The 56143-nt window shown below is 69.7% G+C and carries 55 protein-coding genes, 2 tRNA genes and 1 riboswitch (2 of these 58 running past the window's edge); of the genes, 25 read left to right on the plus strand and 32 right to left on the minus strand.

Annotated features, from left to right (window positions below; genetic code table 11):
• On the plus strand, window positions 1-533 hold the 3' portion of the coding sequence (locus tag CFK41_RS17260; RefSeq protein ID WP_096800794.1) for an AMIN-like domain-containing (lipo)protein. The gene continues 16 nt to the left of window position 1, outside the view; 533 of the gene's 549 nt are visible here — the last part of the coding sequence; the start codon falls outside the window, past its left edge; its stop codon occupies window positions 531-533.
• Window positions 534-561: 28 nt separating this feature from the next.
• On the opposite strand, the gene CFK41_RS17265 is transcribed toward CFK41_RS17260, so the two are convergent.
• The 4 genes from CFK41_RS17265 to CFK41_RS17280 all read right to left on the minus strand — a co-directional run bounded on the left by CFK41_RS17265 (window position 562) and on the right by CFK41_RS17280 (window position 5563).
• Complete coding sequence (locus CFK41_RS17265) at window positions 562-1959, minus strand: MFS transporter (RefSeq protein WP_169928863.1); 1398 nt, start codon at window positions 1957-1959, stop codon at window positions 562-564.
• 121 nt (window positions 1960-2080) lie between these two features.
• Window positions 2081-3505 (minus strand): APC family permease, encoded by a 1425-nt coding sequence (locus CFK41_RS17270; RefSeq protein ID WP_096800796.1) that lies wholly within the window; start codon window positions 3503-3505, stop codon window positions 2081-2083.
• 151 nt (window positions 3506-3656) lie between these two features.
• The gene (locus CFK41_RS17275) at window positions 3657-4295 is read right to left on the minus strand and encodes a response regulator (protein WP_096800797.1); all 639 of its coding nucleotides are present in this window, start codon (window positions 4293-4295) and stop codon (window positions 3657-3659) included.
• On the minus strand, window positions 4292-5563 hold the full coding sequence (locus CFK41_RS17280) for an ATP-binding protein (protein WP_096800798.1): 1272 nt from the start codon (window positions 5561-5563) through the stop codon (window positions 4292-4294). Before CFK41_RS17280 ends, CFK41_RS17275 begins: the two co-directional genes overlap by 4 nt.
• 131 nt (window positions 5564-5694) lie before the next feature.
• Between CFK41_RS17280 and CFK41_RS17285 the strand changes: the two genes are divergently transcribed.
• Both CFK41_RS17285 and CFK41_RS17290 read left to right on the plus strand, forming a co-directional pair.
• Window positions 5695-6771, plus strand: coding sequence for an ABC transporter permease (locus tag CFK41_RS17285; RefSeq protein ID WP_096800799.1), 1077 nt, complete (start codon window positions 5695-5697; stop codon window positions 6769-6771).
• Window positions 6772-6776: 5 nt separating this feature from the next.
• Window positions 6777-7523, plus strand: coding sequence for an ABC transporter ATP-binding protein (locus CFK41_RS17290; RefSeq protein ID WP_096800800.1), 747 nt, complete (start codon window positions 6777-6779; stop codon window positions 7521-7523).
• 188 nt (window positions 7524-7711) lie between these two features.
• Here the strand turns inward: CFK41_RS17290 and CFK41_RS17295 are convergent, their stop codons facing one another.
• The 3 genes from CFK41_RS17295 to soxR all read right to left on the minus strand — a co-directional run bounded on the left by CFK41_RS17295 (window position 7712) and on the right by soxR (window position 9916).
• Window positions 7712-8341, minus strand: coding sequence for an HAD family hydrolase (locus tag CFK41_RS17295; protein ID WP_227873136.1), 630 nt, complete (start codon window positions 8339-8341; stop codon window positions 7712-7714).
• A gap of 266 nt (window positions 8342-8607) precedes the next feature.
• On the minus strand, window positions 8608-9237 hold the full coding sequence (locus CFK41_RS17300; RefSeq protein ID WP_096800801.1) for a superoxide dismutase: 630 nt from the start codon (window positions 9235-9237) through the stop codon (window positions 8608-8610).
• A 202-nt stretch (window positions 9238-9439) separates the two neighbouring features.
• The gene (soxR, locus tag CFK41_RS17305; RefSeq protein WP_096800802.1) at window positions 9440-9916 is read right to left on the minus strand and encodes a redox-sensitive transcriptional activator SoxR; all 477 of its coding nucleotides are present in this window, start codon (window positions 9914-9916) and stop codon (window positions 9440-9442) included.
• A 69-nt stretch (window positions 9917-9985) separates the two neighbouring features.
• On the opposite strand from soxR, the gene fdxA reads away from it, so the two are divergent.
• The 3 genes from fdxA (at window position 9986) to CFK41_RS17320 (ending at window position 11185) form a co-directional block, all read left to right on the plus strand.
• Window positions 9986-10315 carry a ferredoxin gene (fdxA, locus tag CFK41_RS17310; protein WP_096800803.1) on the plus strand — a complete coding sequence of 110 codons (330 nt, stop codon included), beginning with the start codon at window positions 9986-9988 and terminating at the stop codon, window positions 10313-10315.
• Between the two features lie 97 nt (window positions 10316-10412).
• Window positions 10413-10805: a MerR family transcriptional regulator gene (locus tag CFK41_RS17315; protein WP_096800804.1), complete on the plus strand. Its 393-nt coding sequence runs from the start codon at window positions 10413-10415 to the stop codon at window positions 10803-10805.
• A gap of 89 nt (window positions 10806-10894) precedes the next feature.
• The gene (locus CFK41_RS17320) at window positions 10895-11185 is read left to right on the plus strand and encodes a DUF4287 domain-containing protein (RefSeq protein WP_096800805.1); all 291 of its coding nucleotides are present in this window, start codon (window positions 10895-10897) and stop codon (window positions 11183-11185) included.
• Between the two features lie 15 nt (window positions 11186-11200).
• Here CFK41_RS17320 and CFK41_RS17325 read toward each other — a convergent pair whose 3' ends face one another.
• Window positions 11201-11821, minus strand: coding sequence for a LysE family translocator (locus CFK41_RS17325; RefSeq protein ID WP_096800806.1), 621 nt, complete (start codon window positions 11819-11821; stop codon window positions 11201-11203).
• 161 nt (window positions 11822-11982) lie between these two features.
• Between CFK41_RS17325 and CFK41_RS17330 the strand changes: the two genes are divergently transcribed.
• Complete coding sequence (locus CFK41_RS17330; RefSeq protein WP_096800807.1) at window positions 11983-12411, plus strand: Lrp/AsnC family transcriptional regulator; 429 nt, start codon at window positions 11983-11985, stop codon at window positions 12409-12411.
• 4 nt (window positions 12412-12415) lie between these two features.
• Here the strand turns inward: CFK41_RS17330 and CFK41_RS17335 are convergent, their stop codons facing one another.
• Together CFK41_RS17335 and CFK41_RS17340 are read right to left on the minus strand one after the other, a co-directional pair.
• Entirely contained in the window at window positions 12416-12805 is a 390-nt protein-coding gene (locus tag CFK41_RS17335; RefSeq protein ID WP_096800808.1) for a barstar family protein, read from the minus strand.
• Window positions 12806-12849: 44 nt separating this feature from the next.
• Window positions 12850-13479: an SDR family NAD(P)-dependent oxidoreductase gene (locus CFK41_RS17340; RefSeq protein WP_096800809.1), complete on the minus strand. Its 630-nt coding sequence runs from the start codon at window positions 13477-13479 to the stop codon at window positions 12850-12852.
• Window positions 13480-13635: 156 nt separating this feature from the next.
• Here CFK41_RS17340 and CFK41_RS17345 point away from each other — a divergent pair, with 156 nt between their 5' ends.
• Entirely contained in the window at window positions 13636-14070 is a 435-nt protein-coding gene (locus tag CFK41_RS17345) for a hypothetical protein (RefSeq protein WP_096800810.1), read from the plus strand.
• A gap of 1815 nt (window positions 14071-15885) precedes the next feature.
• On the opposite strand, the gene CFK41_RS17850 is transcribed toward CFK41_RS17345, so the two are convergent.
• Together CFK41_RS17850 and CFK41_RS17350 are read right to left on the minus strand one after the other, a co-directional pair.
• Entirely contained in the window at window positions 15886-16944 is a 1059-nt protein-coding gene (locus CFK41_RS17850) for a hypothetical protein (protein ID WP_151904796.1), read from the minus strand.
• A gap of 240 nt (window positions 16945-17184) precedes the next feature.
• Window positions 17185-18462: a hypothetical protein gene (locus CFK41_RS17350; RefSeq protein WP_151904797.1), complete on the minus strand. Its 1278-nt coding sequence runs from the start codon at window positions 18460-18462 to the stop codon at window positions 17185-17187.
• 32 nt (window positions 18463-18494) lie between these two features.
• Here CFK41_RS17350 and CFK41_RS17355 point away from each other — a divergent pair, with 32 nt between their 5' ends.
• Together CFK41_RS17355 and CFK41_RS17360 are read left to right on the plus strand one after the other, a co-directional pair.
• The gene (locus CFK41_RS17355; protein WP_151904798.1) at window positions 18495-19019 is read left to right on the plus strand and encodes a hypothetical protein; all 525 of its coding nucleotides are present in this window, start codon (window positions 18495-18497) and stop codon (window positions 19017-19019) included.
• Between the two features lie 152 nt (window positions 19020-19171).
• On the plus strand, window positions 19172-19495 hold the full coding sequence (locus CFK41_RS17360) for a hypothetical protein (protein ID WP_151904799.1): 324 nt from the start codon (window positions 19172-19174) through the stop codon (window positions 19493-19495).
• 508 nt (window positions 19496-20003) lie between these two features.
• On the opposite strand, the gene CFK41_RS17370 is transcribed toward CFK41_RS17360, so the two are convergent.
• The 3 genes from CFK41_RS17370 to CFK41_RS17380 form a co-directional block, all read right to left on the minus strand.
• Window positions 20004-20076: transfer RNA gene (locus tag CFK41_RS17370), tRNA-Ala, on the minus strand.
• Between the two features lie 11 nt (window positions 20077-20087).
• Window positions 20088-20261, minus strand: a complete 174-nt coding sequence (locus CFK41_RS18025) for a DLW-39 family protein (RefSeq protein ID WP_096800815.1) — start codon at window positions 20259-20261, stop codon at window positions 20088-20090.
• 21 nt (window positions 20262-20282) lie between these two features.
• Window positions 20283-20356: transfer RNA gene (locus CFK41_RS17380), tRNA-Ile, on the minus strand.
• A gap of 308 nt (window positions 20357-20664) precedes the next feature.
• Here CFK41_RS17380 and CFK41_RS17385 point away from each other — a divergent pair.
• The 4 genes from CFK41_RS17385 (at window position 20665) to CFK41_RS17400 (ending at window position 24556) form a co-directional block, all read left to right on the plus strand.
• Window positions 20665-21369, plus strand: a complete 705-nt coding sequence (locus CFK41_RS17385; RefSeq protein WP_096800816.1) for a fasciclin domain-containing protein — start codon at window positions 20665-20667, stop codon at window positions 21367-21369.
• 90 nt (window positions 21370-21459) lie between these two features.
• On the plus strand, window positions 21460-22089 hold the full coding sequence (gene sigK, locus CFK41_RS17390; RefSeq protein ID WP_096800817.1) for an ECF RNA polymerase sigma factor SigK: 630 nt from the start codon (window positions 21460-21462) through the stop codon (window positions 22087-22089).
• Window positions 22086-22964 (plus strand): anti-sigma factor domain-containing protein, encoded by an 879-nt coding sequence (locus CFK41_RS17395; protein ID WP_096800818.1) that lies wholly within the window; start codon window positions 22086-22088, stop codon window positions 22962-22964. The genes sigK and CFK41_RS17395 overlap by 4 nt, the downstream gene beginning before the upstream one ends.
• Window positions 22964-24556: a molybdopterin-dependent oxidoreductase gene (locus tag CFK41_RS17400; protein ID WP_096800819.1), complete on the plus strand. Its 1593-nt coding sequence runs from the start codon at window positions 22964-22966 to the stop codon at window positions 24554-24556. The genes CFK41_RS17395 and CFK41_RS17400 overlap by 1 nt, the downstream gene beginning before the upstream one ends.
• A 21-nt stretch (window positions 24557-24577) precedes the next feature.
• Here CFK41_RS17400 and CFK41_RS17405 read toward each other — a convergent pair whose 3' ends face one another.
• On the minus strand, window positions 24578-25969 hold the full coding sequence (locus CFK41_RS17405; protein ID WP_096800820.1) for a cryptochrome/photolyase family protein: 1392 nt from the start codon (window positions 25967-25969) through the stop codon (window positions 24578-24580).
• Between the two features lie 60 nt (window positions 25970-26029).
• A complete protein-coding gene (locus CFK41_RS17410) occupies window positions 26030-26845 on the minus strand; it encodes a hypothetical protein (RefSeq protein ID WP_096800821.1) in 816 nt (271 codons plus the stop codon).
• Window positions 26846-26930: 85 nt separating this feature from the next.
• On the opposite strand from CFK41_RS17410, the gene CFK41_RS17415 reads away from it, so the two are divergent.
• From CFK41_RS17415 to CFK41_RS18255, 3 genes are all read left to right on the plus strand, one after another.
• Window positions 26931-27371, plus strand: coding sequence for a GNAT family N-acetyltransferase (locus CFK41_RS17415; protein WP_096800822.1), 441 nt, complete (start codon window positions 26931-26933; stop codon window positions 27369-27371).
• 26 nt (window positions 27372-27397) lie between these two features.
• On the plus strand, window positions 27398-27877 hold the full coding sequence (locus CFK41_RS17420; RefSeq protein ID WP_096800823.1) for an aminoacyl-tRNA deacylase: 480 nt from the start codon (window positions 27398-27400) through the stop codon (window positions 27875-27877).
• 111 nt (window positions 27878-27988) lie between these two features.
• Window positions 27989-28120: a hypothetical protein gene (locus CFK41_RS18255; protein WP_265415453.1), complete on the plus strand. Its 132-nt coding sequence runs from the start codon at window positions 27989-27991 to the stop codon at window positions 28118-28120.
• A 75-nt stretch (window positions 28121-28195) separates the two neighbouring features.
• Here the strand turns inward: CFK41_RS18255 and CFK41_RS17425 are convergent, their stop codons facing one another.
• The 11 genes from CFK41_RS17425 to dnaA all read right to left on the minus strand — a co-directional run bounded on the left by CFK41_RS17425 (window position 28196) and on the right by dnaA (window position 43647).
• A complete protein-coding gene (locus CFK41_RS17425) occupies window positions 28196-28798 on the minus strand; it encodes a DUF3566 domain-containing protein (RefSeq protein WP_096800824.1) in 603 nt (200 codons plus the stop codon).
• 3 nt (window positions 28799-28801) lie between these two features.
• Window positions 28802-31618 (minus strand): DNA gyrase subunit A, encoded by a 2817-nt coding sequence (gyrA, locus tag CFK41_RS17430; protein WP_096800825.1) that lies wholly within the window; start codon window positions 31616-31618, stop codon window positions 28802-28804.
• A gap of 87 nt (window positions 31619-31705) precedes the next feature.
• Window positions 31706-33814, minus strand: coding sequence for a DNA topoisomerase (ATP-hydrolyzing) subunit B (gene gyrB, locus CFK41_RS17435; protein WP_407641154.1), 2109 nt, complete (start codon window positions 33812-33814; stop codon window positions 31706-31708).
• A 437-nt stretch (window positions 33815-34251) separates the two neighbouring features.
• Complete coding sequence (gene ribH / locus CFK41_RS17440; RefSeq protein WP_096800827.1) at window positions 34252-34752, minus strand: 6,7-dimethyl-8-ribityllumazine synthase; 501 nt, start codon at window positions 34750-34752, stop codon at window positions 34252-34254.
• Complete coding sequence (locus CFK41_RS17445; protein ID WP_096800828.1) at window positions 34749-36002, minus strand: bifunctional 3,4-dihydroxy-2-butanone-4-phosphate synthase/GTP cyclohydrolase II; 1254 nt, start codon at window positions 36000-36002, stop codon at window positions 34749-34751. The genes ribH and CFK41_RS17445 overlap by 4 nt, the downstream gene beginning before the upstream one ends.
• Window positions 35999-36613: a riboflavin synthase gene (locus CFK41_RS17450; protein WP_096800829.1), complete on the minus strand. Its 615-nt coding sequence runs from the start codon at window positions 36611-36613 to the stop codon at window positions 35999-36001. The genes CFK41_RS17445 and CFK41_RS17450 overlap by 4 nt, the downstream gene beginning before the upstream one ends.
• A 15-nt stretch (window positions 36614-36628) precedes the next feature.
• Complete coding sequence (gene ribD / locus CFK41_RS17455) at window positions 36629-37684, minus strand: bifunctional diaminohydroxyphosphoribosylaminopyrimidine deaminase/5-amino-6-(5-phosphoribosylamino)uracil reductase RibD (RefSeq protein ID WP_096800830.1); 1056 nt, start codon at window positions 37682-37684, stop codon at window positions 36629-36631.
• Between the two features lie 124 nt (window positions 37685-37808).
• Window positions 37809-37938: riboswitch (FMN riboswitch) on the minus strand.
• 207 nt (window positions 37939-38145) lie between these two features.
• Window positions 38146-38934: a DUF721 domain-containing protein gene (locus CFK41_RS17460; protein WP_096800831.1), complete on the minus strand. Its 789-nt coding sequence runs from the start codon at window positions 38932-38934 to the stop codon at window positions 38146-38148.
• On the minus strand, window positions 38931-40190 hold the full coding sequence (recF, locus tag CFK41_RS17465) for a DNA replication/repair protein RecF (RefSeq protein ID WP_096800832.1): 1260 nt from the start codon (window positions 40188-40190) through the stop codon (window positions 38931-38933). The genes CFK41_RS17460 and recF overlap by 4 nt, the downstream gene beginning before the upstream one ends.
• Window positions 40191-40209: 19 nt before the next feature.
• Window positions 40210-41334, minus strand: a complete 1125-nt coding sequence (gene dnaN / locus CFK41_RS17470) for a DNA polymerase III subunit beta (RefSeq protein ID WP_096800833.1) — start codon at window positions 41332-41334, stop codon at window positions 40210-40212.
• A 609-nt stretch (window positions 41335-41943) separates the two neighbouring features.
• The gene (gene dnaA, locus CFK41_RS17475; protein ID WP_096800834.1) at window positions 41944-43647 is read right to left on the minus strand and encodes a chromosomal replication initiator protein DnaA; all 1704 of its coding nucleotides are present in this window, start codon (window positions 43645-43647) and stop codon (window positions 41944-41946) included.
• A gap of 422 nt (window positions 43648-44069) precedes the next feature.
• On the opposite strand from dnaA, the gene rpmH reads away from it, so the two are divergent.
• The 8 genes from rpmH (at window position 44070) to CFK41_RS17515 (ending at window position 50391) form a co-directional block, all read left to right on the plus strand.
• The gene (gene rpmH, locus CFK41_RS17480; RefSeq protein WP_096800835.1) at window positions 44070-44207 is read left to right on the plus strand and encodes a 50S ribosomal protein L34; all 138 of its coding nucleotides are present in this window, start codon (window positions 44070-44072) and stop codon (window positions 44205-44207) included.
• A gap of 41 nt (window positions 44208-44248) precedes the next feature.
• Window positions 44249-44617: a ribonuclease P protein component gene (gene rnpA / locus CFK41_RS17485; RefSeq protein ID WP_096800836.1), complete on the plus strand. Its 369-nt coding sequence runs from the start codon at window positions 44249-44251 to the stop codon at window positions 44615-44617.
• The gene (gene yidD / locus CFK41_RS17490) at window positions 44614-44919 is read left to right on the plus strand and encodes a membrane protein insertion efficiency factor YidD (protein ID WP_169928864.1); all 306 of its coding nucleotides are present in this window, start codon (window positions 44614-44616) and stop codon (window positions 44917-44919) included. Before rnpA ends, yidD begins: the two co-directional genes overlap by 4 nt.
• An 85-nt stretch (window positions 44920-45004) precedes the next feature.
• Window positions 45005-46108: a membrane protein insertase YidC gene (gene yidC, locus CFK41_RS17495; RefSeq protein WP_096800837.1), complete on the plus strand. Its 1104-nt coding sequence runs from the start codon at window positions 45005-45007 to the stop codon at window positions 46106-46108.
• Window positions 46109-46176: 68 nt separating this feature from the next.
• Complete coding sequence (locus tag CFK41_RS17500) at window positions 46177-46848, plus strand: Jag family protein (RefSeq protein WP_096800838.1); 672 nt, start codon at window positions 46177-46179, stop codon at window positions 46846-46848.
• Window positions 46849-46856: 8 nt separating this feature from the next.
• The gene (gene rsmG, locus CFK41_RS17505; protein ID WP_096801170.1) at window positions 46857-47531 is read left to right on the plus strand and encodes a 16S rRNA (guanine(527)-N(7))-methyltransferase RsmG; all 675 of its coding nucleotides are present in this window, start codon (window positions 46857-46859) and stop codon (window positions 47529-47531) included.
• A gap of 34 nt (window positions 47532-47565) precedes the next feature.
• Window positions 47566-48447, plus strand: a complete 882-nt coding sequence (locus CFK41_RS17510) for a ParA family protein (RefSeq protein WP_096801169.1) — start codon at window positions 47566-47568, stop codon at window positions 48445-48447.
• 234 nt (window positions 48448-48681) lie between these two features.
• Window positions 48682-50391 carry a ParB/RepB/Spo0J family partition protein gene (locus CFK41_RS17515; RefSeq protein WP_227873311.1) on the plus strand — a complete coding sequence of 570 codons (1710 nt, stop codon included), beginning with the start codon at window positions 48682-48684 and terminating at the stop codon, window positions 50389-50391.
• A gap of 2712 nt (window positions 50392-53103) precedes the next feature.
• Here the strand turns inward: CFK41_RS17515 and CFK41_RS17520 are convergent.
• The 4 genes from CFK41_RS17520 to CFK41_RS17535 all read right to left on the minus strand — a co-directional run.
• Complete coding sequence (locus tag CFK41_RS17520; protein ID WP_151904800.1) at window positions 53104-53463, minus strand: hypothetical protein; 360 nt, start codon at window positions 53461-53463, stop codon at window positions 53104-53106.
• A gap of 71 nt (window positions 53464-53534) precedes the next feature.
• Window positions 53535-54596, minus strand: coding sequence for a thioredoxin-disulfide reductase (gene trxB, locus CFK41_RS17525; protein WP_096800841.1), 1062 nt, complete (start codon window positions 54594-54596; stop codon window positions 53535-53537).
• 97 nt (window positions 54597-54693) lie between these two features.
• Entirely contained in the window at window positions 54694-55260 is a 567-nt protein-coding gene (locus CFK41_RS17530) for a hypothetical protein (protein ID WP_096800842.1), read from the minus strand.
• Window positions 55257-56143 carry the 3' portion of a protein kinase family protein gene (locus CFK41_RS17535; protein ID WP_096800843.1) on the minus strand. The gene runs 1621 nt beyond the window's last position, so 887 of the gene's 2508 nt are visible here — the last part of the coding sequence; its start codon lies off the right edge, out of view; its stop codon occupies window positions 55257-55259. Before CFK41_RS17535 ends, CFK41_RS17530 begins: the two co-directional genes overlap by 4 nt.

Below are 56143 nucleotides of genomic sequence, written 5' to 3' on the forward strand. Positions count from 1 at the left end.
TCTCCGCCCTCGCCAGCGGTGCCCTGCTCCTGGGTCTGGGCCTGGTCGCCCCGGCCTCGGCCGGCGCCGCTCCGTACTGCGGGATCCGCTGGGGCTCCCTGCCGGAGTCCTCCTCGGGGATGTCCTCGGCCCAGGTCGAGGATCTCCGCCCCGGTCGCCACGACTGCTTCGACCGGCTCGTGGTCGATCTCGAGGGCGACGTCAACGGATACTCCGTGGCCTACGTGAGCCGGGTCAGCCAACTCGGCTCCGGGACCACCGTGCCGCTCAGCGGTGACGCCGACCTGCAGATCCTCGTCAACGCGCCTGCTTACGACAGCCGGGGCGACGCCACCTACTCCCCGCGCACGCCCTCGCGCGCTGTGGACGTCAGCGGCTACCGCACCTTCCGCCAGGTCGCCTTCACCGGATCCTTCGAGGGGCAGACGCTCATCGGACTCGGCGTGCGCGCCCGGCTCCCGATGCGGGCGTTCGTGCTCGACGGCCCCGGGACCGGCTCCCGTCTGGTCGTCGACGTCGCGCACAGCTGGTGAGGCGCTCCCGACCCGAACGGCCGACCCCTCACGCCGCCCCACCCCAGGCTGCGTCCGCACCGGCGTCCCCGATCCCGGGGGCGCCGGTGCTCCGTGTGCGGGCGGCGACGAGCACGAGCAGCACCGCCACGACGGTGAGCACGAGGTACACCAGCACATAGGCGCCCTCCGCGCTGCGCCCGAGGGTCAGCAGCGCCGCCATCACCGCCATGGTGCCCGCGATCGCCATCGACTCCCCCGACTGGAGGGCGGAGCTGTACGCCCCCTGCAGCGCGGGCGGGGCGAGGTCCAGGGTCGCGGTCGAGGTGCGGGAGGAGGCGACCCCCATCCCCGCTCCGAGCAGGATGTACGCCGGCACGATCCCTGCGATCGGGACCAGGTGCGCGGCGACCAGCAGAGCGGCGAGCGGCCCGAGGGCCACGAGCGGGGCGGCGAGCAGGATCAGCCGACGATGCTCGGCCAGCCCCCCGGGGCGGCGGGCCTGGAACCACGCCCCGGCGGCCCAGCCCAGGGCACCCACGGCGATGATCAGCCCGGCGGTGGTGGGGCTCAGCCCGCGCTGGGACTGCAGGTAGAGGGTGAGGTAGGCGCCGGTGACCCCGGAGAGCAGGCCGAACCCCGCGCGCAGCGCCACCAGCTGCTGGGCGGCCCCGCGCAGGCGCAGGGTCCCCGGGGGCAGCAGGCGGCGTGCCACGGGCAGCAGCGCACCCAGCACGATCACCACCGCCACGGGGCCGAGGAGCCCCGGCAGCTGGGCGGAGAGATGCAGGAGCAGCAGCAGGCTCGAGGCGGCGAGGGCGAGCACGCCCTTCGCGCCGAGGATCCGTTTTGGAGCGCGGTCCATACGGTCGACGGCTCCCGCCGAGGCGGTGCGCAGCAGTCCCAGCAGCGCCAGGCCCGAGCCCACCAGGAGCGCCGCGAACACGGTCCTCCAGGAGGTGAGCTGGGCGAGCAGTCCCGCTCCCACCGGTCCCACCAGGGAGGGCAGCAGCCAGGCAGTGGTGAGCAGGCCGAACATCGCCGGCCGCACCGCCGCGGGAAGGGTGCGCGCGATCATCACGTACAGCACCACCGAGTCGATGCCGCCGCCCACGCCCTGCAGCGCCCGCCCAGCGATGAGCACGACGGGCCCGGGCGCGGCCGCGCACAGCGCGAGCCCCAGCAGGAACAGCGCGCCGCCGACGACGAGCGGCGGACGCGGTCCGCTGCGATCGGACCAGGTGCCCCCCACCACCATGCCCGCGAGGGAGGTCGCGATCGCCGCCGCGAACGCGAAGGAGTACCAGGCCGTCGCGTCCAGCTCCGCCATCGCGACCGGCAGCACCGTGGTCACCGCGAAGCTCTCGGTCGCGATGAAGGTCATCAGCCCCAGCGCGCTGAGGATGAACGGGGCCGACGCCCTCGTCCACAGACGGGGAGCCTGCATCGGTGCAGGGAGACGGGTCGATCGCGGGCTGGAGTCCATGGGCGGGCCTTCCGGGGAGAGGTGTCGGAGGCAGTCAACGACCTCAAGCTCCCTTGAGGTCAAGCCCCGCCCGCATCCCCGGTCAGCCGCGCCCGGCGGAGCCCCCGTCGGCGTCAGCGGAGACCACCGGGTCAGCCGACCCACCAGCGGAGACGCCTCGCGGCGGCAGCACCATCCCGAGCACGAACGCGAGCACCAGGACCCCCGCGCACACGATCGCGGCGACTCCGCCGCCCACCATCATCGGGAAGTTCAGCAGCGAGATGCCCAGCACCAGCAGCAGTCCCGCACCGCCCAGCGCCGTCGCCGCGAGCACTCCGCGACCGGCCGCGCCGCCGCCCGGGCGCAGGCCGAAGCGCACCACGGCGAGCGAGGTCAGCGCCATCATCAGGATCACGCCCACGGCGCCGAGGCCCGAGTACCAGGTGTAGATCTCCACCACGGGGTCCAGCTGCGCGAGCCCCGAGGCGAGCACGATCGCGGCGGTCAGCGCCGTCACCCATCGGGAGGCGCGCGAGGGGGCCCGGTGCCGCGGGTGGGCCTCGCCGAGCGCGCTGGGCAGCACGCCCCGCCGACCCAGGGTGAACAGGTACCGGGTGACGATGGTGTGGAAGCCCAGCATGCAGGCGAACATGCTGGTCACCACGAGGACCTGGGTCACGTCCCGCATGATCGGGCCGACGGTCTCCCCGGCGAGCGCCACGATCACGCCGTCGGGGTTCTGCTCGGAGGCGGCGAGCGCGCTCCCAGCGCCGAGGCCGGAGATCACCAGCCATGAGGAGACGGTGTACAGCACGCCGATCAGCAGCACCGCGATGTACGTGGCCCGCGGGATCGTGCGCAGCGGGTCCTTCGCCTCGTGCCGGAACACGGCCGTGGCCTCGAAGCCGAAGAAGCCCAGAAAGGCGAACAGGAGCCCCAGGCCGGGGGCGCCGGAGAGCGCCTCGACGGGGCTGAAGGGCTGCGCCGTGAGCTCACGACCGGAGGCGAGCACGCCCACGTCGATGACCACCACGGCGAGGATCTCGAGCACCAGCACGGCCCCGAGCACCTTCGCGGAGAGGTCGATCGAGCGGTGGCCGAGCAGGCCCACCACGGCGATCATCACGCCCGAGATCAGCCACCAGGGCAGCTCGATGCCGGTCCACAGCGCGAGCAGGTTCCCGGCCTGCACCCCGAGGTAGCAGGTCATCGACACGGTGAGCAGCACGTAGCTGAGCAGGGCGACCGCGGCGGTGCCGAGCCCGGCGCGGCGGCCCAGGCCGCGGTCGACGTAGGCGTAGAACGCGCCGGCGTCCGGGACGTGCGGGGTCATCCAGGTGTAGCCCACCGAGAACAGCAGCAGGATCAGCGTGGCGCCGAGGATCATCAGCGGGGCGCCCACGTTCCCGGACTCCAGCAGGATCAGCGGGAAGTTCGCCACCACCACGGTGATGGGTGCCGCCGCGGCCACCACCATCAGCACGATGCCCGCCACCCCCAGCGAGCGTGTCAGATCCGTGGTCATGCCGGCGCCTCCTCCTGGGACGGCACCCGCGCGCCGCCCGCTCCGCTCCCGCCCGGTGGCGGGGATCAGCGCTCCACGGTAGGGGTCATGGCCCCTTCCGCGCCGAGCTGTCCAGGGCGGAGACGCTGGTCAGGGCGTGGATCCTCTCCGGTCAGCGGATCAGCCGGCGCTCCCGGGCCACGCGCAGCGCCGCGGTGCGGCTGTCCACGCCGAGCTTGTCGTAGAGGTGCACGAGGTGGGTCTTGACCGTGGACTCGGAGATGAACAGGCGCCGGGCCACCTCGCGGTTGGTGGCGCCGCTGGCGAGGGCCTCGAGGATCTCCGCCTCCCGCGGGGACAGCGCCGTGCCGGGGCTGGTCATGCGGGCCACCAGACGCTGCTGCACCTCCGGGGAGAGCACGCTGCGGCCCGCCGCGGCCTCCTGCACCGCGGCGATCAGCGCCTCCGTCGGGGAGTCCTTCAGCACGTAGCCGGTGGCGCCGGCCTCGAGCGCGCCGACGATGTCCGCCTCGGCGTCGAAGGTGGTCACGGCGAGGACCTGCACCCCGGGGTGCTCGGCGCGCAGGCGCCGGGTGGTCTCGATACCGTCGAGGTCGTCGCCGAGGTTGAGGTCCATGAGCACCAGGTCCGGGACGCCGTCGCCCGCGGCGAGCCGGTCGAGGGCGGCGAGGGCGTTCTCGCCGGAGTCCACCTCGGCGAGCACCTCCACGCGGTCGTCGGTTTCCAGCAGCGCGCGCAGCCCGGCGCGCACCACGGGGTGGTCGTCCACCATCATCACGCGGATGCTCATGCGTCCTCCGAGGTCAGGGGGTTCCGGGCGGCGTCTTCGCCGGTCACGAGGGGAAGGGTCAGGGCGACGGTGGTGCCCTCGCCGGGGCGGGAGTCGATGGCCACCGTGCCGCCGGCGCGCGCGATCCGGGAGCGCAGCAGGGCCAGCCCGTCACCGCCGCTGCGGCCGGGGCGCACCGCGGCGGGGTCGAAGCCGGTCCCGTCGTCGACCACGTCGAGGGTGACCCGGTCGGGCCACCAGGCGAGGGTGAGCACGCAGCGCTCCGCCTCGGCGTGCTGCACCACGTTGGCGAGCAGGGACTGCGCGGCCCGCTGCATCGTCTCGACGAGCTCCGGCGCCGGCCGCTGCGCCTCCCCGTCGGTGCGCAGCTCGAAGCGGGTGGGGGCACCGAGCCCGTCGGCGCGCTCGACGACGATGCGCAGCACCTCCTCGAGGCCGTCCTGCGGGGCACGGGAGGCGAGGTCGCGCACGAGGCCGCGGGCGTCGGCGAGGTTGGCGCGGGCGGTGTCCTCGATGCGGGAGAAGTCGCCCTGCGCCTCCGGGTGCGCTGCGGCGGCGGAGCGGCTCATCAGCACGATCGAGTTCAGGCCCTGGGCGAGGGTGTCGTGGAGGTCCTGGGCCAGGCGCTGGCGCTCCTCGGCCACGCCCTTGCGCCGCTCGGCGGCGGCGAGGTCGGCCTGGGTGGCGCGCAGGCGGGCCACCAGGCGGCGGTTCCGCTCGGACTCCTCCAGCAGCCGACGCCACACCGTGTGCGCGACCAGGGAGAACACGGCGCCGACGAGCGGCCCGAGCACCTCCCCGATGCCGAGGGTGTCCTGGGCGCCGACGGCGAGCGGAGCGAGCACCGCCCACAGCGCCACCGCGAGCAGGACGAGCGGGCCGGCCAGAGCGCCCAGCGAGAACAGGACCAGGAAGAACAGCGGGAAGGCGAGCCACACGAAGGCGGAGGAGATCAGCGTCGCCGCGACCCAGGCGGCGAGCAGCGCGATCACCCATCCGCGCGAGGGCAGCAGCAGGTCGGTGGTCCCCACGGCCGCGGGGTCCCGTCGGCGGCGGGCGAGGGCGGTGCCGGTCCCGTAGATCGCCGCGACCAGGGCGGCGAGGCCGAGCGCGAGCGGCAGCGGCACCTGCTCCACCGTGTGGGCCCGCAGCGCGCCGAGGCTCAGCAGCACCGCGAAGGCCAGGTGCATCGCCCCGCGCAGGATGGTGGCGAGGGTCGCGGGGGCGGCGGAGTCCCGGGGATCGACGGCGGCAGGATCGGAGCTCACCCGGCCACTCTAGGTGCGTCGGCGCGGCGGCGGCATCGTCCGAAAGGTCCATCGCGGACCGGTCCGTCCGGTGCCCGGGGCGGTCCTCCGGGGCCGATGTGCCCGGGCGGGATCCGCGAGGGAATGGAGCCATGTTCGTAGCACTCAGAGACATCCTCCACGCCAAGGGGCGCTTCACGCTGATGATCGGCGTGATCGCCCTGCTCACCCTGCTGCTGGTGCTCCTCACCGGGCTCACCCGCGGCCTCGCCCACCAGAACATCTCCGCGATCGAGTCGCTGCCGGCCGACGCGGTCGTGCTCACCCCCACCCTCGGGGACGAGATCTCCTGGAGCGACTCCCAGGTCTCGGCCGACCAGGCCGCGACCTGGCAGGACGCCCCCGGGCTCGACACCGAGCCGCTCTCCGTCGGCCAGATGCGTCTGGAGGCCGACGGCGCCGTGACCTCCCTGGCCCTGTTCGGCATCACGCGCGACGGCCAGGTCGCCGCCGGCCTTCCGAAGGCCCCGGCCGAGGGCGAGGCGCTGCTCCCCGAGGACATCGCCGCCGATCTCGGCGTCACCACCGGGGACACCGTCACCGTCAACGGCCAGGACCTCACGGTCGCCGGGACCGTGCCCACCCAGTGGTACTCGCACTCCCCCGTCGGCTACGTGCACGTGGACACCTTCCGCGCGCTCGCCCACCAGGCGGAGGACACCGCGGGCTCCGCGCTGCTGGTGCGGGAGGACGGCGCCGCGGACGATGCGCTCGAGGCGGCCGCCGAGAAGTCCGGCACCCGCGCCGTGAGCGTGTCCGAGTCGCTGAAGGCACTGCCCTCCTACTCCTCGGAGAACGGCTCGCTCACCCTCATCCAGGGGTTCCTGTACGGGATCTCCGCGCTGGTCACCGTCGCGTTCCTGTCGGTGTGGACCATCCAGCGCACCCGCGACATCGCCGTGCTGCGCGCCCTCGGGGCCGGTGCCCGGTACGTCCTGCGGGACACCGTGGGCCAGGCCGCGATCCTGCTCGCCGTCGGAGCCGCCGTAGGCGGTCTGATCGGCGCAGGCGGTGGTGCCGCGCTGAGCACCGTCGCCCCGTTCGAGTCCTCCCCCGTCACCGTGCTGATCCCCGTCGCCGGGGTGCTGGTGATCGGGCTGCTGGGCTCCGTCCTCGCCACCCGGCGCGTCACCCGCGTCGATCCGCTGCTCGCCCTCGGAGGGAACTGACCACCATGACCACCACCGCTGCCACCACCGACCGCACCGCCACCCCCATCGCCCGCCCCGCCCTCCAGCTCGAGGGCGTGAGCGTGACCTACCCGGACGGCCGTCACGCCGACGGCACCCCCCGCACCACCACCGCCCTCGCGAAAGCCGATCTGGCGCTGGAGCGCGGCGAGTTCGCCGTGGTGCTGGGCCCCTCCGGCTCCGGCAAGTCCACCCTGCTCAGCGTCTCCGCGGGGCTGGTCGTCCCCGACACCGGCCGCGTGCTGATCGACGGCGTCGACCTGGCCGCGCTCGACGAGAAGCATCGCACCGAGGTGCGCCGCGACCGGATCGGCGTGGTGTTCCAGCAGCCCAACCTGCTGCCCGCGCTGACGGTGCGCGAGCAGCTCATGGTGGGAGCGCATCTGGCCGGGCTCCGCGGCCGACGCCTGCGGGCCACGGGCGCCCGGGCCGAGGAGCTGCTCGAGCGGGTCGGCATGGAGCGCTACGCCTCCCGCCGCCCCCACGAGCTCTCCGGCGGTCAGCGCCAGCGGGTCAACATCGCCCGCGCCCTGTTCACCGACCCGGCGGTGCTGCTGGTGGACGAGCCCACCAGCGCCCTGGACCACGAGCGCTCCCGCACCATCGTGGACCTGCTGGTCGCGGTCACCCGGGAGCTGTCGGTCGCGACGGTGATGGTCACGCACGACGAGGAGTTCGCCGAGGACGCCGACCGCGTGATCACCCTGCGCGACGGCCAGGTGCAGCCCTAAGGGCGGTGACGGCGGTGTCGGCGGAGCGGCGGGGGCCGGTCGGTTCCGGCCGGGATCTGCCGAGCACCCCCTGTCGGCCGCTGTTCCCGGCAGGCGCACGCCGCTCGCCGAGGACGCGCCCGGGCACAGAGAACGCCGCCGGCAGGCTGCGGGTCCGGGCCGCTGCCGCCGACGGCGTGCCGGTGACACTAGCGCGCCGCGGGCTCCTCCGCGACCTGCCCGAGCAGAGCCGTCGTCGCCGCGGATCCCGCCAGCCCGCGCAGCAGTGGCAGGAGCTCGGCGGGGTCGACGATCGTGTGATCGGGGACCTCGTCAGGATGCTCCGGAGTGCGGGAGTAGCGAGGGGTCCAGGCCATGTGGACGCTGATCATGCCCATCCGGTTGGCGCCGGCGATGTCGCGGGCGAGGTTGTTGCCCACCATCACGCAGCGGGCGGCATCCTCCGGGTCGAGGTCGAGGGAGCCCATCGCCGCCTTGAACATCCTGGGGCTCGGCTTCCGATGACGGACGGCATCCGAGCAGGTCAGCGTCTCGAACAGGTCGAACACGCCGGAGGGCTCGAGGAGGTTCTCGAAGGAGCGCAGGCGGCCGTCGGCCACGAGCGCCACGCGATGGCCCGCGGCGACGAGGTCGCGGACCATCTGCTCCGCCCCCGGCGTGAGCTCCCCGCTGAGCACGATCCCGTCCTCATGGACCTCGGTCGACTCGTCGACGAGCGTGTCGCCGCAGTCCAGCAGCACGATCGGGAGGTCGGCGGGAGCAGCCGGTCGTGCCTGCGAGTCACGGCGGGGCTGGGGCATCGGGTCGTCCTGGTTCACGCGGCTGTCCTCATCGACGGAGCGGTACGGGGTCTGAGCACCATCCTGCCAGGGCATCCGCGCCCCGCCCTTGTCACGGACCGGCCTATAGCGACGCGAACTGGCTATATAGCCACCTCACGTCGCAATACGCCATCCCGCGACACCACCCGGACAGCCCTCCGGCCCGCACCCCCTGCATCAGGGGGCACGGGCCGGAGGGGGCGGGATGCAGCCCGCCAGGATCAGCCCGCCAGGATCAGCCCGCGAAGATCAGACCATCAAGATCAGACCGACGGGATCACGAGGCCCGACCCGGTGGACCGCGCCGCCTCGAACCGCGCCTGGACATCCGCCCAGTTCACGATGTCCCAGATCGCCTTCACGTAATCAGCCTTCACGTTCTGGTAATCCAGGTAGAACGCGTGCTCCCACATGTCCAGCTGGAACAGCGGGATCGTCGCCACCGGCACACCGTTCTGCTGATCGTAGAAATGCTCGATCACCAGGTTCCCACCGATCGGCTCGTACGCCAGAACAGCCCAGCCCGAACCCTGGATCCCCAGAGCCGCCGCCGTGAAATGCGCACGGAAACCATCGAAGGACCCGAAGAACTCATCGATCGCCGCCGCCAGCTCGCCGGTCGGCTTGTCGCCGCCCTCGGGCGAGAGGTTCTTCCAGAAGATCGAGTGGTTCGTGTGACCACCGAGGTTGAACGCCAGATCCTTCGAGAACTGGTTCACCGTCGCGAAATCATTGTTCTCACGCGCCGCGGCCAGCTTCTCCAGCGCCGTGTTCGCACCCTTCACATACGTCGCGTGGTGCTTGGAGTGGTGCAGCTCCATGATCTTCCCCGAGATCGAGGGATCCAGCGCGCCGTAGTCGTAATCGAGATCAGGAAGCGTGTACTCCGCCATGGGATGTCCTTTCGTCGAACGGTCCCGGCGGCCTCCGCCGGGTCGATGACTCGACCATAGGACCTCAAGCACCCTTGAGGTCAAGCCCTGCGTCATCCGGGATCACGAATCCGCCGACGCACCGCGACGAACCCACCGGACCGCACACCACCGAGAGCCCCGGCACAGCACCCGACGCCCCCGCCCCGCGCGGGCCCACCGCTCAGAGCTCCCCCTCCTCCTCGGGGATCTCCGCCAGACGCCGGGGACCGGGACCGGCCTCGGCGAGGGCGTCGTCGGGGTTCAGCAGCGCGCAGGCCTTGAGCGACAGGCAGCCGCAGCCGATGCAGCCGGTGAGCTCGTACTCGAGGCGTTCGATCGCGCGACGCCGCTCCTCGAGCTTGGCCTTCCAGCGACGGGAGGCCTTCTGCCACTCGGCATGGGTGGGGGTGCGGTCCATCGGCACGTCGCCGAAGGCATCCTTCACATCGGTGAGAGGTATGCCCAGGCGCTTGGCCACGGAGACCAGCGAGACGCGACGCAGCATGTGCCGCGCGTAGCGCCGCTGGTTGCCTCCGGTGCGCACCGACCCGATGAGCCCCAGCTCCTCGTAGTAGCGCAGCGCCGAGGCCGCGACGCCGGTGCGGGCGCTCATCCCCCCGATGGTGAGCAGCTCGTCGGGTTCATGCGGTGCGTTCACGACACCCTCCTTGACCTCAAGTGCGGTTGAGATCCTACGCTCGTCGGAGCCAGCCAGGAAGGACTCCCCGTGACCTATGTGATCGCCCTGCCGTGCGTGGACGTCAAGGACCGCGCCTGCGTCGACGAATGCCCCGTCGACTGCATCTACGAGGGCAGTCGGATGCTCTACATCCAGCCCGACGAGTGCGTGGACTGCGGGGCCTGCGAACCCGTCTGCCCGGTCGAGGCGATCTTCTACGAGGACGACACCCCGGACGAGTGGGCCGAGTACTACACGGCGAACGTCGGCTTCTTCGACGAGCTCGGAGCGCCCGGCGGCGCGGCCAAGATGGGCGTGATCGACAAGGACCACCCGATCATCGAGGCCCTGCCGATCCAGCCGAACCCGCTGGACTGAGCCCCGCACGCAGTCTCCCCTCCTCACATCGATGTCAGGGGCACGACACACCCCTGACCTGCACGCTCATCAGGGGCCGGAGCCGTAGAGTTCCCCCATGACCGCTGTTGACACCGCTGTGAGGCCCTCGCTCGAGGGCCGATGGAGCATCGGCGAGCTCGCCGCTCGCACCGGTGTGAGCCCCCGCTCCCTGCGCTACTACGAGGAGCAGGGCCTGCTGACCCCGCATCGCACCGCCGCCGGGCACCGCCGCTTCGACGCGGAGTCCGTCGATCGGGTGCTGCTGGTCCAGCGCCTCTTCGCCGCCGGCCTCTCCAGCCGCGACATCGCACCCGTCCTGCCGTGCCTGCTCGCCCCGTCGGCGGAGAACGGTGCGGAGATCACGGCGCTGAGCGAGCATCGCGCCCGGCTGGGCCGCGAGATCGCGCGGCTGCAGGACACCGCCGAGATCCTCGACGAGGTCATCGAGGAGATCGCCCCCTCGAGCTGATCGGCCCGCCCCGGGAACATCGCGCACTCCGCGCAGTACGGTGCTCCCATCGAGCGCCGCGCGGCGCTCCCCTCCGGAGAGGAACGACGATGTCCTTCCAGGCCTATCTCGACGCTGTCGAGGACACGTCCGGGCTCACGCCGCGGGCGCTGCTCGAGATCGCGCAGTCGCGCGGGTACGACGACCCCTCGGTGAAGGCCGGGGTGATCCTGGACTGGCTGAAGACCGACTACGGTCTGGGCCGGGGTCACGGGATGGCGATGGTGCACGTCATCAAGAAGGGACCGAGCATCGATGCGAAGCACGTGGACTCCGGCGGCTCCCACAGCGATGCCTCGGACACGCTGTGGCTCGACGGGAAGGCCACGAAGCCGGCCTGACCTCGCCGGCCCAGCTCACTCCCGTGCGACGCCGACCAGGAGGAGCACTGCGAGCGCTCCGTACACGGTGCCGGCGGCGCCGTCCAGGGCCATGCGGACCCGCGGCCGGGACAGCACGGCGTCGCGGAACAGCCCGGCGGCGCTGCCGATCGCGAGGTCGGCGGCGAGTCCGGTGAGCTGGAGCAGCAGGCCCAGCATGAGGATCTGCGCGAAGGGCCGATCCGTCGTGGTGCCGAGGAACTGGGGCAGGAACGCGACGAAGAACAGGGCGATCTTGGGGTTGGTGATGTTCACGAGGAAACCGCGCCGGAACACGTTGGGAACGGTGTGCACGTCGGCGATCTCGGCGCCCGCGTGGCGCCAGGTGGTCGCGGCGAGCACGAGCAGGTAGGCAGCGCCGGCGATGCGGATCGCGTCCAGGGCCGACGGCAGCTGGGTCAGCGCCACCCCGAGCCCGGTCGCGGCGAGGAGCACCCAGACGGTCATCGCGGTGGTCACCCCGAAGGCGCCGCGCACGGCCGCGCCGCGGCCCTGGTTGATGCCGGTCGCGATCATGAAGGCCATGTCCGGGCCAGGGGTCACCAGGATGACTGCGACCGCGAGCAGGAACGCGGGCAGGACGGACACATCGAGCACTTCTCGCCACCTTGCACATCAGCGGGAAATACTCCCGGAACCATGCCCTCACCTGGGCCAAGAGGGACTGTAGAGACTGTCGATGCGGTGCCGCAATCGGCGGGATGCGGCACATCGGCGCGTTGCTCCCGCACTCTGCTGAGCGGCAGTACGCTTTCTGCGTGCTCGACGACCTGGACTACCGACTCATCGCCCTTCTGCGCTCCAACAGCCGCACCCCGGTGGCGGTCCTGGCGCGCGAGCTCGGCATCAATCGCTCCACCGTCACGGCCCGGATCGACCGTCTCGTGGACTCCGGGGTCATCGAGGGATTCACGATCCGGGTGAGCAGCGACGTCGAGGAGGACTCGGTGCGCGGCGTGATGCTCGTGGCGACCGAGACGCGCAGCAGCCACGACATCGTGCGCGAGATCCACGGCTACCCCGAGATCGAGGACCTCCACTCCACGACCGGCACCTGGGACCTGGTGATCCAGCTGCGCGCGCGGAACCTCGCCGAGTTCGACCGGGTGCTCGAGCGCATCCGTGCGATCCCCGGCGTGCGCTCCACGCAGACCAGTCTGCTGTTCAGCTCGTTGCGCACCGGGTGAGCCCTCAGGCGAGCACGAGCTCGATCCTCGGATGCTCGGCGAAGATCTCCAGCACGGTTTCGAAGTAGGTGGGGCCGCCCTCGGCCTCGAGGCGGTCGAGCCGCTCCTGGAACAGCGTCGCGCTGAAGGTCCCCGGCTGCTCGAGCTTCGCCCGGAGGTACTCGCGGGTGGTCTCGAGGCCCAGCGCCTCCCGCACCCGGTGGTGGTCGCTGAGCACCACGCGGGCCCCGTCGTGGCCGTGCAGCGCGCCGTAACCGCCGTGCAGGAGGTCGTCGAGCGCATCCAGGCTCTGGCCGAGGCGCCAGTCCTCACCGACCATGAACACCCGGTTCAGCTCGTCGTACAGGCCCCGGATGTCATGGATGCGGGAGCCGTCGAGGGTGAGGGTGAGCATGGGGCCATCCTGCCGGACCGGCAGCATGACCCCGATCGGCCACCTCAGGAGGCGCCGAGCAGATCCGTCATGCGCGCGTAGAACGGCGCCGGATCCTGGCTCAGGGACTCCTTGACCATCGCGCTCCACTCGTCGACGACGACCTCGATCCGGTCGTCGAGCAGGCCGTCCATGGAGCGGCGCGGCACCTCGCGGGGGTCGATCTTCGGTCCGTCGTAGCCGGCGGCGATGTCGGTGTCCGCCGCACCGAGGAAGACTCCCTGGACGAGCGTCCCCTGGCCGGCGAGCTCGAGACGCACCCCGTTGGTCATGTTCCACTCCGCGGCCTTCGCGGCCGCATAGGACCCGGCGCCTGGCGAGGCGAACCAGGACAGCGCCGAGAGCACGTTCACGATCGCTCCGCCGCCGCCCCTCGCGAGGATCGGGGCGAAGGCGCGGATCACCTCGAGGGTTCCCCAGAAGTGGGTGCCCATCTCCCGGCGGATCTCCGCGAGATCCCCGGTGGACAGCCGGGCACCGGTCGAGATGCCCGCGTTGTTGACCAGCAGTGTGACCTCCTTCGCCGTCTCGGGAAGCGATGGATGACTAAGGCCCGAAGAGGGCGTAGCCGGGCGCAGCCCGGCTGGGGAGCAGCACAGCTGCTCCGGGGGAATGCATGACGAGCGACAAGTCAGCGAGCAGCAGAGCTACTCGAGGACGAGTGACAAGCAAAGGAGCAGCACAGCTGCTCCGGGGGGAAGCTCGAAGAGCGACAAAACGTCGAACCACTACGAGAAAGCAAACCTACGATGATCTTTGCAACCAACACCCGCAATAAGTACGCACGTTGCATGCGCCCCTTCTCCGAGAAGCTCACAGACGCGACGATGTGGAACGCGAACTTCAAGATGGGAGTTCTGGTCGGCCTACTGTGCCCCAAGTGCCAGACCCCGGAAGAGTTCCTCGAGGCCGAGACCAACGCTGCCGAGCTCGCGGACGCCGAGCTCGTGGGCTTCCGCTCGCTCGATCCAACGAAGCGCGCCGAGCTAATCATCGAGATGATCGACAAGAGCGCGCACAGCGTCATCGACAAGCACCGCAGAAAGGCGGAGCGTACCGGAAGGACCCGCGTCCGAGTTGATGTCCAAGCTTGGGCTGCGGAAGCCGCTGCGGGCGTGCCCGTCATCCAGGGCCAGTCCGAATCCTTCATGGCTCACGCGCGCGAGATCGCAGCCGAGTACATCTCCGGGGCCCTCAGACTGGTGGCGCATGCCGAGAAGGCCTAAGAGCGCCGCCCACGCCTGCGGTCTGAGCCGCTTTCACAACGCAGGCACTCGATGACCGCAGGCGTCGCTCCCGCCCCCCGGTCTGCACTGTAGAACCCAACGCAGCAGGCCGATCCGGATCTGACACATAGCACCACCGCTGACACCATCGGGCCACGCCGCACAAGACGGAGCAGTCGATGTGCGTATATGCCACATCGTGAGCGGCCTACGGGTCGACTCGCCTCACCAGAGATGACACCGACCCCACCGCTGAGTACCGGTCATCGAGTCAAGCGGGCAAGAACCTTTACAGGAACTAACTAGTCAGAGCAAGTCGCGAATTCCTGCCAGCCACACACGAGCAACATAATACATTAAAGGATCGTTACATGCCCCTTACTCTTCCAGATGAAGCGCTTCCGAAATTCTCCGTCGCCACGCTTGACCGCACCAACCCCGCCCACATGTGTAAATGGATCCATGAGGTCTCCAGAGACTGGACCCTCATGCGAGAAATCAATGAGGCGTCTCGTAGTCAGCGAGCGGCCACCCCAGCCCAGCTCGAACCGTTCGTTTCACTCGATCTGGGCTCAGCTTTATGGGCCGCGGCATCACGTACTACGCCCTTAGGACGACCAACCAAGTTGCAAGTTCGCTACTGGGCTGGGTGGTGCCTCGCCGCCGGCTGGGACCCAAGAGACGACAGCATTGCCGAGGCTATCGGAGATGTTTTGATCTGGCATGTGCTGCTTGAGATCGAAATCCCCCACCCTGAGCGCCTCAGAAACACTGGATTCCGGGTGGCGAGAGAACGTCGCGCGGCCAGCGGAGGGATTTGGCACTTCGAGGATCACTCGGAATATCGGGAAGAAATGTACGAGCGCCGTGATTTCATAGATGATGAGGGAGCCTCTTGGAGGATCTGGTATGACTCGTTTGGGAGCGCTGACTTTAAGCTTCTCCACCCCTCACCGCAGAGGTGTCGGACCTGAGTCTCCGAGGCACCCCAGCACTCGGCGGTGATCGCACTGACGGCAGATCCAGATGCGGTGCCCAGGGGCGAGGGTGTCGCTGCGGCAGCTGCAGGCGTGCCAGCCCACCAGGTGCGCTATGGCCCCACATTGCGGGCAAGGCGTCGGTGACTGCTGGACCCAACCATCGCTCGTGCGGATCAGTGGCGGGATGACCTTCAGCCCGTCGTGCTCGTGGATCATCTCGCCCGCCGTCATGCGCTCAGTGTGCGCCGGTGGTCCGACAGGCAGAACGAAGCCCCGAGGGGGGTGGCCCTCGGGGCTTCGTCAGTGCTCAGGCGGCCGCTCAGCGATTCTTCACGGCCATCTCGCCTGATTACGACGGCACGCTGGGGCGAACCTGCGAACGATGTACTTGGGAAGTACCCCGCGCGTTCCGGACTGACAGAAGAGAGGCGACGATTACCAGTGCAACGCCAACGGGCACACCGATTGCCACTCCGCGAATGCCCGCATCCCCGAAGAATATGCCAGATCCAAACACGATGAAGTCGAGGCCCATCACCACGAGTGCAAGACAGGAGAGTAGAAGGAGGGTCACTGGCCGCCTACGTCCAACGACTCCCAGGAGTGCACAGACAGTCACGGCAACGAGCACCACACCGACAATCATCGGCAATGGGTCGGCATACCCCAGAATCATCGGGGAGAACCAAGAGTGATTCTCCACAAAGACCTCTCTACTCACAGGGGATGCCATGAACTCCACTCGGTAAGTAGGCAACACCGCAATCGCCAGCGCGGAAAGGCTACCCGCGAGAGCGACCCAATCGAGAACCTTGCTGGGCATCCGAGCCCCCATCTACTTGATCCAGAACTTCGTGTTCGAGCCGACGAGCGCGCCAGCGAGCACGACCTTCGAGTACCCCGAGTAACCATAGTGGACGATGGCGTCGCCATTCTTGACCAAGCCAAATGCGACGACAGCGTGATTCGACTTTTTGGTCCCCGACACGTTCGGGAGGCTACCGAAAAGAAGAACCGGATGGTTGGCGTTAATCTGTGACTTGACGTTCGTGTTGCCCCAATTATAGTAACAGTTGACTGCGACCTTCTGGGTTGTGGCATTTTTGCCCAGCGCTCGCACCAGATCGGGAGCCCACGACGAGTTACGCCCATTAGCGATCTTCTGGAGATGAGACGCAAAGTTGGGGGACGAGGTCAAATTGGTTCCGGAACGATACGCCTTCGGCAGAAGCCCCTTGCTGGTGATACGCGCGTGCCAATAACGAGTCAGAATGCTTCCGGCGACCCAGCCACAGGTGCCCGTGGAATTCTTGTAGACCCTGGACGATGTCACGAGGGACGAGGATGTTACCAGCTTTTTGACAGCTCCAGCCTTGGGCGGAACCGGCTTAGCCATTGGCCGCACCTGTCCCGGCTCGCTCGACTCCTCCGGTGACTTCTGATTCGCGGAGTCAAAGTGGCGTGACATAGCCGAGAACTCCGCAGAAGCAACCTGGACAATCTTGCGGTCCGTCACCTCTCCGTCGAGAACATTTAGCGCTCGCTGCTGCCCAATCGAGTAGAACTGGCCGGGGCCCTGGTACATGCGGTCACCCCCGCCGGTCAAACGGAAAGGACTCGGGGCGATGTCGGAAAATTCCAGATAACTCTCGGAGGTGGGGTCAACGACAGCATACCCGCCCTCCCCGAACTCCCAGCACTCCAGTGGATTCTCTGAATGCGCGTTAAGCGGAGTCACATTAAACAAATCAGGGGATGAGCCGAGCATCGACTCCCCGAGCACCCACCGCCAGTCACCCGCATCAGGTGTGAACTCGTCTCGCGGCCCCTCTGCACGAGCAATCCCCCCGCCTAACATCACTGCGCCTGCAGCAGTTACGGAGGTGGTCAACATGCTTCTACGCGTAATCATTGAAGGTCCTCATCGTCGAAGGCGATATATGGCGCTAATGCAAATACGTCGATTCGACGGGGACCGTCGAGACCCCATCCCCCCCCGTGGGCTGAGACTAGCGCATGTTCTCGTCATGCACGTTGATTTCATGCACGTTGACCTCCTCTCGGAATTTTCAGGGAAGAGAACGAAGCCCCGAGGGGGTGGCCCTCGGGGTTTCGTCAGTGCTCAGGCGGCCGCTCAGCGCTTCTTGGCCGCTACCTTCGCGGTCTTGCCGGAGGTCTTCGAGGCGGTCGCGTAGCCGCTCTTCCTGCCCGTGACCTTCACGGTGATCTGCTTGCCCACCGCGGAGCTCGGCAGCACGAGGGTGGACTTGGTCGCTCCCTTGATCGCGACCCCGTTCGCGTACCACTGGTACGAGAGCGTGGTCCCGGAGGTCCAGCTGCCCGCCTTCGCGGTCAGCTTCGAGCCGACACGGGCGGTGCCGGAGATCTTCGGCGTCGCGGTCGTCAGGGCCCGCCATGCGACCTTGGCGGTGGCCTTGGACTTCTTCGACGCCGAGGTGTAACCGCTCTTGGTGCCCCTCACGGTCACAGTGACCGTCTTGCCGGCCTGCGCAGAGGTCAGCGTGAACGTCGACTTCGTCGCGCCCTTGATCGCCACGCCGCTCGCGGACCACTGGTAGGTCAGCTTCGTCCCGGAGCTCCAACTGCCCGCCTTCGCAGTGAGCTTCGAGCCGACGCGGGCAGTGCCGGAGATCGTCGGGGTCGCAGCCTTCAGCGTCTTCGCAGTGGACCCCTTGACCTTGCCCGCCGAGAACACCCTCTCCAGCCGCATATATCCGGTGGCGGTGGCGACGACCGAGACCGACAGCTCCTTGCCTCCCGCTGATGCCGGGATGCTGAAGAACGCATCGGTCGCGCCCTTGACGTTTCCTCCACCGAGCCGCCACTGGTAGGTGACCTTCGCGCCCCTCGGCATCGATCGCGGATCTGCGGACAGGTACCCGCCCGCGATTGCTTCGGAGGCCCCGATAAAGGTCATGCTGGGCCGCATCTCGCGGAGAGCCAGGCGGCTGGAGACCAGCGTCTCGGTCTCATGGACCTCGTAACCCTTGGCAGAGGTGACCGTTCGCAGCGAGAGCTTCTTGCCCGCCGCCGACAAGGGGATATCGAAGTACGACTTCGTTGCTCCCTTGACGTTCGTGCCGTTCAGTCCCCACTGGTACGTCGTCCGTGCGCCCTTCGGCACGCCGTCGAGCGCAGCGGTAACCCGCGCACCCACGTGATACAGGCCGTCGAACCCGTAAGCGCTTCCGCCGAATGAGAACCACGGGGAGAGTCCCGGTAGCGTGATCCGGGACTCGAACTCCTCGGTGAACTCGAGAGTCTGGTATCCGCGAGCAGTGATGACGCACCGGATCGACACGCTCTTGCCCACGGCCGAGCTCGGAACGGTGAAGGTCGTTGTGGTCGCCCCCTTTTGCGCTGCGCCGCCGACAAGCCACTGGTACTTCACCACTGCACCGGCCGGGCCTCAGCCGCCACGGCATGGTGCTCGGGTTGCACGCGGCCGCCGGGCGAGCCCCGGAGCTCTGCGACGACCCTGCGCGACGCCACAGCCTGTTGGGCACCTCCCACCTTGGTGAGCTGCTCGAGATCTCGGACCCTGACGAGATCTCAGCCGTCGCCGACATGCTGCACCTCGCGACACAGGTGCTCCCAGCGCCGTCGCAGCTGACGAGGTCAATCACCCAACCCGAGTGCGGGCATGGGTCTGCCGACCTGTTGCTGGACGGGACGCTCATAGAAGTGAAGTCGAGGCGGGGCACCCAGGCCAACTCGGTCCTGACCGGCGACACGGTCCGACAGCTGCTGGGGTACGTGCTGTCTGTGCCGCCCGAGCTCGAGACGGAGCAGCCAGTGACTCGGGCGGGCTGGTACCTCACCCGCTACGGGATGCTCTGGGACTTCCCGATCGAGGAGATCCCGAGCCGCGTGTACGGCAAGCCGCTCAACCTCGCGAATGCGCGCGAAGCATTCCGGCGCGGAGTAGAGCCGGATGAGGTTTCCTGAGCTCACCTCTGATGGGCAGTACGACGACGAGCGCCCCGAGGCGATCCTCGGGGCGCTGTATGTTGGAGGGCTCCTCAATCGCAGTCACGATCGCTCCCAGCCGTCGACGGACGGGAGGGTTTGCTTAGCGCCGGCTAAGAACCTTCGCCGTCTTGCCAGACGTCTTCAAGACGGTGGTAGCCGCTCTTTGCCCCTTGACCTTGGCGGTGATGGCCTTGCCGTTCTGGGCCGACTCCAGCACGAGGGTGGACTTGGTCGCCCCCTTGATGGGCTTGCCGTTCGCGTATCACTGGTGCAAGAGCTTCGTGCCGGAGGTCCAGCTGCCGGCCTTCGCGGTCAGTTTCGAGCCGACCCGAACCGACCCCGAGACCTTCGGGATCACCGACCGTAGCGTGGCGCGGGTGACCTTCGAGGTCGCCGTCGACGTCTTCGAGACGGTCGAGTACCCGCCCTTGGACCCTTGGCGGTCACGGTAATACGCTTGCCGAGGGTGGATGCCGAGGGGGTGTAGGTCGACTTCGTCGCGGTCTTGATCGACTTGCCGTTCGCCTTCCACTGGTACGAGAGTCTGGTGCCCTTTGTCCAGGTGCCAGGTGCGGCCGTGAGTTTCGTGCCCACCTTCGCGGTGCCGCTGACCTTCGGGGTCGTGGTCGTCAGGACGCCAGCGGCGACGGGCTTCGAGGTGCCCGAAGTGTACGAGACGGCGGTGTAGCCGGTCAGTTTGCCTGTAACGGTCACCGTGAGGCGCTTGCCCTGCAGCGACGGCGTGACGGTCATGGACGACTTGGTCGCGCCCTTGATCGCGACGCCATTGGCCTTCCACTGGTACGAGAGCGTCGTGCCCTTGGGTCGCGAGCCCGGAACGCTACGACCTCGCCTCCGCTGCCATCAATGGGTTCGCACTCAGGGATTCTGGCATGACCAGCACAAATACGAGGAGAGGCCCCCTCCCTGAGCGGGAGGGGGCCTTTCCGTCATACCGGGTGGAGACTAGGGGGGTCGAACCCCTGACCTGAAGCTTGCAAAGCTACCGCTCTACCAACTGAGCTAAGTCCCCGTATGTGGTTGTCAGGCGTGGCGTGCGGGCTGTGCCGCGGCGACCTCGTCCTGCTCGGCGGAGACTCGCTCCGCCTCGGTCCACAGATCGTTGCGGAACCGGTCGGATTCGACCTTCCGCCAGGTGAGGATCCCCGCGACGGACGTGGTCACGACGACCACGGCTGCGGTGATGAACTTCTTCATGAGTTCCTCCGATCCTCGAAGTGGGCCTAACTGGACTTGAACCAGTGACCTCTGTCTTATCAGGACAGCGCTCTAACCGACTGAGCTATAGGCCCGAGGGGTGCTGGACTCCGGTCTGCACCGGTGTCATCCACCGACGGACTACGCTACCGCGCCGCAGGCCGTCGCGTCCAACCGGTCCGGGCGGGTGTTCGCGAGGTCACAGGAACGCAGGCCGCCCCCGGCCCACGGTGCGCACGCCTCGTCGGGCTCCGCCCCTCGCGGCCACCCGCGATCCGCACCGTTCCGCATCTGCACCAATCCACTTCCGTCCGGGCGCCGAACTCTCCGTGTGACTTCCCTTCCCGGGAACATTCGGCGTCCGGACCTCGGGCGCGGCCGCAGCTTCTTCTAGGAGATCGCCATGAACACTCGCACTATTCTTCCCCGTCTCGGGGTCCTGGCCGCAACGGTCGCGCTGATGAGCGCCTGCTCCGGCGGGATGACCGAGGACCAGCCGGCCCCCGAGGGCGGTCAGCCCGCCGCCGAGCAGACCGAGGACGGCGCCATGGCCTCCGACGACGGCGGCGAGAGCAGCGATGACGCGGCCATGGATCCGGCCGCGAACCTCGTGGGCGCCGGCTGCGAGGACTACGCCGCGATGGTGCCCGACGGCGCCGGCTCGGTGGAGGGCATGGCCCAGGATCCGGTCAGCGTCGCCGCCTCGAACAACCCCATGCTCACCACCCTCACCTCGGCCGTCTCGGGTGAGCTGAACCCTGACGTGAATCTCGCCGACACCCTGGACGGCGACGAGTTCACCGTCTTCGCTCCGGTCGACGACGCCTTCGCGGCCGTTCCCGAGGCGGACCTCTCGGCCCTGGCCGCCGATTCCGACGCCCTCTCCGGCGTGCTGACCTACCACGTGGTGCCCGGTCAGCTCTCCCCCGACGAGGTCGCCGGCACCCACACCACGGTGCAGGGCGAGGAGCTCGAGGTGACGGGCGAGGGCGATGACCTGATGGTCGACGGCGCCGCAGTGATCTGCGGCGGTGTGACGACCCAGAACGCGACCGTCTACCTCATCGATACCGTTCTGATGCCGCCGAGCATGGCGGAACAGGGCTGAGCGGCGGGAGACTGCACTGTCGCCCCGTCCGGGCGGTGAGGGCTGAACGGTCCGCCACCGCCCGTCGGGGCTCCCATCGAAGGAGCCTGCATGCCTCCCGAGCCCATCCCGGCCGAATCGGCGCGTGAGCGCCACGGCCCCGAGCTGCGCCCTCTGCGCGGTGACGGGCCGGTCCCGGCCGCGCCCGCCGAGCTGCTGCACCGCGTCGCCCTCGGCGACGAGGAGGCGTTCTCGCGGCTGTACGACGACTCCGCCCCGATGCTGTTCGGCCTGATCCGCCGCGTGGTGCGGGACGTCGCGATCAGCGAGGAGGTGCTGCAGGAGGTGTTCGTGGAGATCTGGCGGCAGGCCACCCGCTTCGACGCGCACCGCGGCTCCGCCCGGGGCTGGCTGTGCACCATCGCCCACCGCCGCGCGGTGGACACGGTGAGATCGAGCGAGGCGGCGCGTCGGCGGGACGACGCCGACGGGCGGTGGCGCCTCGAGGAGCAGGTCGTGGACGTCCAGGAGGAGGGGATCATGCGGGTCGAGAGCCAGCGAGTGGAGACGGCGATGCGAGCCCTGACGACCCTGCAGGCCGAGGCCATCCGGCTTGCCTATTTCGGTGGGTACAGCCACCGCGAGGTCGCGGCCCTGCTCGACATCCCCGTCGGGACGGCGAAGACTCGTATCCGAGACGGGATGATCGTCCTGCGGGACAGGCTGGGGGTGACCTCATGAGCGAGAACGAGCACGGCATGACCGGCGCGTGGGCGCTGAACGCCCTGGATGCGGAGGAGCGCGAGCAGGTGCGGCGCTACCTCGCGAAGGATCCCGAGGCCGCCGCGGAGGCGCGCGCCTTCGAGGAGACCGCCGGAGAGCTGGCCACGAGCGTGACGCCCCTGGCCCCGCCGCCCGCGCTCAAGGCCGCGGTGATGGGGCGCATCGCGACCACCCGTCAGCTCTCGCCGCTGCCGGAGGAGGAGGATCCGGTCGTCGAGGACGCTCCGCCGTCCACCTCGACCCCCCCGTCCATCTCGACCCCCCCGTCCGCGCCGAGCACCGCACCGCCGAGCACCGCACCGTCGGCGCAGGTCGTCCCCCTGGACCGGTACCGCGCGAGCGTGCGCCGCTCCCGCTGGACGGCGGCGGCCGCGGCCGTGCTGCTGGTGACCACGATCGTGGGTGCCGGGCTGTGGAACGCGGAGCGCACGGCGCAGCAGGAGGCGCGCGCCTCCCTCGAGGCGATGGCCTCCGAACAAGCCGTGAGCGACCAGGAGCGCGCGATGGTCTCCGCCATCATGTCGGCCGACGACGCCGCCCATCTCGCCGTGCCCGCCGAGAACGGCGGCTCGCTCGAGGTGATGTACTCCCGTGGTGAGCAGGCGATGATCGTGCAGCCCGTGGGCCTCCCGGAGCTGCCCCAGGACGAGACCTACCAGCTGTGGATGATCGACGCGTCCGGGGCGGCGAGCGCCGGGGTACTGGAGGACCCGGCCGCGCCGATGATGCGTCCGGGTGGGATCCCGGCGGGGTCCAGCCTCGGTCTCAGCATCGAACCGGCCGGCGGTTCCGCGCAGCCGTCGCCGACCGTGGTCGCGGTGGGTGAGCTGTGATGGCCGAGAGGACCGGACCCTCGCGCCGCGGCGACGTGCCCCGACCACTCGCTCGCTGGTCCGCTCTGTGCGGCGTCATCGCGGGGATCGTGCTGGCGGCGGTCGCGGAGGTCGCCTCGCTCGGCTTCGGCGCGGCCTCGGCACCCTTCGTGGCGGTGGGCGGGGCCTTCGTGGACATCGTCCCGCCGTCCGTGAAGGACCTGGTCATCTCGCTGTTCGGCACCTGGGACAAGGTGGTGCTGTTCGCGTCGATGATCGCCGTCTACGCCGCGGTGACCGCCGGGATCGGCCGGCTCGGCGCGCGACGGCGAGGGCTCGCCGGCGTGCTGCTGGCCGGCCTCGGCATCGTCGCGATGGTCCTCGTGCTCACCCGCGCCCAGAACACGGCCCTCGACGTCCTGCCCACCCTGCTGGGCACGGCGCTCGCGGTGCCGGCCCTGCTGTGGATGCTGCGCACCGTCGACGGTCTCGAGGAGGGCCCGGCGCCGGCGGCCGACGGGGAGCCGACCAGGGCATGGACCCGGCGCCGCGCCCTGGTCGGCGTGGGCGGCCTCGGGGTCGCGGCCGTGATCGCCGCCGGCGTGGCGCGCGGAGTCTCCGCGAGCAGGGAGACGGCGCGCCGTGCCGCGCAGTACGTGCTGCCCGCGCCCCGCCGCGCCGCAGACTCGATCCCGGCCGAGGCGCAGGTGGAGCTCGAGGGGATGCCGCCCTTCCTCACCCCGAACGGGGACTTCTACCGGATCGACACCGCCCTCGCGGTGCCGCGCGTGGATCCCACCACCTGGGAGCTGCGGGTCCACGGTCTGGTCGAGAAGGAGCTGCGCCTCACCTTCGAGGAGCTGCTCGCCGAGCCGATGATCGAGAAGCACGTGACGCTCACCTGCGTCTCCAATGCGGTGGGCGGGGACCTCGCGGGCAACGCCACCTGGCTCGGCCTGCCGGTCGCGACCCTGCTGGAGCGGGCCGGGGTGAAGGACGGCGCGGACATGGTCCTCTCCCGCTCGATCGACGGGTTCACGGCTTCCACCCCGCTCGAGGCTCTCACCGACGAGCGCGAGTCGCTGATCGCCGTCGGCATGAACGGCGAGCCGCTGCCGGCCGAGCACGGCTACCCGGTGCGGATGGTGGTGCCGGGACTGTACGGCTACGTCTCGGCGACGAAGTGGCTCACGGAGCTCAAGGTCACCCGCTTCGCGGACGACGTCGCCTACTGGTCCACCCGCGGGTGGTCCGAGCGCGGCCCGATCAAGATCGCCTCGCGCGTGGACGTGCCCCGTTCCTTCGCCGACCTCGATCCGGACCCCGACGGCGCGGTGATGCTGGGCGGGACCGCCTGGGCGCAGCAGCGCGGCATCGCCGCGGTCGAGGTGCGGATCGACGACGGGGAGTGGCGACCGGCCGAGCTCGGGGCCGAGGTCACCGCGGACACCTGGGTGCAGTGGTCGCTGCGCTGGGAGGACGCCGCTCCGGGCGAGCATACGGTCTCGGTGCGCGCGACCGACGGGGAGGGCGAGGTGCAGACCGATCAGCGGGCGAATCCCGCCCCCGACGGTGCCAGCGGCTGGCACTCGGTGCGATTCACCGTCACCTGAGCGGCGCGGAGCGGGCCGGGCTCAGCTCCGGGGCGTGCCCTTGACGCGCTCGTACGCCGCGAGCGCGTCCCGTCGGGAGGCTCCGAGGTCCACGATCGGCGCGACCCGGTCCTCGCCCCCGGTCTCGACCACCCAGCGCCGCACGTAGCGGCGCTCGGGGTCGAACCGCTCCTGCTGCCGTTCGGGATTGAAGATCCGGAAGTACGGTGCCGCGTCGTCCCCGGTGCCGGCCACCCACTGCCAGTTGAACGGGTTCGAGGCCTCGTCGGCATCGACCAGCGTGTCCCAGAACCACTCCTCGCCGTGCCGCCAGTGCAGGCGCAGGTTCTTGGTGAGGAAGGACCCGACCACGAGCCGCACCCGGTTGTGCATCCAGCCCGTGCGCCACAGCTGCCTCATTCCCGCGTCGACCAGGTCGATGCCGGTGCGGCCCTGCTGCCAGGCACGGAGGTCCTCGGCGTCCTCCCGCCAGTCGAAGGCGTCGAACTGCTCGCGCACGTTGCGCGTGGCGAGATCGGGCAGGTGATGGAGCCGGTGCCAGGCGAATTCGCGCCACAGCAGCTCGCTGCGGAAGGTCTCGGGGCCCTGTCCCCGCCCGAGCTCGAGGCTGCGGTGCCACACCTCGTGCGGGGAGACCTCTCCGAAGCGCAGATGCGGCGAGAGGGAGGAGGTGCCGGCGAGGGAGGGCCGGTCGCGGTCTGCGTCGTAAGTCTCGAGCACGTCCTCGAGGTCATCGAGTCGTTCCCGCGCTCCGGACTCCCCGGGGGTCCAGGTCTCGCGCAGCCCCGCGGCCCAGTCCGGCGTGGTGGGGAGGCCGCCACGGGCCGCCAGGACCTTCTCGAGATGCGCGTCCCGGCGCCAGGTGCCGAGGTCATGGCCTGCGGCGCGGACCGCGTCGGGCGGGCCGACGAGCGCCTGCGGGAGACCGGCGGGGGGCCGGGGCGGCGCCGACTCCCGGCAGGCGCGGGCGAAGGCGGAGTAGACCTTGTACGGCTGCCCGGACTGCGTGGCGACGGTCCACGGCTCGTGCAGCAGGTATCCGTCGCTGCTCTCGGCGCGCACTCCCGATGTCCGCAGCGCGCTCTTCAGCCGGGCGTCGACCTCGCGCCGGGGCAGGTGGTAACGGCGGTTCCAGAACACCGCTGCGGCCCCGGTCTCCCGGACCAGCTGCGGGATCACCACCTCCGGGTCGCCGCCGGCGAGGACCAGCGGGATGCCGTGATCGCGCAGCCTCGCGCCGAGGTGGGAGAGCGAATGGTGCAGCCACCACCGTGAGGCGCCCCCGGGCTCCCTCACGCCGTCGATCCGCTCCTCCAGGTGGACGGCCATGACCTCGCCGGCCTCCGCGGCGGCCAGCAGCGCAGGATTGTCGTGGAGCCTGAGGTCGTCCCTCACCCACCAGATGGCGATCATCGTCCTGCACCCCTCGTCCACGGCCGCGGGTACACCCCGCACGATCCGTAGCCTAGCTAATCATCTGGGGCGTCGTCCCGGCAGTCCGTCAGATGCGATGAGCCCGTGCTCCGCGGCCAGCTCGTACAGGGCCTCCGGCTCGGCGGCCATCCGCGCGCACACCTCGGCGACTCCGCCCTGGAACCGGTCGTCGCCGGTGAGCACGCCGAGATCGTCGAACAGCTCCTGCTGCCGGTGACGCAGCGGGATCGGCCGGCCGTCGTGGGCGAGGACGCCCCAGCGGGAAGCGTAGACATCCGCGTGCGCAGGTCGCTGCCCGGTGGCGAGGGTGAGCGGGAACTGCTCGGCGCTGAGCCGGAGGCGGTCGTAGTTGGGCTCGGTCGCGTCGATCACGGCCAGCTGCTCGTCGTCGAACCAGGTCGCGACCAGCTCCATCCGCTCGCCGACGGCGCGGTACGGGGCTGCGGGCACGTATCCCGGGGCGGCGATGTGCGCGACATGGCCGACGGCCAGGTCGTGCACGGTGCAGCGTACGAACGGGGTGGGGGTGGCGACGACATCCCCTGCCCGGCGATACTTCCGGGCGATGGCCTGCGGGGTCTGGTTGGAGCCGACGGCGAGCACGAGCGTCCGCTCGGCCAGCGGGGCGACGCCCTCCGCTGCCAGGGCCTGCTCGATCGCCGCCAGGTCCACGAGCGCCTCGGCGAGCTGCTCGGTCGGCCCTGGGACGCCGACGCTCAGATCGAGATCCACCACGCCGGACTCCAGCAGCAGCGCCGAGCGCACCGCGTCGCCCACCCACGGATAGTCCTGCGGGGCGAAGCCCGCTTCCGGTCCGACGGGGTGTGCGGGGGCGCTGGGCGCGGTGGAGGGCATCCCTCGACCATAGCGATCCCGCCCGCACCGTCCCAGCGTGCGGCGAGAACGCCCACACCACGCCCGACGGCGCAGAATGTCCTCCATGACCTCCGCCCCCGCGCTCCCCACCGGCTACGAGTTCTCCGCCGACCCGGCCCGGATCGATGCCGAGCGGGTGCACCGCCTGCTCGTCGAGGGCGCTCACTGGGCGCGGGGGCGCGAGCGCGCCACGCAGGATGCGATCGTCGCGGCCTCCCGGAACTACGGCATCCACCATCTCGGCGGCGACGGCCAGATCGGCTACGCCCGGATCGTCACCGACGGCGGCACCTTCGCCTGGCTGGCCGACGTCATCGTCGACCCCGCCCATCGCGGCAGGGGCCTCGGCCGGGCCCTCATCGACGGGGTGCTCGCCGACCTCGAGCCGCTCGGACTGCGACGGATCGTGCTGAAGGCCTCCGACGACGGCCGCCCCCTCTACGAGCGCGCCGGCTGGACCCCGCTCGAGGGCCCGGAGGACTGGATGGAGCTGCGCCGCCCCTGACCACGTCCGGGGCCTACGCTGGAGGCATGACCGAACAGCGCGCCACCGATGCCCTGAAGGCCTCCGGGCTCGACCACGAGATCACCCGGCACGGCCGGGTCGGCTCCCTCGCCGAGGCCGCCGCAGCACGCGGCGTCGAGCCGCGCGACATCATCAAGACCCTGGTGGTGCGCCGCGGGGACGGCGACTTCCTGTTCGTGCTGGTCCCGGGGGATCGGGAGATCTCCTGGCCCAAGCTGCGGGCGCTGCTCGGCGTGAACCGCCTGTCCATGCCGGACAAGGAGGTCGCGAAGGAGGTCACGGGCTACGAACGGGGCACCATCACCCCCTTCGGCTCGACCACGGCCTGGCCGGTGATCGCCGACGGCGACCTGGCCGGGGACCCGCAGCGTCGGATCTCCCTCGGCGCCGGCGCCCACGGGGTCGCCATGACCGTCCCCGCGGAGGCCGCCCTCGCCCATCTCGGCGCCCAGGTCGCCGACGTCACCGAGCTCGCCGGTCACTGACTGCTCGGAGCTCCCTCCGCTGAACCCTCGACCCCGACCTCTCTGGAGAGCCTCACCATCTTCCCTCGCAGCTTCCGCCTGATCGCCAGCGCCGTCGTCGTCCTGACCGGCGTGGCCCTGGTCGTCATCGCCGACCGAGCGGGCACCATCCTCGCCCTGCTCCAGGTCGTGGTCGGCGTCTGCATGTTCGTCGAGGCCTACCGCTCGACGGAGAGGACCGGCACCGACCGCGATGAGCCCTGACGGGGCCGCACCCGCCCCCGGAACGAGAACGCCGGCGGACATCAGCGATGTCCGGCGGCGCTCCTCACAGCGGTCTCACTCGTCGGTGAAGGTCATCTTCAGTCCGCCCAGCAGCGCCGCCACCAGGTTGTAGAGGAAGGCCAGCAGGGTGCCGAGCGCCGTGATGATCACGACGTTCACCACGGCCACGATGGTGCCGTAGCTGGTCATCTTCGAGAAGGTGAAGAACTCCATGAACGGCAGCGGGTCGCCGCCGTTGAGGTCGCGGCCCAGCTGATCGATCTGGCTCCAGAGCCCGATCGCCTCGACCAGGTTCCACAGCACGACCACGGCGACCACGGTGGCGATGCCGATCGCGATGGCGGCCAGGAAGGACAGCTTCATCACGGAGAAGGGGTCGAGCCGCGCCAGGGTGAGGCGCACGCGGCGCGGGCCGCGGCGCTCCGTCTCGGACGGGCTCGCGATCCCGGAGGTCTTCTTCGGGCTGCGGCTGGCGCCGCGTGCTGCGGAGCCCTTGCCGGCGCCGATCGACCTCTCGGAGGAGTCCTTCGCCTCGGAGGTCCCGGTCCTCGCGGACTTCTCCGCCGAGGACGGGCTCTCCTTGAAGGCCGGGAGCGTGGACGTGGACTCCGCGGGGTCGGCGGACCCGCTGGTGGTCCTGGAGTCACTGGTGCTCACGGATCACTCCTCGTTCGTGTCGGGGTCGTCGGTCGACGACTGGTCGGACTCGTCAGAGCCTAGAACATCGCCCTGCTCGTCCACACCCTCGGACACGGCCTCTGCGGAGTCCTCCACAGCATCCGCACCCGTGGCGGAGGTCTCGGCGGCGTCGGCGTCCACGATCTCGGGCGCCTCCGCCTCCTCCTCGTCGACCTCGGACTCCTGGCCGGTGGTGACCAGCAGGATCCTGTCCTTCTTGTCGGGCTTGGCGAAGACGACGCCCATGGTGGTGCGTCCCTTGGCGGGGACCTCGGAGACCTTGGAGCGGACCACGCGGCCGCGCTCCATGACCACCAGGAGCTCGTCGGACTCCTCGACGACGGCGGCGCCCACGAGGTGGCCGCGGTCGTCGGGCAGCTTGGCGACCCGGATGCCGAGTCCGCCACGACCCTGCAGGCGGTACTCCTCGACGCTGGTGCGCTTGGCGAAGCCGCCATCGGTCACGGTGACCACGAAGGAGTCCTCGCGGACCACGTCCATGGCCAGCAGCTGGTCGTCGTGGCGGAACTTCATGCCGGTCACGCCGCTGGTGGCGCGGCCCGTCGGGCGCAGCGTGCCGTCGTCGGCCGGCATCCGCACGGACTGGCCGTTGCGGGAGACCAGCAGGATCTGGTCGTCGGCGTCGACGGCGCGGGCGGCGATCACCCGGTCGGGGTGGGTGCCGTCCGGTCCGTCGATGTCGCGCAGGTTGATCGCGATGATGCCGCCGGTGCGGGTGGAGTCGAAGGCCGGCATCGGGGTCTTCTTGACCAGGCCGGACTCGGTGGCCAGCACCAGGTACTGGGCATCCTCGTAGCTCGAGATCGCCAGGACCGACGCGATGTGCTCGTCGGGCTGGAAGGCCATCAGGTTCGCGACGTGCTGGCCCTTCGCATCCCGCGGCGCCTCGGGCAGCTCGTAGCCCTTGGCGCGGTAGACCCGGCCCTGGTTGGTGAAGAACAGCAGCCAGCGGTGCGTGGTCGTCGTGAAGAAGTGCTCGACCACGTCGTCCTCGCGCAGGGTCGCGCCGCGCACGCCCTTGCCGCCGCGCTTCTGGGCGCGGTACTGGTCCTCACGGGTGCGCTTGACATAGCCGCCACGGGTGATCGTGACGACCATGTCCTCCTCGGGGATGAGGTCCTCCATCGCCATGTCGCCGGCGAAGGGGAGGATCTCGGTGCGGCGGTCGTCGCCGAAGCGGTCGACGATCTCCGCCAGCTCCTCGGAGACGATGTCGCGCTGACGCTGCGGGTCGGCGAGGATCGCCTTGTACTCCTCGATGAGGGCCTGCAGGCGGTCGTGCTCCTCGATGATCTTCTGGCGCTCCAGGGCGGCCAGGCGGCGCAGCTGCATGGCGAGGATCGCGTTGGCCTGGATCTCGTCGATCTCCAGCAGGTCCATCAGGCCGGTGCGGGCCTCGTCGACGTCGGGCGAGCGACGGATCAGCGCGATGACCTCGTCCAGCGCGTCCAGCGCCTTGAGGTAGCCGCGGAAGACGTGGATCTGCTCCTCCGCCTTGCGCAGGCGGAACTCGGTGCGACGCACGATGACGTCGATCTGGTGCTTGGTCCACTCGCGCACGAAGGAGTCGATCGACAGGGTGCGCGGCACCCCGTTCGCCAGCGCCAGCATGTTCGCGGAGAAGTTCTCCTGCAGCTGGGTGTGCTTGAAGAGGTTGTTGAGCACCACCTTGGCGACGGCGTCGCGCTTGAGGGTGATGACCAGGCGCTGGCCGGTGCGGCCGGAGGTCTCGTCGGTGATGTCGGCGATGCCGCTGATCTTGCCGAGCTTGACCATCTCGGCGATCTTCCGCGCGAGGGTGTCGGGGTTGACCTGGTACGGCAGCTCGGTGACCACGAGCGACATGCGGCCGTTGATCTCCTCGGTGGAGACGACGGCGCGCTGGGTGATGGAGCCGCGGCCGGTGCGGTAGGCGTCCTCGATGCCGGAGGTGCCCACGATGGTGGCGCCGCCGGGGAAGTCCGGGCCCTTGATGAAGCGCAGGCAGGCGTCGAGCAGCTCGGGCTTGGTGGCCTCGTGGTTGGTCAGCAGCCACTGGACGGCGTCGGCCACCTCGCGCAGGTTGTGCGGCGGGATGTTCGTCGCCATGCCGACGGCGATGCCGGCGGAGCCGTTGACCAGCAGGTTCGGGAAGCGGGCGGGCAGCACGGTGGGCTCGTCGACCGTGTTGTCGTAGTTGCCCTGCATGTCCACGGTGTCCTGCTCGATGTCGCGAACCAGCTCGAGGGCCAGCGGCGCCATCTTGCACTCGGTGTACCGGGGGGCGGCCGCGCCGTCATCGCCGGCGGAGCCGAAGTTGCCCTGGCCGAGGATCAGCGGGTAGCGCATCGACCACGGCTGCACGAGGCGCACCATCGCGTCGTAGATCGCGGTGTCGCCGTGGGGATGGTAGTTGCCCATCACCTCGCCGACGACCTTCGCGCACTTGGAGAAGGAGCGGTCGGGGCGGTAGCCGCCGTCGAACATCGCGTAGACGATGCGGCGGTGGACGGGCTTGAGGCCGTCACGGACGTCCGGCAGGGCGCGCGCGACGATGACGCTCATCGCGTAGTCGAGGTAGGACCGCTGCATCTCGTGGTTGAGGTCGACCTGGGTGATGCGGTCGACCTCGTCCTCGTCGAGGGGGTCCACCAGGGTGACGGTGCGGGAGGCCGCCTCCTCGGCGGAGATCTCGTGGGACCCCTCGGGGGTCTCCTGCCCGCCGAGGCCGGCGCTCTCGGCCGGGGTCGCGGTGCTCTCGTCCTCGGGGTTCGTGGGGTCCTGCGGGGTGTCGCTCATGGCGGGTGAGGCCTTTCAGGTAGGGCCGATGGTTCGAGGGGTCCCCGGGGGCGCGCGGGTGGACCGGCGCCGCGCCGGGGGCCGACGTCAGATGTCGAGGAAGCGGACGTCCTTGGCGTTCTCCTGGATGAAGCGGCGACGGGACTCGACGTCGTCACCCATCAGCACGGAGAAGATGGTGTCGGCGTCGGCGGCCTCGTCGACCGTGACCTGCTTCAGCGTGCGGGTGGCCGTGTCCATCGTCGTGGATTGGAGCTCCTTCCAGTCCATCTCGCCCAGACCCTTGTAGCGCTGGATGCCGTTGTCCCGGGGGATGCGGCGACCGGCGGCGCGGCCGGCCTCCATGCGCTCGTCGCGCTCCTCGTCGCTGAACACGTACTCGTGCGGGGCGTTGGACCACTTCAGGCGGTACAGCGGCGGCATCGCGATGAACACGTGCCCGAGCTCGATGAGCGGCCGCATGTAGCGGAACAGCAGCGTGAGCAGCAGGGTGCAGATGTGCTGGCCGTCGACGTCGGCATCGGCCATCAGGATGATCTTGTGGTACCGCAGCTTGGTGGCGTCGAAGTCCTCGCCGATGCCGGTGCCGAAGGCGGTGATCAGAGAGCGGACCTCCTGGTTGTCCAGGGCCCGGTCCAGTCGCGCCTTCTCGACGTTGAGGATCTTGCCGCGGATCGGGAGGATCGCCTGGGTGCGCGGGTCGCGGCCCTGCACGGCGGAGCCGCCGGCGGAGTCGCCCTCGACGATGAAGATCTCGGACTCGGCGGGGTTGCGCGAGGAGCAGTCGCGCAGCTTGCCGGGCATGCCGCCGGTCTCCAGCGGGGACTTCCGACGGGTCGCGTCGCGGGCCTTGCGGGCCGCCTCGCGGGCGGCCGCGGCGGCCTGGCCCTTGAGCACGATCGACTTCGCCTCGGCGGGGTGGGACTCGAACCAGTCCTGGAGCTGGTCGGTCATCACCTTGACCATGAAGGTGCGGGCGATGGTGTTGCCGAGCTTGGTCTTGGTCTGGCCCTCGAACTGGGGCTCGCCGAGCTTCACCGAGATCACCGCCGTGAGGCCCTCGCGGATGTCGTCGCCGGTGAGGTTGGCGTCCTTCTCCTTGAGCAGGCCCTGGGCGCGGCCGTACCGGTTCACGATCGAGGTGAGCGAGGAGCGGAAGCCCTCCTCGTGGGTGCCGCCCTCGTGGGTGTTGATCGTGTTCGCATAGGTGTGCACGGAGTCGGTGTAGGCCCCGGTCCACTGCATCGCGACCTCGACCGAGATGTGCGCCTCGGTGTCCTCGGACTCGAAGGAGATGATGTCGGGGTGGATCACCTCGGCGCGCTTGGCCGTGTTGATGAACTCGACGAAGTCCTGCAGGCCGCGCTCGTAGAGGTAGGAGACGGTGCGCGGGCCCTTGTCCTTCCCGGCGCCCTCGGCCTCGAGCTCGACGTCGACCACGTCGTCGTCCGCTCCCTCGACGTCGCGCTCGTCGGTCAGCGACAGGCGCAGGCCCTTGTTCAGGAACGCCATCTGCTGGAACCGCTTGCGCAGGGTCTCGAAGTCGTAGACGGTCTCGTCGAAGATCTCGTCATCGGCCCAGAAGGTGATGGTGGTGCCGGTCTCGTCGGTCGGCTCGCCCTTCTCGAGCTCCATGATCGGTGCGCCGCGGGTGTACGCCTGGCGCCAGACGTGCCCGTCGCGGCGGATCTCGACCTCCATGCGGATCGACAGGGCGTTGACCACGGAGGAGCCCACGCCGTGCAGGCCGCCGGAGACGGCGTAGCCGCCGCCGCCGAACTTGCCGCCGGCGTGCAGCACGGTGAGCACCAGCTCGACGGCGGGCTTGTTCTCGGTGGGGTGCATCGCGACGGGGATGCCGCGGGCGTGGTCGACGCAGCGCACGCCGCCGTCGGCCAGCAGCGTGACCTCGATCGAGCTGCCGTGCCCGGCCATCGCCTCGTCGACCGAGTTGTCGACGATCTCCTGGACCATGTGGTGCAGGCCGCGCTCACCGGTGGAGCCGATGTACATGCCGGGGCGCTTGCGCACCGCCTCGAGGCCCTCGAGGACGGTGATGTCCGAGGCGTCGTAGTGCTCCGGGGCGTGGGCGGCGCGCTCACCGGCGGTGGTGGCTTCGATCGAGGCCGCTCCTGCTGCGCCGTCCGCTGCGGGGGACGGGTCCGGGGTGCCCTCGGGCACGTCCTGGTCGGGCATGGGGCGGTCGCTGTCGCTCACCTGATGTGGCTCCTCGCAGTCCTGGGGCCCCCGCTCGGAAGGCGGCGGGGCGGTTCGGCAGGGTCGTGCGGGCTGGAGCGTCGGCTCACGGGCAGGGACCGTCGCTCATCGCGCGCGCGTGCGCGCGTGAGCTGAGGCCGGTCCCGGCGAGAGCGCCGACGGCAGAAGTCCACGAGGACGTCGGGAGACGTCGGCCGAACCTCCCCGATTCTAGCGGAGAACGCCTTGTGAACCTATTCGGCCCGCCGAGAGTGTGGACGACGCGACGCACATCCGCCCCCAGGAGGCGCGGAGACGCCTCGAAACCGGCTCTGCAGGTCCGGGGATGAGGTCCCGTACCCCACCCGGGGCGATCGTGCGGCACAGGGGCCTTCTCCCGCCGCGCGTCGACGGCGTCGGCCCCTGCGCCGCTCAGCTCATGCGCCGGTCCCGCCCCCGGCACGCCGCACGGCGAGCCCGGCGAGCACATCGGCGGTGGTCAGGGCCGCGGCGGCGGCCTCGTGGCCCTTGTCCTCGACCGAACCGGGCAGCCCCGCACGATCGAGGGCCTGCTTCTCGTCGTCGCAGGTCAGAAGGCCGAATCCGACGGGGACGCCGTGGTCGAGGGCCACCCGGTTCAGCCCGTCGGTCGCGGCCGCGCAGACGTACTCGAAGTGCGGGGTGCCCCCGCGGATGACCACGCCGAGCGCCACCACGGCGTCGTGGTCCCGGGCCAGGGCGTCGGCGATGACCGGCAGCTCGAAGGAGCCGGGGGCTCGCACCACCGTCGGCTCGTCGATCCCGGCCTCGGCGCTCGCACGCAGCGCGCCGGCGAGGAGGCCGTCCATGACCTGCTCGTGCCAGGACGCCGCGACGATGGCCAGGCGGGTGCCGGGCTGGTGGGGAATCGGGGTGGTGGGGCTTCCGTGGCCGCTCATGCGGTCTCTCCTTCGGTGGTGGGGCTGGTGGGCAGGGCGGGGAGATCGCGGAGACGATGTCCCAGCCGGTCCCGCTTGGTGGTGAGGTAGACGAGGTTCTCGGGGGTCGCGTGGGTGTCGAGGTCGACGGTCCCGCTGACCTCGACGCCGCCGCCCACGAGGGCGTGCGCCTTCTCCGGGTTGTGGGTGAGCAGCTCCACGGCGCGCACCCCGAGGTGCTCGAGGATGCCGGGGACCGCGGCGAAGGACCGCGAGTCCACGGGCAGGCCGAGGTCGAGGTTGGCGTCGACCGTGTCGCGGCCGGCATCCTGCAGGGCGTAGGCCCGCAGCTTCTCCACGAGGCCGATCCCGCGGCCCTCATGGCCGCGCAGCAGGATCAGCACGCCGCGCCCTGCCCGGTCGATGCGGGCCAGGGACTCCTGGAGCTGCGGGCCGCAGTCGCAGCGCCGCGAGCCGAAGACGTCCCCGGTCACGCACTCGGAATGCACCCGGGTCAGGACCGGCTCGGCGGTCGTGACGTCCCCGCGCACGAGCACCAGGTGCTCGGCGGTGCCCTCGCGCACGGCGAGCGCCTCGAAGGTGCCGTGCTCGGTGGGCAGCGGGACCGCCGCCGTGATCTCGAGCACGGGACGATCGGTGCGCCGACGATGCTCGGCGAGGGCCTCGATGGAGATCATCCGCAGGTCGTGGAGGTCCGCGAACTCGCGCAGGGCGGGGCCGCGCATCATCTCGCCGTCGTCGTGGACGAGCTCCACGATCATCCCCACCGCGGGCAGACCCGCCAGTCGGGTGAGGTCCACGGCGGCCTCGGTGTGGCCGCGGCGCTCGAGCACGCCGCCGTCCTTCGCGCGCAGCGGGAGCACGTGGCCGGGGCGGATCAGGTCAGCGGGCACGGTGTCCTCGCCGGCCAGGACACGGAGGGTGCGGGCGCGGTCGGTGGCGCTGATCCCCGTGGTCACGCCCTCGGAGGCGTCGACGCTGACCGTGTACGCGGTGCGCAGCGGGTCCGCGTTCTCGCGCACCATCAGCGGCAGCTCGAGAGCATCGGCACGGGCGGCGCTCATCGGCGCGCACAGCAGGCCGCTGGAGTGGCGCACCGCGAAGCCGATCCGTTCGGGGGTGGCGGTCGCGGCGGCGAGGATCAGATCGCCCTCGTTCTCGCGGTCCTCGTCGTCCACGACGACCACGGGCAGACCCTTCGCGATCGCGGCGATCGCGTCCTCGACGCGGTCCAGGCGCAGCGCGGTCATCGGGCGTCCTCCGCTCCGGGAAGGAGAGACGCGGTGAGCTTCTCGACGTACTTGGCCAGCACGTCCACCTCGAGGTTCACCCGGTCGCCCACGTGGCGGCGGCCGAGGGTGGTGCGGGCGAGGGTCTCCGGGATGAGGCCGATGGTGACCTCGTCGCCCGCGATCTCCGCGACGGTGAGGCTCACGCCGTCCACGGCCAGCGAGCCCTTCGCGACGACGTAACGGGCCAGTCCCTCGGGCAGCGCGAGGCGCAGCAGCGTCGTGCCGGCCTCCTCCTCGCGGCCCACGACCTCGCCGACCCCGTCGACGTGGCCCTGCACGATGTGCCCGTCCAGGCGGCCGTCGGCCCGCACGCAGCGCTCGAGGTTGACGGTGTCTCCGGTGGTCAGGTCGCCGAGCGAGGTCGCGGCGAGGGTGGTGGAGATGACGTCGGCGGTCCACAGCTCGCCCTCGACCGAGGTGACGGTCAGGCAGCAGCCGCTGACCGCGATGGAGTCGCCGAGGGAGATGCCCTCCAGGACGTGGGGGGAGCGGATCTGCAGGCGGGTGGGATCGGTGCCCGGGGTGAGGGACTCGACGGTGCCGAGCTCCTCGATGATGCCGGTGAACATGGTGGTCCTTCCTGGTCAGGCAGTGCGGGGGCGGGGACGGAGGGTGATGCGGAGATCGGTGGGACCTCCGGAGCTGGGCAGCGGTGCGACCTCGACGAGGTCGAGGTCGAGGCGGTCGGCGAGGGTGGCGATCGAGAGATCCTCGACCGCGGGACGGCCGGCGCCGAGGAGCGTCGGGGCGAGGTGGACGATCAGCTCGTCCACGAGCCCGGCGCGCAGGAAGGCGCCGGTCACGACCGGTCCTCCCTCCACCAGGACGTGCCGGACGCCCCGCTCGAAGAGGGTCTCCAGTGCGGCCGACGGGTCGTGGGTGAGCAGTCGGAGCTCCTCACCGGCGCCGTCGACGGCGGGGAGGGAGGGGGCGGTGCCGGTGCCCATGACGGCCCGGAGCGGCTGGCGGGGGTGGAGGGTGCCGTCGCTCCGGCGGGCGGTGAGGGTCGGGTGATCGGTGCGGGCGGTGCCGGTGCCGACCAGCACGGCGTCGCAGGTGGTGCGCAGGAGGTGGACCTCCTCGCGGGCGGCGGGGCCGGTGATCCACTGGCTGGTGCCGTCGGCCGCGGCGGCTCGGCCGTCGAGGGTGAGGGCGATCTTGGCCGTGACCAGGGGACGGGCATGCTGCAGGCCGTGCTCCCAGCCGCGGTTCAGCGCGGCGGCCGCGGCGGCGAGGTCCTCGTCGATCCCGAGCTCGACCTCGATCCCTGCGGCGCGGAGACGTTCGATGCCGCCGGCGGCGACGGGGTTCGGATCGCGACGGGCCACGACCACTCGGGCGATGCCGGCGCTGATGAGGGCGTCCGCGCAGGGACCGGTGCGGCCCACATGGGAGCACGGCTCGAGGGTGACCACGGCGGTCGCGCCCACCACGGAGATGTCCGCGGACCGGGCGGCGGCGAGGGCGGCGGCCTCGGCATGGGCGGTGCCCGCCCCTCGGTGACGCCCCTCGGCGAGGACCTCTCCGGCAGGGCTCAGCAGCACGCAGCCCACCCGCGGGTTCGGCCCCAGGGGAACGACGGGATCGCCCGCGATCTCGAGGGCTCGGGTCAGCGCCCCTCGCTCGGTGTCCAGCAGCATGCAGTCTCCTCCGGTCCGCTGCTCGCGGTCCCGGAGGGAGAGGAAGGGTGTGCGGGAACGGCGTCGCCAGGGAGTCCGGCATCGTGCACAGGGTGCACGACGACAGCTCGCCCGAGGACGTCGTTCGCGTGCGCTTCCCATCCGGACTCTCACCGTCGGTCCAGGAATCCCACCTGGTCAGCCGAGGGCCAGAGGCCATCGGGTCGCGGACTGTCACCGCCGGCTCGGAATTTCACCGACCCCAGTGCACGCGAGCTGCATCAGCTCGTCGGAATCCACCGTAGCAGTGCCCCGCCGCGAGATGACGCCCCGTGAACGGAGCGTCACAGCTCGTCCCTCACAGCACGTCGATCAGGCTCCCCCCGAACTGCCGACCTCCTACCGCTCGTCCCTCACAGCACGTCGATCAGGCTCCCCCCGAACTGCCGACCTCCTACCGCTCGTCCCTCGCAGCACGTCGATCAGCCATAGGTGTCCCGGGGGCCGCGCCAGGTCACGGTGCGACGGCCCTTCTTCCAGGTGCGCTCGGCGGCGGCCGGGCCGGTGACGGTGAGCTCGGAGATGACGTGGGAGCCGACGCGCTCCTCGATCGTGGTGATCAGCTGCGGGGTGAGCATCCGCAGCTGCGCGGCCCAGGCGGACGAGGAGGCGCTGACCACCAGCACTCCCTCCTCGAAGGAGACCGGCCGGCAGTGCTGCGCGATCCGTTCGCCGACGATGTCGTCCCATTCCTCCAGCACCCGCCCGGCGTTCATCCCCGCGTGCCAGCCGAGACTGCCCAGCACCTTCTTCAGCACGCTGTCGATTCCCTGCGGATCGCGCGGATCCGGGCGCGATCCGGAGTACCCGGGCGCCCTGCCGGACCGATCTCGCACGTCTCTGGCCTGCGTCTTCGCCGAGATCGGGAAGAGTCCTCGGTCTCGCGCCGCGGCTCGCGAGCGGTTGACGGTGCGACGGGCGAGCTCGAACGGATCCGCGGCCGCGGCCAGCTCGGGCGGATCGAAGAGCACCCCGTCCTCGGCATCGGGAGCAGGCTCCCGCACGTCCACCCGCTGCGCCACGGGGGCCGGCTCGGACCGCGAGGGGCTCCGGTCCCCGCCGCGCGGGCGCGAACTCTCCCGCGTGCTCTCGGACGGCACCGGATCCTCCGCAGGCCGCGCCGCCGCACTCGCCCAGGTGCCCAGGTCATAGGGGTTCGCGAGGCGCGGCCGCGCCGGCCCGCCGGAACGGGGCTTCTCCGATCGGGTCATGGCCGGGACCCGCTCCCGCGGACCACGGCCTCGCCGAGCCGCACGTCGATCACATGGATCTCGCCGTCCAGGGAGTCCGGGATGTCGGAGTCGTTCGCCGTGGTGATCAGGACCTGCGAGGCGTCGGTGACGATGCGCCCCAGCCGTTCCCGGCGACGGGTGTCGAGCTCGCTGAACACGTCGTCGAGGATGAGGATCGGCTCCCCGTCGCCGAGGTCTCCCTCCTCCAGGCGCAGCAGGTCGTAGGACGCCAGGCGCAGCGCGAGCGCGAGGGACCAGGACTCGCCGTGGCTCGCGTAGCCCTTGGCGGGGAAGTCGTGCAGGCGGATCTCCATGTCGTCCCGGTGCGGGCCGGTGAGGGTCGAGCCGCGGTCGATCTCCTCGTCGCGACCGGCCGCCAGCATCGTCATCATCGTCTCCTCGAGCTCGCGCGAGGCGGGCAGGGAGCCGACGGGCGTCTCGAGCTGGTCGAGCACGGTGGAGCGATACCGGATCGCTGCCGGGGAGCTCACCTCGCCGCGCTGATCCGGAGGGAGATCGAGGGCCTGATCAGCGCCTTCGTCGGTCGAGACGCGCAGGTAGGAGTAGCCCAGGTGGGGGCTCAGCCGATTGACCAGGTGCAGCCTGGCGCGCAGCAGCTCGGCACCGGAACGAGCCAGCTGCTGGTCCCAGACCTCGAGGGTCGAGGCGGCGGAGTCCGCCGGATCCAGGCCTCCCACGCTGCGGCCGCTGCCGCCTCGACGCATGGACCGCATCTGCTTGAGAAGGTTGCTGCGCTGCTTGAGCACCCGGTCGTAGTCGGCCTTGACCGAGGCGAAACGGGGCGCGATCTCGAACAGCAGCTCGTCCAGGAAGCGGCGCCGACCCTCGGGATCGGCCTTGACCAGGCCCAGGTCCTCGGGAGCGAAGAGCACTGCCCGGACCTCGCCGAGCAGATCGCGCAGCCGGGCGACGTTCTGTCCCTGGAGGCGTGCACGGTTGGACTTCCCAGGCGTGATCTCTAGGTCGACCTGCAGCGGCCGGCCGGCGCGCACGAAGCTCGCGCGGACGATCGCGGTGCTGTTCCCGCGGTGCACGAGCGCGGCGTCGTGGGGGACGCGGTGGCTCGAGAGCGTCGCGAGGTACCAGACGGCCTCGACGATGTTCGTCTTGCCCTGGCCGTTCTGCCCCACCAGCACCGTGATGCCGGGCTGGATCGGCAGGGTGAGCCGGGGGTACGAGCGGAAGTCGGTGAGGTCGAGCGCGGTCAGCTGCACGGAGGGAGCTCGCCCTCCCTCAGATCCGCATCGGCATGATCAGGTACTTGTACGAGGAGTCGGGGTCGCCCTCGAGCGAGTCCTGGCCGGTCATGACCGACGGCTTGATCGAGTCGGTGAAGGTCAGGCGCGCGAAGTCGGTGCCCAGGGCGCCGAGTCCGTCGAGCAGGAAGCCGGAGTTGAAGCCGACGACCAGGTCCTCGCCCTCGAGGTGCGCCTCGAGGACCTCGCTGGCCTGGGCGTCGTCACCGGCACCGGCCTCGAGCGCGACCTGTCCCTCGGTGAAGGACAGCCGCACGGGGGTGTTCCGCTCGGCGACGAGGGAGACGCGCTTGACCGCATCGATCAGCGCAGCGGTGGAGACCACGGCGGTGATCGCGGAGGTGTCCGGGAAGAGGCGACGCACGGGCGGGTACTCACCGTCGACCAGGGTCGACGTGGTGCGTCGGCCCCCGGCCTCAAAGCCGATCAGGGTCGCGGAGTCGTCCTCGGACAGCGCGATCTCGACACCGCCGCCGGTGGCCAGGGAGCGGGCGACCTCGTGGAGGGTGCGGCCGCGCACCAGGGCGGTGAGCTCGGTGCCGGGCGTGGTCGGGTTCCAGGTCAGCTCGCGCAGCGCCAGACGGTAGCGGTCGGTGGCCATGAGGGTCATCGTCTCGCCGCTGATCTCGACCTTCACGCCGGTCAGCAGGGGCAGGGTGTCGTCCTTCGATGCGGCGACGGTGACCTGCGAGATCGCCTCGGAGAACACGTCGGCGGTGACGGATCCCGCCACCGGCGGCATGCTCGGCAGCTGCGGGTACTCCTCGACCGGGAGGGTGGCCAGGGCGAATCGGGCGCTGCCGCAGCGGACCTGGAGCTTGGTCCCCTCGAGCGCGATCGAGACGTCCTTGTTCGGCAGGGCACGCACGATGTCCGAGAGCATCCGGCCCTGGACCAGCACCTCACCGGGCTGCTCGACCTCGGCCTCGAGCCGGATCTGGGCGCTGACCTCGTAGTCGAAGGTCGAGAGCTGCAGCTCCCCGCCGGCATCGGCGATGATCCGGACGCCCTGCAGGATCGGCATCGCCGGCCTGACGGGGAGGGTTCGGGTGGCCCAGGAGACGGCGTCGCCGAGGACGCCGCGATCGAGGTGGAACTTCACCGTTGCCACTCCTTCGCAGTGGTCGAATCACAGAACAGGGGCCGACCGCCCCAGCGGCGCGGTCGGACGGTGCACAGCGTATCGGTTCTCATGACCTGCCGCCGACACACCGGGGATGATCCTTGACTTCCCTCGCCCCGCACACCCGGCAGTTCTCGCGCGCAGCGCATCCTCGCCCTGCGTCCGATGACCGCACCTGCGCTGGGATCCACCCCTCCTCGTCCGGGAAATCTGTCGTTCCCCGGCACCCGAATGACATCTCCCGCGATCGCTCCCGAGCACCCCGCCCCGTCCACATCCCCGTCGAGCAAGTAACTACAGTCCTCATCATCACGACTGTGGATTCGGTGGACAACCATCATCGATGCAGGTCGTACGCATGACATGTCACGTGCATGATCCGGGGACGACTCTGCGCGGATCGTGAGCGCGCTGTGCATGAGCAGCTCTCAGCACCGGATTCCTGTCATTCGTCCGTGCACATCGGCTCCTGCGCAGATGCCTGTGATTCCACACTGTCCACAGAGTTATCCACAATTGGGGAGAACTCCATGATGACCAGGGATGTTCTTCAGATCGACATCCAGTGCCCGGATCTGTCGATCGCCGTCACTGACGGGTCGCGGAGCTCGAGCTCTTGATGCGCGCAGTGAGCTCGGTGACCTGGTTGAAGATCGCCCGTCGCTCCTTCATGAGCTCGCTGATCTTCTTGTTGGCATGCATCACGGTGGTGTGATCCCTGCCCCCGAACTCCTCGCCGATCCGGATCAGCGGCATGTCGGTGAGCTCCCGGCACAGGTACATGCCGATCTGCCGGGCGGAGACCAGACGGCGCGAACGGCCGGTGCCCACGATCTCCTCGACCGAGAGCCCGAAGTAGGTCGCGGTCTGGGCGATGATCGTCGAGGCCGTGATCTGGGCGCCGTCGTCGTGGGAGAGCAGATCCTTCAGCACGCTCTCGGCGAGGGTGACGTCCATGGGCTGACGCGACAGCGAGTGCAGCGCCTGCACACGGATCAGCGCTCCCTCGAGCTCGCGGATGTTCGTGGCGATGTGCGAGGCGATGTACTCCAGCACGTCGTGCGGGACCTCGCCGGTGTTCTCCTGGGCGACCTTCTTGCGCAGGATGGCGATGCGGGTCTCGAGGTCCGGCGGCTGCACATCGGTCATCAGCCCCATCTCGAAGCGCGAGCGCATGCGGTCCTCGAAACCGCCGAGCTCCTTCGGCGGCAGGTCCGAGGTGATCACGATCTGCTTGTCCGAGTTGTAGAGGGTGTTGAAGGTGTGGAAGAACGCCTCCATCGTCTCCGGCGCCCGCTGCAGGAACTGGATGTCGTCGATGAGCAGGATGTCGATGTCCCGGTACCGCCGCTGGAACTCCTGCGCCTTGCCGAACTGGCCGGACTGCACCGAGTTGATGAACTCGTTGGTGAACTCCTCGGAGTTCACGTACCGCACCACCACGTCGGGATAGAGGCTCTGGGCGTAGTGGCCCACCGCGTGCAGCAGGTGGGTCTTGCCCAGTCCTGAGCCGCCGTAGATGAACAGCGGGTTGTAGGCCTTCGCCGGGGTCTCCGAGACGGCCGACGCCGCCGCCTGCGCGAAGCGGTTGGAGGAGCCGATGACGAAGGTGTCGAAGGTGTACTTGCTGTTCAGCCGCGAGTCCTCGACGATCGTGCCGTCGCCGGCGGCCGACGGCCGCCGGCGAGGAGCGGGACCCGGCGAGGGAGCGGAGGATCCGGTCAGGGCCGAGAAGCCGGCGTACGCGCTGGGGTCGTCGGCCGCACGACCGCGATAGTTCCGATGGGTGGCGAAGTCCTCCGCGCCGGAGGGCTGTTCGGCCGACGGCGCCGAGCTGCTCGAGGGCATCGCGGGCCGGCCCGGCTGCCGGCTGGAGGGGAGCACCGAGCCCTCGTCCCGACGGAAGGGAGCGGTGTGGACATCGTGGGGCGAGTTGTCCACATCGTTGTCCACAGGATGTGCACTGCGGGAGGTGGATCGGGAGGTCAGCGGCGGCACGGGAGCCTGCTCGTCGGTGTCCTCCTCGAGCATCAGGGACTCGTCCACCGTGACGGCGAAGCGGATGTCCCGCCCGGTCGCCTCGTTGAGGGCCTCCTTGAGGGAGGCGGCGATCCTGTTCTCGAACAGCTCCTTCGCCGAGGTCGACGGCGCTGCGACCAGGGCGGTGTCCGCCACGACGGCCATCAGGCGGGAGAGGGTGAGCATGGCCATGGCCCGCTGCGACACGGTGGTGTCGCGGCGCAGGGTCTGGAGCGTGTGCTCCCAGATCGCGTCGGCGTTGGCCTCGTTCATCGGGGCTCTCTCCCTACAGGTCTGAGCGGGCGGTCGGAACAGTTTTCCACAATAGCTTCTGTATTGTGGATCAACAGTGTGGACAACGTGTGATGAGGTCCGCCCTCCCCGGCAGGGCCGTCATGATCGGGGTCGAGGTGTCCCGAACCTGCGCGAAACGCCGACGCGGAGTGAGAATCGGGCCACAACCGGCCGTCTGGGGCCGCGAATCGTTGACCCTGCGCACCCCCGCGCCTAACATCGTGCAGTCAGCGCTGCGCGCCGTCCCGATACGGTTCCCGGATCCATCCCGGACCCACTCCGGCATCGGATCGGACCTCGGCAGCCGCCCCGCCCCGGCGGGTGCGCCCGGACTTCCCGTTCGTGCAGCAGACCTGAAGACCACGCGAGGGGTGCATCAGCGCCCACCATCGAGGAGAACCATGAGCAAGCGCACGTTCCAGCCGAACAACCGTCGTCGCGCCAAGAAGCACGGCTTCCGCGCCCGCATGCGCACCCGCGCCGGCCGCGCCATCCTGAACGCACGTCGCGCCAAGGGCCGCGTCGAGCTCTCCGCCTGAGGCGGTCCCGGAACGCTCCGCGACATGCCGGTCGTGGCACCGTGACCTGGTCCCGCCATCGGCTCCACAGCGGCGACGAGTTCCGTGCGGTCACCCGTGGCGGCGTGCGCAGCGCCCGATCCCACGTGGTCGTGCACCTCACCCTGCTGACGCAGGGCGGGGAGGCACCCCGCGTGGGATTCGTCGTGTCCAAGAGGATCGGCAACGCCGTGGTGCGCAACCGCGTCACCCGTCGGCTGCGCGAGATCATCCGACCGCACTTCGCGACCCTGCCGCCGGGAACGGCGGTGGTGCTGCGTGCGCTGCCCGGCATCGAGGAGCAGCCGTTCGTCGACCTCCGGGCCGATGTCGACTCCGCCCTCGCGACCGCTGAGCGCAAGCTCGCCCGGCGGGACGGGGAGACGCGGTGACTCCGGCTCCCGGCGGAGGGCTGCCGTCCCGGATCCGTCGGCTCCCGCGGCGGCTGCTGATGCTGCCGGTCCGCGGCTACCAGGTGGGCATCTCGCCCTACACCCCTCCCGCCTGCCGGTACGACCCGGTGTGCTCCCAGTACGGCATGGACGCCCTGCGGGTGCACGGAGCGGTCAAGGGCATCCTGCTCACCGCCTGGCGGATCCTTCGCTGCAACCCCTTCACCCGAGGGGGCCTGGATCCGGTGCCCGCCCCCGGCATGTGGAGGAATCCACGCCGACTGCGGCGCCCGGCCCGCTAGGGCCTACTCTTGTCCACAACTCCCGACCACAGCCGTCACCTCGCATGAACGACATGCGCATCCGTGCGGCAGGAAGACCAGGCCGATGAATCCCCTGTTCCCCATCGAGTGGGCCGTCGCATGGCTCATGGTGAAGTTCCACGCGGTGCTGTCCGTGTTCATGGAGCCGAACTCCGGCCTCACCTGGCTGCTCTCGATCGTCGGTCTCACCGTCGTGGTCCGAACCCTGATCATCCCGCTGTTCGTGCGGCAGATCCGCGCCTCCCGCGCGATGCAGACGGTCTCGCCCGAGCTCCAGGCCGTGCAGAAGAAGTACAAGGGCAAGACCGACCAGGATTCCCGCCAGAAGATGGCGGAGGAGACCATGGCGATCTACAAGGAGGCAGGCGCCAGCCCGTTCTCCTCGTGCCTGCCGATCCTGCTGCAGATGCCGATCTTCTTCGGTCTGTTCCGCGTTCTGTTCTACAAGCTTCCCGAAGCCGCCGCCGGGAGCCCCTTCGGCCCGCTGACCACCGAGCTCGCCCAGAGCGCCTCGAACTCGACCCTCCTGGGCGATGTCACCATCGCCGACAGCTTCCTGCAGTCGGGAGACGGCGGGATCACCACCAAGATCCTCGCCGGCGTCATCATCGCCTGCATGTCTGCGGTCACCTTCTTCACCCAGAAGGAGCTGACCATGAAGAACATGCCCAAGGCAGCTCTCGAGGGTCCGATGGCCAGCACCCAGAAGATGATGCTGTACATGCTCCCGTTCATCTACGTGATCACGGGACCGAGCATGCCGATCGGTGTGCTCATCTACTGGCTGACCACCAACGTGTGGACCTTCGCCCAGCAGTACATTGTGATCCGCGCGACCCCCACCCCCGGGTCCGACGCGGAGAAGGAGCGCCACGAGCGCATCAACGCCAAGCGTGAGAAGAAGGGTCTCGAGCCCCTGGACTTCACCCCGCCGAAGAAGGTCTCGACGGAGCCGGAGCCGGAGGCGCCGATCCGCGTCCAGCCCAGCAAGGGCAAGGGCGGCAAGAAGCTCTCCGACGAGGAGAAGCTCGAGCGCGCCCGTGAGCTGCGAGCGAAGGCCGCCGAGGAGCGCCGCAGCGCCCAGGAGGCCGCCGGCGAGACGCCGACGGCTCCGGCACAGGGCTCCAGCGCCCTGAACAAGGGCGCGAAGAAGAAGCGCAAGAAGTGACCTGGTCCCCGGGAGCACAGTCGCTCCCGGGGCGCATCCCCTCACCCCAGGATTCCCCGGAGGTCCGAATGAACGTCAACGACGCCACGCCCGCTTCCCTCGCGGCGGAGGAGACCGCCCCCCAGCAGGCGCCCGACGCCGAGATCCCTGAGACGGCACAGACCGCCGAGACGGCAGAGTCCGCTCAGGCGGACGATGCCGCGCAGAGCGCCGCCTCGGAGGACGCGGACCGGTCCACCGAGGACGAGTCCGACGAGGCCGAGACCGCCGAGGAGCGCGTGAAGCGCCTCGAGGAGGAGGGCGACATCGCCGCCGACTACCTCGAGGAGCTCCTGGACATCACCGATCTCGACGGTGACATGGACATCGACGTGGACGGCGATCGCGCCTCCGTGGAGATCCGGGGCGCGGACCGCCTCGCAGAGCTCAACCGTCCCAAGGGCGAGCTGCTCGACGCCCTCCAGGAGCTCGCGCGCCTGGCGGTGCAGACCCGCACCGGGCAGCGCTCGCGCCTGATGCTCGACATCGGCGGCTTCCGCGAGGAGCACAAGAACAGCCTCGAGGAGCTCGCGGCGACCGCCATCGCGGAGGCCAAGGAGTCCGGCGCACCCGTGCCGATGCGGGCCATGAACCCCTTCGAGCGCAAGGTCGTCCATGACGTCGCCAAGCGCGAGGGCCTGCGCTCCGAGTCCGACGGCGACGGCAAGAACCGTCACGTCGTCATCTACCCGGCTTCCTGAGGCCCGTGGTGCAGCCCCTGCCCGACTCCCTGCGCCCGACGGCGGAGCGTCTCTTCGGTGATCGTCTCGAGCTCGCCGAGCGCTTCGTCGCGCTCCTGGCCGAGCAGGGGCCGGAGCGCGGCCTGATCGGCCCCCGGGAGGTCGACCGGCTGTGGGAGCGGCATCTGCTCAACTGCGCCCTGATGGTCGACGGGATCCGGGTCGCGCAGCCGGAGGCGACCACGCTCGCGGATGTCGGGTCCGGTGCCGGCCTGCCGGGAGTGGTGATCGCGATCGCCCGTCCTGACCTGCAGGTCACCCTGATCGAGACCATGCAGCGCCGCACCACCTGGCTCGAGGAGGTCGATGCCGACCTCGGCCTCGGCCTCGAGGTGGTCCGGGCACGCGCGGAGGATCTGCACGGATCCCGCAGCTTCGACGTGGTCACCGCCCGTGCGGTCGCCGCCCTCGACAAGCTGGCCCGGTGGACCCTGCCGCTGGTCGCCGACGGCGGCTCGCTGCTGGCCATGAAGGGCTCCTCCGCAGCGGAGGAGATCGGGAAGTCCCACAAGGTCCTCTCCCGGCTCGGAGGCGAGGATGCCACCATCTCGCTCTACGGGGTGGGCGAGGTCGAGGTTCCCACTACAGTGGTCCAAGTGCGTCGCCGAACGAAGGCGACCAGGAAGGGAGACGCACGTGGCTGAACAGCGCGATGATTCCTCCCCGGAGCGCGGCACGATGGAAGACACCCCGCTGATGCGCGAGCTCGCCCGGGATCATGCCCGTCGGAAGAAGCTCGAGGGTCTCGACTTCCCGCGGTCGGGGACCACCCGGATCATCACCGTGGCCAATCAGAAGGGCGGGGTCGGCAAGACCTCCTCGACGGTCAACATGGCGGCTGCGCTGTCCATGGGCGGTCTGAACGTGCTGGTGATCGATGCGGACCCGCAGGGGAACACCTCCACGGCGCTGAGCATCGAGCATCATGCCGAGGTGCCGAGCATGTACGAGGTGCTGGTGGAGTCCGCTCCGCTCTCCGACGTCGTGCAGCAGGTCCCCGACATGCCGGGGCTGCAGTGCGCTCCGGCCACGATCAACCTCTCCGGAGCCGAGATCGAGCTGGTCTCGCTGGTGGCCCGTGAGAACAGGCTGCGCAACGCGATCCGCGACCACCTCGAGCAGCGCGAGCAGGAGGGCGAGGAGCCGCTGGACTACGTGCTCATCGACTGCCCGCCCTCGCTGGGCCTGCTGACGGTCAACGCGCTGGTCGCCGCGCGCGAGGTGCTGATCCCGATCCAGGCCGAGTACTACGCGCTCGAGGGCCTCTCGCTGCTGCTGAACAACATCGATCTGATCCGCCAGCATCTGAATCCTGATCTGGTGGTCTCCACGATCATGCTCACGATGTACGACGCGCGGACCCGTCTGGCGGCCCAGGTGGCCCAGGACGTGCGCGATCACTTCCCGGAGCAGACGCTCGAGACCTCCATCCCGCGATCGGTGCGGATCTCGGAGGCACCGAGCTACGGCCAGACGGTGCTCACCTATGACCCGAGCTCCAGCGGCGCGCTCGCCTACCGTGCTGCGGCGCACGAGCTCAACTCCCGCTCCTCTCCCTGACTTCGTTCCACGGTTCCCTGACGCGACGCCGCGCGCCGGATCCGTGGTCACTCCGACGGCGACGACATCTCTGGAAGGACAACGGCCATGACGCAGAAGCGAGGACTCGGTCGAGGACTCGGTGCCCTGATCCCGGGCGCCGGCTCGACCCCTGCGCCTGACCAGGGGCTTCGTACGCGAACGCAGGCGCCGTCGAGCTCCTCCGGAGAGTCGGCGAGCACTCGTCCGGTGGACATGTTCTTCTCCGGGGAGAGCGTCAGCCGCCAGGAGGAGAATGCGCAGCGCGGCCGAGCCGGCACGAAGGACCTCGCCACCGGCATGGCACGCGCCGCCGCGGAGCGTCGTGGTCGCACCGCCGGCAGCTCCTCGCGGCGTTCGGCCGCAGTGAAGGACGAGGGCGCATCCGCCCCGGCCGACGAGGCGGAGAAGGCCGGCACGACGCGCAGGAGCGCAGGAGCGAAGAGCACCGCCTCCGCGTCGAAGACCTCGACGGCGAAGTCGTCCACCACGAAGTCCTCCACAACGAAGTCCTCCGCAGCGAAGTCCTCCGGCGCGAAGGCTCCGGCCTCGAAGGCCTCTCCCAAGGCATCGACCTCCCAGGCCACGACCGCGAAGTCCTCGACCGCGAAGAAGACGGCTCCCACCAAGTCCTCGACCACCCGTTCCACCGCGAAGGAACCCGCGAAGGCAGCACCGAAGAAGGCTGCTCCGGCCCGCGCCGCGGCGGAGGCGGCTGCTCAGCCGGCCGACGACTCCGCAGCGATCACGACACCGTCCCCCGAGGTGGCGGCCCCTGCCGCACCGGAGACCACGGCGGCGCCCACGAGCACCCCCGCTCCGCGCGAGCCCGACCCGACGGACGCCGCCGCGACCGAGGACGCGCCTGAGTCCGAGCAGGCCGCTCCGGCCCCGGAGGCCGTCGAGGACAGCCCCGTGGTCGACGTCGAGGCCGTCACCCCGACCTCCGCCCGTGCGGAGGAGAGCACCGCCGCGGAGGTTCCCGCGGCAGAGGCCCCTGCAGCCCCGGAGGAGGACTCCTCCCCGAGCTCCGAGGAGCCCGTGGCCGATGAGCCGGAGGTCTCGGAGGACCGCGGCCTGGTCAGCGTTCCCGGCGCAGAGTTCGCTGAGCTCCCGATCCATGAGGTCCGGGAGAACCCGCGCAACCCGCGCACGATGTTCGACGATGACGAGCTCGATGAGCTCGCCTACTCGCTGCGCGAGGTCGGTGTCCTGCAGCCGGTGGTGGTCCGCCCGATCCCGGTCACGGAGGACGGCGAGTCCTTCGAGCTGGTGATGGGTGAGCGTCGATGGAGGGCCGCGCGTCGTGCGGGGCTGCAGTCCATCCCGGCGATCATCCGTGAGACCAGCGATGACGATCTTCTGCGCGACGCTCTCCTGGAGAACCTGCACCGCAGCCAGCTGAACCCGCTCGAAGAGGCCAACGCCTACCAGCAGCTCCTGGACGACTTCGGATGCACGCAGGACGAGCTCGGTGACCGCATCGGCCGCTCGCGCCCGCAGATCACGAACACACTGCGTCTGCTGCGCCTTCCTGCGCTCGTCCAGCGCCGTCTTGCGAGCGGGGCCATCAGCGCCGGGCATGCCCGTGCCCTGCTCTCCCTCGATGACCCGCGTCTGATGGAGGAGCTCGCCCAGCGCATCGTCCAGGAGGGCCTGAGCGTGCGCGCCGTGGAACGTCTCGTGGCACGAGGTGGCCAGCAGCAGGGCCCCCGCACGGTCCGACGCAGCACCTATGATCCCCACGTCGTGGATCTGACGAGCCGCCTCTCGAATCGGCTCGAGGCTCCCGTCCGGATCGACGTGGGGAAGCGGAAGGGTCGCATCACCCTCGAGTTCACGAACGTCGAGGACCTCGAGCGCCTGGTCGAGAACATGGGTCTGGGCCTCTCCCTCCCCACCGGGGAGCACGCCTCCGAGGACTGAGCTCTACAACGCGTATCTGAGGGGACCCGCTTCGGCGGGTCCCCTCAGTGCGTTTCGGAGGGTGGCGCACCACAGCGCCGGGTACCGGAGTAAGGGCGCGGCTCCAGGACTCGTGAGGGCGACCTCCACCGATGCTGACAGGTGGAATGGCTGCGTCAGATCAGTGGGAGTTGTCCACAACTCGCGCACTGTGAGCCTTCAGATTCCGGACAGAGCGCCAGGTCGGAGCGGGATTCGAAAGTTTTCCACCGCTGTGTACAACTCTGTGGATATCTCCGATTCCTCACGCCCTCTCCTGCGCGCGAGTCACCGGACGCACACCTGTCGCAGCCGGGGCCCAGTGCTTGGCCGGCCGTGCCCGGCAAGCCTGAGACGATCTTCCCTCCCGAAGCGATGTTGCACGGGAAACACTCTTGACGCAGCGGGCGAAGCGCTGCGCGCTGCGTCGCACGGTGACGCGGGCCTTCCGGTGGAGTTTCCCGTGGAACACCGTTCATAGCGGGGGTTCCTCCGCAGACAAGAGGCCAGGGATGCCCGCACGTCTCCCCGATGACCACGGGTGTGCTGGACGAGGAGTCCAATCTCGACCTTGCCCGGCCAGTGGCGTGCTTGGGGAAGCTGTTGACGTGCACCTTTGGGTTGAACTGACTAGAGCCCTGCCCAGCTATCGGGGTCCCAGTGCCGGCGTAGTTCCCCGTGAAACGTCGATGACTGCGACAGCGAGCGGTGACTAGACGCGGCCATCGTGTGCTTCACGTGAAACCCACCCACGCTGACGTGCTGAATGCATGACCCACAGCTCCCGCATCCAGCACAATGCCCGCAGAGTTGTGGGATTCACGTGAAACATGGGAGCTCGGCGGCTGGCGCAGATCACGCTTGATGGCCAACGGCATGAGTCGATGAGACTCTTGCTTATAACGTTGAGCGGAGTTCCGAACCGCCACGGAGGGCGATGCTCGAGCCCACAGCGGTCGACGTCGGACGTGAGGTTTCACGGGAAACGCGTCGCAGGGCAGCTATCGCCTCGACGCTGACATCTGCCGCAGCAGTGAGGACATGTCTCCCGTCCCGTGCGGTGTCATTGGCCGCATCCCGTTCCACGTGAAACAAGGCGCCGTGCGATGTGCTCGTATCTTGATTCCCTGTCCTGTCGCGGAGAATGTCGCGGTTCCGTTGGTACTGATGGATCAGCTGAGTCCACAAGGGGAGTGTGGGTTCGATGTTTCCCGTGAAACCCGACAGGCGCGGGACCGTACGAGCTGCTTCGAGTCCATACAGCTCACTGGATTGGACGAAGGTCGTTTGAACGGGACTGCGCGCAACTGATGTTTCCCGTGAAACTCGTCATCGACGCGCAGCTCATCTACTCAACGAAAGTTGAGCCCTGCCCTCGTCTCCCGAGGGGAGCGTGTATCGGTGAGTCTCCATGGCCGGGGAACAGCCCTTCCCGGTCGCAGCGAGAAGTCTCGGTGCTCCTAGAGCGCTCTCTGGAGCCTTCGCTAACGTCAGCAACAGGGTTGCGCAACCTGCGTTTCACGGGAAACTTCGGCTAGAGCCGACTTGGCGAAGCGCATGCTCACGCCCGCAACGTCGGCTAGGCGTCAACCCCTACAGTTTAGGGCTGGCTGACCGTACCCGAGTGTGCAATGCAGCCACTCCCCGGGGCTGATGGCTTCGGGCGAGGGTGCTCTCTGCGGAGCATTGGACTTGGGCACGCTGAGCTCCTGCCTCGACTGTCGTGCAGTATGAACTGGAAGCAGCGTTTCACGGGAAACCTTCACCCGCGCGGCAGTGTCGCAGTTGCGGAGGATGGCGTGACGTACCGGTGAGCGGGCCGTGACGTTTCACGGGAAACTGCTGCTGCGACGGGGGTTGCTCCCCGGACGTAGCACGAACACTGCCCCGCGGCGGGTGTGAAGAGAGATGATCCGACGAGCTGGACACGCAGTTCCATGACGAGCTGCCAGCGATCACCCCGATGACCTGAAGTGTCACTGAGGATTCATCTGCGCTCCCGCCGGCGTTTCACAGGAAACCACAACGAGTGCCGGCGATCGGAGAACGGACAGCACGTCTCGTCCTCCATCTCGAGCAGCGCATGAGAGGGACTCACCCACTTCCGTCCTCTGACACCCGCGCGACAGAAATCGCATCAGCACAGGTTTCACGGGGAACCATCATCTGCTCAGCCCCACTCTCCGCGGTGAGAGTTCCAGCGCCTTGCGACGATCCCATGGCGTGGGCGGCGCCTCGATACTCGTCGTGCGAAGACGTGGAATCAGCGCCCGCACGGAGCGCGACGCTGCCGGACAGCGATCACACGCCTTGTCATTCTCCGTGCGCAATGCACAAGTGCACAGTGTGGGAAAGAATGTGGATAACCAGGGATAGACACCTGTATGAAAGGTGTTCTGAAAGTGGCCGCGAGGCATCCGACTCCCTCGCGCAGATCGTCGCCACCTGCAGGTACCCACCATCACTGCAGGTCAGAGGGCTGTGTGAGGGTCAGATCTCACTGTGCACCGACCGCACCCATCCACAGTCAACTGTGGACAGACCTGTGGACGGGACCGTGGAACGCTGTGTACACCGTTGTGGATAACTGTGTGGACAGACGGATCGCCGCACGTCAGAGCACTCGGTACTGGATGGATTGACAGGGTCGGCTGAACCCCTCGCGGTCGTGAACACCCACAGCGGCCGGCGTGATCAGCCTGCAGGCGACTCCGGCCCGAACTCCGCTTCGACGATGTGCTTGGGCTGCGCCCCCGTGCGCCGATGCACGAGGCTCCACGGACCGAGGAGCGTCGTGAGCTCACCGTCGGGCGAATGGCCGGTCAGCTCGTCGAGCCTGATGGGCAGGATGGCGTCCGCCGCGCCCTCAGACGGCTCGGAAGGCGCCGGGACGAAGCGCAGCCAGGTGGGGAGCACCTCGATCGACCAGGCGTCCAGAACGGCGTCGGACGGGTCCTCGACGATGAGGACCTGCATGGCCCCGCCCCAGCGGCGGGCGAGTTCGCGCAGAACCGTCGGGGCGGGCCTCGACGGGCCCGCCCACGGTGCGCTCACCACGACCACCACGGGAGCTCCCGGGTGCTCTCCGCTCCCCCGGGGGGCTCCCGTCGGTGCCGGTTCCCGGGTCACCGGGCCGCGATGTCCGCCAGAGCCTCGTCGGTGTCGATGCCGGCCGCCTTGTCGGCGAGCCAGCGCTCGGCGTCCAGGGCGGCCTGGCAGCCGGTGCCCGCGGCGGTGATGGCCTGGCGGTAGGTGTGGTCCACGACGTCGCCGGCGGCGAAGACGCCGGGGACGGAGGTGTTGGTGGTGCGGCCGGTGCAGACGATGTAGCCCTCGTCGTCCAGCTCGAGCTTTCCGCGGAGGAGGTCGGTGCGCGGGATGTGCCCGATCGCCTCGAAGACGGCGTTGGTGGGCATGACCCGCTCCTGCCCGGTGACGGTGTCGCGCAGGGTCACGGACTCGACCTTGTCGGCGCCGTTGATGCTGACCAGCTCGCTGTTCCAGGCGAAGGAGAGCTTCGGGTCGGCCTCGGCACGGCGCGCCATGATCTTCGAGGCGCGCAGCTCGTCACGACGGTGCACTAGCGTGACGGACTTGCCGAAGCGGGTCAGGAAGGTGGCCTCCTCGACGGCGCTGTCGCCGCCGCCGACCACCACGATCTCCTGGTCCTTGAAGAAGAAGCCGTCGCAGGTGGCGCACCAGCTCACGCCCTTGCCCGACAGCGTGTCCTCGCCGTCGATGCCCAGCTTGCGGTACGCGGAGCCCGTGGTGATGATCAGGGCCTTCGCCTGGTAGACGGTGCCGTCGTCGAGGGTGACGCGCTTGATCTCGCCCTCGAGCTGGAGGTCCACGGCGTCCTCGTAGATGACCTCGGCGCCGAAGCGCTCGGCCTGCTCCTGCAGGTTCGTCATCAGCTCGGGCCCCTGGATCCCCTCCGGGAAGCCCGGGAAGTTCTCCACGTCGGTGGTGGTCATCAGTGCACCGCCGGCGTCGAGGGCGCCCGCGATGACGATCGGCTTCATCTCGGCGCGCGCCGTGTAGATCGCGGCGGTGTAGCCGGCCGGGCCCGAGCCGACGATGACGACCTCGTGGACCGTGTCGTCCTGTGCGGCGGCGTCGACCACGGCCGGCTGGACCGCCGGGGTGGTGCCTCCGAGGATGTTGAGGGCCTGGATGGGCTGCGACATGGTGGATGTCCTTCCGTTCAGTGGTCGGGCGGTCAGCGGGAGGACCGTCCTTAAGTATGGAGCAGGTCGCCGAGGGCGACCCGGGGGTGGGGCGAGGTCAGAGCGAGCCGATCCTCACGTCTCCGGACCAGAGCTTGTTCTGGGCCGGGGTGATGTCGTCGTCGGTGGTCCCGCAGCTGGGCAGCACCACCGTGGCCGAGACGATGCCGCCGTTGGCCCGCAACGTGTCGCGGTCCAGCGGGCCGTGCACGAGCAGCCAGCCCTGCGTCTGATCGCCTCCCCACGCAACCTCCTCCAGGATCAGGATCGAATCCGAGACCCCCAGCTCGCGCAGGCACGTCGCCGCGTCGAAGCTCGTCATCGGCTGGATCGTGCCGGAGTCGATCAGGCGCTGCACCTCGGTGCCGAGGGTCGTCTCAGTGACAACGGGCGCGCCCGCGGAAATCTTCCCGATCCCGGTGCGGGAGTCGACGGATGTCACTCCGGTGCTGGAGGCGTTGTCGGTGGTCTGCTCGAGCGCGTCCGCCAGCTGCACTCCCATCAGGGCGGAGGCGACGAGTGCGAGCAGCACCAGCGGGACCGGGATGCCCAGCACGGTCCTGAAGCGCGCCCGGCGCCCGTCCTTCGGCGGCGAGGACGGGCGCTCCTGCGACCGGGGGCTCATTCGACCGTGATCTCCGCGATCCGTGCGCGGAACCGGCCCTCCTGGCCGCTGTCCGGTGGCAGCTCCGGCACCCACACCATGACCTTGTCGGTCTCGATCGGCTTCGGGGCCTCGAGGCGCACCTCGCCGTCGCCGACGAACTCGCCGGAGGCGAGCACGTCCCCGGGGGAGCCGTCCTCGGTGACCGCGCGCAGCTGCACGAGGCCCCCGTTGTTGCGGGCCGTGGTGAGCGTCAGCGCCGTGAAGGTCGAGGGCTCGGCGAACTGCACGCGCATGCCCACGCCCTCCTTCAGACCGCCGTAGTCCGGGCTCGCGTAGTGCTGGGTGGACCAGAACGTGCTGGGATCCCCGTCGGTGAGCCGATCCTGCTGATCGGTGTGATCGGGCTCGGTGCCCCCGGGCAGCGACGAGAGCTCCACGCTCTCGATCTTCGGGGCAGGCAGAGCCTCCTCGGTGTCCTCCGCGGTGGGTTCCACCGGAGCCTCGCCCGTGTCCTCCTCGGTGGGGGTGGGCGAGGCCGACGCCTCGGAGGTGGCCAGCGGGTCCTTGAGGATGTCGCGGATATCGCTGGTGATCGTGGTCAGCGCGATGACCAGTGCGATCATCACGGCCAGAGCGCCGCCGATGATGATCCACTGCGACTGCAGCGAGCGCTTCTCGCTGTCCCGCGGGCCCATCGTGAAGGTCTCCGGGGCGTCCTTGTCCACCGCGACGCCGACGACGTCCCTCAGCAGCGAGCTGCGGGCGAAGGGCGCGGGTCCCTCCTCGGGCCGGTCCCGGAGCACCGAGCGATCGCGTCCCTGGACGACGATCGGACCATCCTCGCGGACCGGAGCCACCGGGGTCGAGCGTCCCGAGACGGCGACCGGGGCCGTGGGCGCCG

The sequence above is a fragment of the Brachybacterium ginsengisoli genome (assembly GCF_002407065.1).
GTDB lineage: Bacteria > Actinomycetota > Actinomycetes > Actinomycetales > Dermabacteraceae > Brachybacterium > Brachybacterium ginsengisoli.

Coding starts and splice junctions, on each gene's coding strand:
- CFK41_RS17410 (WP_096800821.1), bottom strand. CDS start 26,845: ATGCCCTCCACCGCGCCCAGCGCCCCCGCACACCCCGTCGGACCGGAA.
- ribH (WP_096800827.1), bottom strand. CDS start 34,752: ATGAGCGGCCACGGAAGCCCCACCACCCCGATTCCCCACCAGCCCGGC.
- CFK41_RS17275 (WP_096800797.1), bottom strand. CDS start 4,295: ATGAGCATCCGCGTGATGATGGTGGACGACCACCCCGTGGTGCGCGCC.
- dnaA (WP_096800834.1), bottom strand. CDS start 43,647: ATGAACGAGGCCAACGCCGACGCGATCTGGGAGCACACGCTCCAGACC.
- yidC (WP_096800837.1), top strand. CDS start 45,005: ATGAATCCCCTGTTCCCCATCGAGTGGGCCGTCGCATGGCTCATGGTG.
- rpmH (WP_096800835.1), top strand. CDS start 44,070: ATGAGCAAGCGCACGTTCCAGCCGAACAACCGTCGTCGCGCCAAGAAG.
- CFK41_RS17415 (WP_096800822.1), top strand. CDS start 26,931: ATGACCTCCGCCCCCGCGCTCCCCACCGGCTACGAGTTCTCCGCCGAC.
- sigK (WP_096800817.1), top strand. CDS start 21,460: ATGCCTCCCGAGCCCATCCCGGCCGAATCGGCGCGTGAGCGCCACGGC.
- CFK41_RS17850 (WP_151904796.1), bottom strand. CDS start 16,944: ATGTTGACCACCTCCGTAACTGCTGCAGGCGCAGTGATGTTAGGCGGG.
- CFK41_RS18025 (WP_096800815.1), bottom strand. CDS start 20,261: ATGAAGAAGTTCATCACCGCAGCCGTGGTCGTCGTGACCACGTCCGTC.
- CFK41_RS17400 (WP_096800819.1), top strand. CDS start 22,964: ATGGCCGAGAGGACCGGACCCTCGCGCCGCGGCGACGTGCCCCGACCA.
- CFK41_RS17445 (WP_096800828.1), bottom strand. CDS start 36,002: ATGACCGCGCTGCGCCTGGACCGCGTCGAGGACGCGATCGCCGCGATC.
- CFK41_RS17530 (WP_096800842.1), bottom strand. CDS start 55,260: ATGAGCCCCCGGTCGCAGGAGCGCCCGTCCTCGCCGCCGAAGGACGGG.
- gyrA (WP_096800825.1), bottom strand. CDS start 31,618: ATGAGCGACACCCCGCAGGACCCCACGAACCCCGAGGACGAGAGCACC.
- CFK41_RS17515 (WP_227873311.1), top strand. CDS start 48,682: ATGTTCTTCTCCGGGGAGAGCGTCAGCCGCCAGGAGGAGAATGCGCAG.
- CFK41_RS17395 (WP_096800818.1), top strand. CDS start 22,086: ATGAGCGAGAACGAGCACGGCATGACCGGCGCGTGGGCGCTGAACGCC.
- CFK41_RS17355 (WP_151904798.1), top strand. CDS start 18,495: ATGGTGCTCGGGTTGCACGCGGCCGCCGGGCGAGCCCCGGAGCTCTGC.
- CFK41_RS17450 (WP_096800829.1), bottom strand. CDS start 36,613: ATGTTCACCGGCATCATCGAGGAGCTCGGCACCGTCGAGTCCCTCACC.
- CFK41_RS17460 (WP_096800831.1), bottom strand. CDS start 38,934: ATGACCCGATCGGAGAAGCCCCGTTCCGGCGGGCCGGCGCGGCCGCGC.
- CFK41_RS17290 (WP_096800800.1), top strand. CDS start 6,777: ATGACCACCACCGCTGCCACCACCGACCGCACCGCCACCCCCATCGCC.
- CFK41_RS17270 (WP_096800796.1), bottom strand. CDS start 3,505: ATGACCACGGATCTGACACGCTCGCTGGGGGTGGCGGGCATCGTGCTG.
- CFK41_RS17315 (WP_096800804.1), top strand. CDS start 10,413: ATGACCGCTGTTGACACCGCTGTGAGGCCCTCGCTCGAGGGCCGATGG.
- CFK41_RS17300 (WP_096800801.1), bottom strand. CDS start 9,237: ATGGCGGAGTACACGCTTCCTGATCTCGATTACGACTACGGCGCGCTG.
- trxB (WP_096800841.1), bottom strand. CDS start 54,596: ATGTCGCAGCCCATCCAGGCCCTCAACATCCTCGGAGGCACCACCCCG.
- CFK41_RS17385 (WP_096800816.1), top strand. CDS start 20,665: ATGAACACTCGCACTATTCTTCCCCGTCTCGGGGTCCTGGCCGCAACG.
- CFK41_RS17335 (WP_096800808.1), bottom strand. CDS start 12,805: ATGCTCACCCTCACCCTCGACGGCTCCCGCATCCATGACATCCGGGGC.
- CFK41_RS17320 (WP_096800805.1), top strand. CDS start 10,895: ATGTCCTTCCAGGCCTATCTCGACGCTGTCGAGGACACGTCCGGGCTC.
- ribD (WP_096800830.1), bottom strand. CDS start 37,684: ATGCTGCTGGACACCGAGCGAGGGGCGCTGACCCGAGCCCTCGAGATC.
- CFK41_RS17405 (WP_096800820.1), bottom strand. CDS start 25,969: ATGATCGCCATCTGGTGGGTGAGGGACGACCTCAGGCTCCACGACAAT.
- gyrB (WP_407641154.1), bottom strand. CDS start 33,814: ATGCCCGACCAGGACGTGCCCGAGGGCACCCCGGACCCGTCCCCCGCA.
- CFK41_RS17420 (WP_096800823.1), top strand. CDS start 27,398: ATGACCGAACAGCGCGCCACCGATGCCCTGAAGGCCTCCGGGCTCGAC.
- CFK41_RS17265 (WP_169928863.1), bottom strand. CDS start 1,959: ATGCAGGCTCCCCGTCTGTGGACGAGGGCGTCGGCCCCGTTCATCCTC.
- CFK41_RS17285 (WP_096800799.1), top strand. CDS start 5,695: ATGTTCGTAGCACTCAGAGACATCCTCCACGCCAAGGGGCGCTTCACG.
- CFK41_RS17500 (WP_096800838.1), top strand. CDS start 46,177: ATGAACGTCAACGACGCCACGCCCGCTTCCCTCGCGGCGGAGGAGACC.
- CFK41_RS17345 (WP_096800810.1), top strand. CDS start 13,636: ATGCGCCCCTTCTCCGAGAAGCTCACAGACGCGACGATGTGGAACGCG.
- CFK41_RS17510 (WP_096801169.1), top strand. CDS start 47,566: ATGGAAGACACCCCGCTGATGCGCGAGCTCGCCCGGGATCATGCCCGT.